Consider the following 57,671-nt stretch of genomic DNA (forward strand, 5'->3'; position numbering starts at 1 on the left):
AAGTGGATCGGGTGTAAACCAGGACGGCCACACAGACGGGATTACTGTTCCAAACGGGCAGGCTCAGGAAAACTTAATGAAGGAGGTATACAAAAAGGCAGGAATATCACCTTCAGATATAACATATATTGAAGCTCACGGCACCGGCACTCCGGTTGGAGACCCTATTGAGGCTAATGCAATAGCACGAGTGGTTTCAACAGACAGGCCAAAAGATAAAAAGTGTATTGTCGGATCTGTTAAGACAAACATTGCCCACCTTGAGGCCGCTGCAGGAGTTGCCGCACTGATAAAAGCTTCACTAATCATAAAGCATAAGCAAATACCTCCACATCTGCACTTTAAGAATCCAAACCCTAAAATTCCCTTTGACGATTTATGTATACGAATTCCTCAGACCCTGGAGCCTTTGCCGCAACCCGCATTGGTTGGCATAAATTCATTCGGTTTTGGAGGAACAAATGCCCATATCCTCTTGGAGGAAGCTACAGATCTCCAAAAAGAGGGTACTCCTGAAGTTAATGTAAATACCGGATGGCCATATATGATTCCCATATCTGCGCGCTCAGAAAAGGCGCTAAAAAACTATGCGCAAAAGTATGTTGATTTTATTAATGGAAGTGGAGAAAGTATTTCTTTATATGATATTGGAAGCATGATGAGCAAAAAGCGCACCCATCATGACTATAGACTAGCGGTTTCGGCATCTTCAAAGGAAGAACTTGCAGGAAACCTGGAAGCGTATATTAAAGGACAAGCACGCCAGGGGATGTCTGCGGGAAATGTTGAGGCAGGAAAGTACAATAAAGCTGTTTTTGTATATACAGGTATGGGGCCCATATGGTGGGCTATGGGCAGACAGCTCCTTGAAAAAGACCCTGTGTTTAGAAATATGATAGAAAAATGCGATAAACTTACACGTCAGTATGCTGGATGGTCTCTACTGGAGGAACTTCTCGCCGATGAGGAGAATTCACGTCTGGACCAGCCCCAGTTTGCTCAACCTGCCAATTTTGCTGTTCAGGTGGGTTTGACTGAAGTATGGAAATCCTTGGGTATTATACCCCATGCGGTGGTAGGACACAGTGTTGGAGAAGTGGCTTCTACATATGTTGCAGGAATTTACAGCCTTGAAGATGCCATGTTGGTAAGTATTCACAGAAGCCGTGCACAGCAAAAAGCAGTAAACAAGGGCACAATGCTGGCGGTAGGTTTACCAGAAAAAGAAGTTGTGGCCCTGCTGGATGAGAACATAAAAGGTGTTTCAATGGCAGCAATCAATAGCCCAAATTCGGTAACTTTGTCAGGTGATCCTGATGCCCTTGAGCAGATCCAAAAACAGTTGCAGGATAAGGGGGGGGTTGCGCGGCTTTTAAAGGTCAATGTAGCGTATCACAGTTACCAAATGGAACCATATGAGCAGGAGCTATTGGAGGCATTAAAAGGAATAAAGTCCCAGCCTGCCGGGATACCGATATATTCCACGGTTACAGGGAAAATGCTGACGGGTACAGAGTGTGATGGACATTACTGGTATAAAAATGTAAGAGAGCCGGTACGTTTTGAAGCAGCAATGTATGAAATGATTTCGTTGAATTATAACTTATTTATTGAGGTGGGCCCTCACCCTGTTTTAGCAGCTTCTATTTCTGATTGTCTGTCAGCTAAAAACGTTGAAGGTAAGAAGTTGTTCTCTATAAAAAGAAATGAAAACGAACAGGTTTCAATACTGGAGAACTTAGGGAATCTATATGCACTGGGATACCCTATAGATTGGAACAAGATTTACCGGTACCAAGGTGAGTTTGTAAGTCTCCCTCTTTATCCATGGCAATGGGATAAATACTGGATGGAAACGCAGGAATCAAGTGAATTTAGGCAGGGAAAAAATAAGCACAAGTTTTTAGGACGCCGTTTGAAAACTTCCAGCCCTATATGGGAGATTGAACTTAATACTACCTATATGACGTATCTTTCTGATCATAAAATACAAGGTATAGAAGTTTTCCCCGGAGCAGGGTATGTAGAGCTGGGAATGGCTTGTGCCAGAAGCTATTTTGGAGAGGGTTTTTATACAGTTGAAGATATAAAGTTTGAAAATGCTTTATTTTTAAATCAAGGAGTATCACCTGTGGTGCAGGTGGTTTTGGATCCAAAAACCGCAAAATTCGAGATTTCAAGCAGGATACCGGGACAAGATAAGACTTGGACATGCAATGCATCCGGCACAATAAGAAAACGGCAAAACATAAAGATCACTGCTAAAGATGAGTTGATTCAAATACTTGGAAATTGTACCAAAGAATACGGAAAAGAAGTATGTTATAAAACCTTCTATCAAATGGGTTTCCATTATGGTCCTTATTTCCAAGGTATAGACAAGATATGGAAAGGTGATAACGAAGCTCTTGGCAGGATCGAGATCCCTAAAATACTGGAGATTGATAGCTCTATCTACGGTCTTCACCCGGCGGTATTGGACGCCTGTTTCCAGGTTACCATTGCGGCAGTTGCACCACTTAATGAAGATGAAAATAACGAAGGCCAATCATTCCTACCTGTAGGAATAGACAGGGTGCAGCTTTATGGAAGGCCGGAGCCTGTCATGCTTTGTCATACGCAGATGGTAGATAGGAAAGATAATAATTTGAACGCCAACATCCGTCTATATAGTGAGGACGGAAATCTAATCGCCGAAATACTGGGCATAAGAACTAAGGAACTTGGAAATAGTGGAGGGTCTGATGCTGGAAGAGTTAAGGATTATCTTTATGAGATAAACTGGGAGCTTCTAAAAAGTGAAGAAGTTGATACCCGCACAGCTGCTGCTAACTCTGGAGCATGGCTTATTTTTGTGGATCATAAAGCAGCAGGAAAAGAACTGGCAAATCTCCTTGAAAAAAGGGGAGAAGAATGCTTTATGGTATATCCTGGTGAGAATTTTGGTTGGCAGTATGAAGAGCGTGAGATATATATAAACCCTCGAAGCATTGAGGATCTTAGAGCGTTGTTTGATGAATTCTCAAAAATTAAAACGAAGCTAACAGGTATTGTATATATGTGGAGCCTCAATATCCTTGAGATCCAGGAAGTTAGCAATACAGCTATAGAAAAAGCTTGTTTTGAAAACCTGTTTGTATTAAAACACCTGGTACAAGCAACCACAAATCTGGGATTAAATTTTAAGCTGTGGGTTATTACAAGAGGAGCCCAAATGATCAACAGGGCTACTCCAAATTCTGCATTCTTACAGTCGTTGGTATGGGGCCTTGGCACCGTCATAGGTTACCATGAGTTGCCTTCAAATTGGGGAGGCCTTGTAGACCTTGACATAGAGGCCAATGCGGGTGAAATGGAAATGCTGTTAAAAGAAGTCTTAGGTAATGGAGAGAACCAAATTGCTTTCCGTAATGGGAATAGACTTGCAGCAAGAATCGATAAACTGCGGATTGATATGCAGCATCAAGTACCCGTACATCTTCGCCCCGATGGAAGTTATGTTATTACAGGTGCTTTTGGTGGCATAGGTATGATTACAGCCCAGTGGATGGTTGCCAAGGGAGCAAGACATCTGGTACTGCTTGGACGCGGAGAATTTCCAAAACGTTCTGAATGGAACAATGTAGAGCCAGGCAGCAGCCTTGCAGAGAGGATTGAGTTTGTTCGTAAGCTGGAGTCCCAGGGGGCAACAGTATATATTGGATCAGTGGATGTAACTGATGAGGAAAAGCTTGCTGGATTTTTTAAAGATTTTGATAAGGAAGAAAGGCCTCCTATTCGAGGTGTTGTACATTCTGCTGGTATTACGGATGATCAATTTCTTGAGGTTAGTAAAGATGAGACTTTTTATAGGGTCCTTTCGCCTAAGGTAAATGGTGCATGGAACCTTCACCGTATGACAGAGGGACGGCCTATTGACTTCTTTATTTTATTTTCTTCAGTTGCTTCTGTATTTGGTTCACCAGGCCAGGGAGCATATGCAACTGGGAATGCCTTTTTGGACTCACTTGCACATTACCGTTTATCGAGAGGACTTCCTGCACTGAGTATCAATTGGGGACCATGGTCAGAGGTTGGAATGGCTGCAAGGTTTATGGAACGTGATCCGGAGTATTATATACAAAAATCCATAGAATCTGTAACGGTAGAAAAGGGAATTAGGGCTATGGAGCACCTTGTTGGAGAAGCTGTTGCACAGTCTGTGGTTCTACCTATACTCTCGTGGCAAACGTTTGGGGAAAAATGGTTCTCACCCATGAGTTCTCCACATGTGCTTAAAACTCTTTTGCAAGATGAGTCAGGACAACAAGAGAATATAAATAAATCAAAGGTGGATGTTGATATCCTGGAGGATATTATTTCATCTCCAATACAGAGCAGGCAGAATATCGTTGAAATGCATATTAAAACAATAGTAGCGAAGGTTTTGCGTTATAATCCTGAGGATCTAAGTACCAAACAACCACTAACTGTTTTTGGGATGGATTCATTAATGGCCACCGAAATAAAAAACAGGATGGAGGTTGCCTTTAAAACACCTGTTTCCATAGTAGAACTTCTTAAGGGTTCCAGCATATACGATCTTTCCGAGCAAATGATATCAAAGCTATACGAATCGGGAAAGATTTCAGAACAGGATTCCCTAAATATGGGTAAGGCTGAGCTTGAAAGAATACCTAAAGTTTCTGAAAAAGAGTACTATGAAACCTCATCTGCACAAAAGATGATGTATATCATTAATAATCTTGAGGGTAACAACATTGGGTATAACATACCTGTGGGAATTTTATTTGAAGGTGGGATTGAAAGGGTTGCCCTTGGGGAAGCATTAAAAACATTGATACAAAGGCATGAAGCATTTAGGACATCCTTTGAGATGATTGATGGGGAGCTTGTGCAAAGGATACAAGATGAAGTTGATTTTACTATAGAATATTTTGAGTCTGAGGAAGACGGAGTAGAGAAAATAATCGATGAATTTGTAAGACCGTTCGATTTAAGCAAAGCACCCTTAATAAGAGTAGGTCTTATAGAAATCCATGCTAGCAGGCAAATACTTTTGCTTGATGTACATCATATAGTCTCGGATGGAACTTCAATAATCAGGACTTTTGATGAAATAGTTTCTATATTAAGTGGTGAAAGCCTTCCGGCAATGGAGGTGCAATATAAGGATTTTGCCCAGTGGCAGAATGGCTTGTTTAGCACTGAGGTTTACAAAAAGCAGGAAGAATACTGGCTTAATAGGTTCAAGGGTGAAATTCCTATCCTTGATATGCCTACAGATTATCCTAGGCCTGTCCTTCAAAGCTTTGAAGGAAATAGGTTGCTATTTGATTTAGACAGTCATTTGATGGATAAATTAAATGTACTTTCCTCCCAAACAGGAGCCACCGTGTATATGATACTTCTTGCGGCATTAAATACACTAATGTATAAATACTCAGGACAGGAAGACATAATTATTGGTACTCCTATAGCGGCAAGAACTCATTTTGATACTGAAAGAATACTGGGGATGTTTATAAATACCCTGGCATTAAGGAATTTCCCAGAGGGAAATAAGGCCTTTACTGAGTTCTTGGAAGAAGTAAAAGAAAGCTCCTTAGAAGCATATGAAAATCAGGAATACAGGTTTGATCAGTTTGTGACAAAACTTAACGTAAAGAGAGATTCAAGCAGAAATCCTTTATTTACTGTTATGTTTAATATTGTTCCTTCTGATGAGCATATTATGGAACATCGTGGTGAATTAAAGTATTCCAAATATCCGGTTGAAAGTAAAACATCAAAATTTGACCTAACATTCCAGTTGATACCAGATGGTCATAATATAATATTATGGATGGAATATGCTACACGTCTGTTTAAGAAGGAGACGGTAGAAAGGCTTGTTCAGCATTACTTTAATATCCTTGAAGAGATAACCTCAAACCCTGAAAAAAAACTATCAGAAATCAATATGTTATCCCAAGAAGAAAAGGAGCGAATAATATACGGCTTTAACGATACGAAGGTTGAATTTGAACATCACCTGACGGTACACCACCTGTTTGAGCAGCAGACGAAAGTACGTCCAGACAATATAGCAGTAGCGTATGAAGGCCGTAGATTTACATATGGCCAGATCAACCAAAGGGCAAACAGGATAGCAAGGTACATGCTAAAGGCTGGCACTGGTAGAGAAGAAGCCGTAGTTGTCATGCTGGAGAGGGGACCCTTATTTGTAGAATCGGTACTTGGTATATGGAAAGCAGGGGGGGCTTACATACCTGTAAATCCAAAATACCCTACACAAAGGGTGCTTGATATATTTAAGGAATCTAAAGCTGCCTATGTGTTGACCTTATCAGATTATGTGACCCAGCAGCTTAGTGAGAACTATAAAGGCCGAATTATATACCTTGACCAGTGTGAAAAAGAGATTGAGGCTGAAAGTGGCGAAAACCTAGATCTAGATATAGACATAAATAGTTTGGCCTATGTTATATATACATCTGGTTCAACTGGTGTACCAAAGGGAGCTATGATAGAGCATCTTGGCATGATAAACCACATCCATGCGGAAATAAAGGAACTTTGTATAACTAACAACAGCATAATATCCCAGAACTCGCCTCAATACTTTGATGTATCTGTATGGCAGTTCTTTGCAGCCCTAACCATAGGAGCTCAAATTATCATCTATCCAGATGAAATAGTAAAGGATGTTGCAAGGTTTACGAATCGGATCATAGAAGATGGCATAACGGTCCTTGAGGTGGTACCTTCATACCTTGCTTTAATGCTTGAGTATGTGGAAAATACAGGGAATAAACCGGAAAAACTTCATTACTTGCTGATAACGGGAGAAACCGTAAAATCCGGCATAGTAAGGAAATGGTTTGACCTATGTCCAAATACTAAAGTAGTTAATGCCTACGGACCTGCAGAGGCAGCGGACGATATTACTCTATATACTATGGAAGCTGCTCATGAAGGAGAGAACATTCCTGTAGGCAAGCCTATACAAAATATGAATCTATATATAACAGATAAAAACATGAACCTGTGCCCTATCGGAGTAAAAGGAGAGATCTGCGTCTCTGGAACAGGTGTAGGAAGGGGTTATTTAAATGACCCTGAAAAAAACAGCCCATGTATTCCTTGAAGATCCTTTCAGAGAAGAAAAGGGGATAAGGCTGTACAAAACAGGAGACCTGGGAAGATGGCTGCCTGACGGGAATATCGAATTCCTGGGCAGAATAGACCATCAGGTTAAGATCCGCGGATACCGAATAGAGCTTGGAGAAATAGAAGCTCAGCTTCTAAAACATTCTTCAATAAAAGAAGTTGTGGCAGCAACAAGGGAAGACCCCCAAGGGAACAAGTACATCTGTGCATATATAGTTGGAGAAAGTGAATTGACAATACCGGAATTAAGGGAGTATCTCTCCAAAGATCTGCCAGACTACATGATCCCTTCATATTTTGTACAGTTGGAAAAACTGCCTTTATCAGCGAATGGCAAGGTAGATAGAAATGCCCTGCCTGCCCCTGATGGAAATATTAATACAGGGGTAGACTATGCTGCACCATTCGGTGAAATTGAGGAGAAGCTTGTACTGATATGGAGCCAAATCCTTGGAGTCCAGAAGATTGGAGTAAATGATAACTTCTTTGAATTAGGAGGAGACTCATTAAAGGCAACCAATCTTGTATCAAGGGTTCATAAAGAATTTGACATAGAATTTGCATTAAAAGAAGTGTTTATGGGTCCTACAATTTCGGCAATAGCAAAAAGTATTAAAAATAGACTTAACGATACAGTGGAAATCGAAGAAATTTTAAGCATGATTGAAAATCTATAAATAGGAATTAAAAAAGATGAAATAGAGAAGAGGGACGAAGTTATGGATAATTTGATGAAAAGAATAGAATCTCTTTCTCCAGAAAAAAGAAAGCTATTTGAGACGATGCTAAAAGAAAAAGGAAAAGATGTTTCAAAATATACGCCAAATGCCTTTTCTGGAATACCTTCTGCCAGAGAGCAGGAATTTTACCCTATGTCATCTGCCCAGAAAAGGCTGTATATACTAAACGAGCTTGAAGGAGCAGGTACTGCATATAACATGCCAGGCGTCGTACTGCTGGAAGGAAACATTGATGCAGTACGCTTCGAACAGGCATTCAAGGAGCTAGTAAAAAGACATGAGGCTCTGCGCACATCATTTCATATGGTTGAGGGTGAACCAGTACAAAAGGTTCATGATTACGTGGATTTCAGTATTACGTACCTGGAACTGGATGAAGAAAAAGCAGCAGAAATAGTCAAAGAATTCATAACGCCCTTTGATCTTAGCCAAGTTCCATTACTGAGAGTAGGACTTGTAAAAACGAACGAAGACAGGCGTGTTATGATGTTTGACATGCACCACATAGTATCAGATGGTATATCAGTCAATATACTTATGAGTGAGTTTTTGGATTTGTACCAAGGGAAGACCCTTTTGCCACTACGGATACAGTACAAGGATTTTTCTGTATGGCAGAAGGAGATGTTTGCCGGAGACTCAATAAAGAAGCAGGAAGAATACTGGCTCCAGACATTTAAGGGTGATATACAGGTACTGGATATGCCTACTGACTATCCAAGACCGGCGGTACAAAGTTTTGAAGGAGATGCTGTAAGCTTTGAAATAAACCCTGAACTTTCAGTCAAACTAAATAAGCTTGCAACAGATAATGGAGCTACCTTATACATGGTACTGATGGCTGCATATAACGTACTCCTGTCCAGATACACTGGACAGGAAGACATCATAGTTGGAAGTCCTGTAGCCGGAAGGCCCCATGCTGACCTGCAGGGTATCATTGGTATGTTTATAAATACCTTGGCCATAAGGAACTATCCTGAGGGAGAAAAGACCTTCGTCCAATTCTTGCAGGAAGTAAGGGAAAATGCGTTTTTGGCTTTTGAAAATCAGAACTACCAGTTTGAAGAACTTGTAGAAAAACTTAATCTCATGAGGGACATGAGCAGGAATCCTCTTTTTGACACTATGTTTGCACTGCGCACTTCAAACAAGACAGAATTTGCAGCATCGGGTATAAACTTCAAACAATACAACAACTGGCTGGAAGGCAGAAAGGCAAAATTTGACCTTATGCTTGAAGTGGTAGAGGGTCAAGAAGGTATAACATTTAACCTTGAATATTGTACCAGGCTGTTTAAGAAGGAGACAATAAAAAGGTTTGGAACCCATTATATAACCGTTCTTGAAGAGATAACGGCATACCCTGAAAAAAGGTTGTGGGAAATTGATGTACTGTTACAGGAAGAAAAACAGCAAATCCTATATACCTTTAACGCTACAGAGGCACAGTATCCTAAAAACAAGACTATCCATCAGCTTTTTGAAGAGCAGGCAGAGAAGAACCCTGATCATGTAGCTGTGGTATTTGAGGGTAAAAAGCTTACATATAGTGAACTCAATAAAAAATCAAATGGGTTGGCCCATGTATTAAGGGCTAAAGGAGTCAAACCGGACAGTATCGTAGGTATTCTGGCAGAACGCTCACTTGAGATGATAGTAGCAATCCTAGGGGTATTAAAAGCAGGAGGGGCATATCTTCCCATAGATCCAGATTATCCTGAGGAAAGAATAAGTCATATGCTGGAAGACAGCCGGGCAGTGATCCTGTTGACCCAATCACATTTTATAGACAAATATACATCAATAGGTACAGTAATAAATTTAGAAGATGAGCAGGAATATTCAGATGAACAATATAACTTATCGGAGGTAAATAAACCTTCCGATCTAGCTTACTTAATATATACCTCAGGCTCTACAGGTAAACCCAAAGGGGCAATGATAGAGCATAGAAACATAGTAAGGCTGTTATTTAACAGTAAAATGCAGTTTGATTTTAACGAAAATGATGTATGGACTATGTTTCATTCTATGAGTTTCGATTTTTCCGTATGGGAGATGTACGGGGCGTTGTTATATGGGGGCAGATTGGTGGTAGTTCCTAAAATGACAGCACGCAGCAATGTAGAGTATCTGAGACTTCTAAGGAATGAGAAGGTGACCGTATTAAATCAGACACCTTCAGCCTTCTATAATATAGCCAATGAAGAAGTATCATATGAAGAAAAAAAACTTAAGATAAGATATGTCATATTCGGAGGGGAAGCATTAAAGCCTGCATTGTTGAAGGAATGGAGAAAGAAGTACCCGCAGACTAGACTCATCAATATGTATGGAATAACCGAGACAACAGTGCATGTCACATATAAAGAGATAGAAGAGGAAGAAATTAGATCTAATGTGAGCAGCATAGGAAGGCCTATACCAACCCTTACAACATATGTAATGGATAAGAACATGAAAGTTGTTCCCATTGGAGTAGCCGGAGAGCTTTGTGTAGGAGGAGACGGAGTTTGCAGAGGATATCTTGGAAGACCGGAGCTTACAAAGGAAAAGTTCGTTCAAAATCCGTACAAGCCGGAAGAGAGGTTATATAGATCTGGAGACCTGGTCCGGTTATTATCTGATGGAGAAATGGAATACCTGGGTAGAATAGACCACCAGGTAAAGATAAGAGGCTTTAGGATAGAGCTTGGTGAAATAGAAGCACAACTGCTAAAGCATCCTTCAATTGAGGAATCTTTGGTGATTGCAAAGGAAGACCATCAGGGCAGTAAATACCTGTGTGCATATATAGCGGGAGAAAATGAGCTGACAATATCAGAACTAAGGGAGCATCTCTTAAAAGAACTGCCCGAATACATGGTACCATCATACTTTGTGCAGCTTGAAAAAATGCCATTGACAGCTAATGGCAAGATAGACAGGAAGGCATTGCCTGAACCCGAAGGTAATATAAATACGGGAATAGAGTATGAAGCGCCTATAGGCGAATTTGAAGAGAAGCTTGCACTGATTTGGCAAGACATCCTTGGAATTAAGAAGATAGGAAGAAATGACAACTTCTTTATGTTAGGTGGACACTCTTTAAAGGCTACAAGCCTTGTAGCGAGAATTCACAAAGAGTTCAATATAGACATGCCTCTTAAGGAAATATTTAAGGCTCCAATTATAGCGGAAATAGCAAGGTATATGAAGGAAGCAAAGGAGAGTATATATCAATCCATCCAAACTGCTAAAGAGATGGAATACTACCCTATGTCATCAGCCCAAAGAAGGCTGTATATATTAAATCAGTTTGAAGGAGCAGGGACAGCATACAATATGCCAGGCAGCTTGCTGGTTGAAGGCAGTATTGATCTGGAGCTTTTTCAGAAGACCTTCCAACAGCTTATAAATAGGCATGAGACCCTTCGAACATCTTTCCATTTCATAGAGGGTGAACCCGTCCAGAAGATCAATGATCCTGTGGGTTTTAGTGTAGTGTATCTAGAATCTGACGAAGAAAAAGTGGGGGAAATCGTAAAAGAATTTATAAAGCCGTTTGATCTTGGAATTGCTCCGCTGCTAAGAGTAGGCCTTGTGAAAACGGGAAAAGACAAGCATGTCATGATGTTTGACATGCACCATATCATATCTGACGGTACGTCCATGGATATACTGGTACATGAGTTCATGGATATGTATGGAGGAAATAACCCTTCTTCCCTCCGTATACAGTACAAGGACTATTCTGTTTGGCAGAAGGAACTATTTGCTGGGGACAAAATAAAGAAGCAGGAGGAATACTGGCTCCAGGAATTTAATGGAGAAATTCCCGTGCTGAATATGCCAGTAGATTACCAAAGGCCTGCGGTTCAAAGCTTTGACGGAGGTTTTATCCGTTTTGAAGCAGGCAGTGAGCTTACGGGAAAACTTATTAAGCTTGCAAGGGATAATGGGGCTACTCTTTACATGACATTGCTTGCTTCATACAACATACTGCTGTCTAAGTATACGGGGCAGGAAGATATTATAGTGGGAAGCCCTATAGCTGGAAGACCTCATACAGATTTACAAGACATAATAGGTATGTTTGTAAATACTTTAGCCATGAGGAACTATCCCCAGGGAGAAAAGACCTTTGCTGAGTTTCTAAAGGAAGTAAGGGAAAACTCTATAAGGGCTTATGAAAATCAGGACTACCAGTTTGAAGAACTGGTGGAAAAGCTTAATGTAAAGAGGGATATGAGCAGGAATCCTCTTTTTGATACTATGTTTGTATTGCAAAATACCGGCTCATCAGAATTGAAGATAGATAGGCTTAAGTTTATACCCTATACAAATGAATTTAGAATATCCAAATTTGACTTGACATTAAATGCTCGGGAAACCCAGGAAGGTATTGCATTTGATTTGGAATATGCCACAAGGCTGTTCAAGAAAGAGACTGTAGAAAGGTTTGCAGCCCATTACCTTAATGTTCTGGAAGAGATAACGGTTTATCCTGGAAAAAGGTTGTCAGAAATTGATATGCTTTCACAGGAAGAAAAGCAGAAAATACTATATGACTTTAACGATACAAAGGTCCGGTATCCTAAGGATAAGACTATACATCAACTGTTTGAAGAGCAGGTAGAAAAGACACCCAATAATATTGCTGTAGTGTTTGAAGATAAACAGCTGACTTATAAGGAAGTAAACGAAAAGGCAAACCAACTGGCCAGAAAATTAAGAGAAAAGGGAATAAAACCTGATAGTGTAGTGGGAATTATGGTAGAACGTTCCCCGGAAATGATCATAGGGATCATGGCTGTCCTAAAAGCTGGGGGGGCTTATTTACCCATAGCTCCTGAATACCCTGAAGACAGGATCCAGTTTATGCTTGATGACAGTGGCAGCCAAATTATTCTGATACAGGATAAATTTATAAATGCTAAAGGTAGTTACAGAAATGCTGAATTTATTAGCATAGAAAATCAGGAACTATTTACTGGGGATGTATCAAATCCAAAGTTAATTAGTAAACCTGAAAACTTGGCTTATGTAATATATACATCCGGTTCTACCGGCAAACCCAAAGGGGTAATGATAGAGAACTACTCCGTAATCAACCGGATCAACTGGATGCAGAAGCAATACCCGATAGCTGAAGGTGATGTGATCCTGCAGAAAACTCCCTATACCTTTGACGTATCGGTATGGGAATTATTGTGGTGGAGCTTTACTGGGGCCAAAGTCTGCCTGCTGATACCGGGAGGAGAAAAAAATCCGGAAGAAATCGTGAAGGCAATCGAAAAAAATAAAGTTACCACAATGCACTTTGTACCATCCATGTTGAGTGTATTTTTAGAGTATGTAGAGGAAAAGGGGATAATAGAGGAAATAGCAAGCTTAAAGCAGGTATTTGCCAGTGGAGAAGCACTGAACCTGAAGCAAGTAGAAAAGTTCAACAAGCTGCTGTACAAAGAAAAAGGAACAAGCCTGCATAACCTGTACGGACCAACAGAAGCAACAGTAGATGTATCCTACTTTGGCTGCTCCACGGAAGAAGAATTGGAGCTTGTACCTATAGGAAAGCCCATAGATAACATTAAGTTGTATGTTGTCAGTAAGGAAAAGGGCCTGCAGCCGATAGGAGTAGCGGGAGAACTATGCATAGCAGGGGATGGACTGGCAAGAGGGTACTTGAACAGACCGGAACTTACAGAAGAAAAATTCGCAGCAAACCCATTCGCACCGGGTGAAAGGATGTACAGGACAGGTGACCTGGCAAGGTGGCTGCCTGACGGCAACCTAGAATATCTGGGCAGGATCGACCATCAGGTAAAGATAAGAGGCTACAGGATAGAACTGGGTGAAATAGAGAACCGGTTATTAAAGCATGAAGCAATAAAAGAAGCGGTGGTATTGGACAAAGAAGGAGCTGACGGAAATAAGTATCTTTGTGGATACGTCGTACCGGATCAAGAAATAACCGTACAGGGGATGAGGGAACACTTGTCAAAAGAGCTCCCGGACTACATGATCCCTTCCTACTTTGTGCGGATGGAAAAGCTGCCATTGACCCCTAATGGAAAAATAGACAGGAAAGCATTGCCTGTGCTCGATAGCAATGTTAATACCGGCGTAGAATACGTAGTACCTTCGGGAGAAATAGAGGAGAAACTTGCGCTGTTGTGGCGGGATATCCTTGGAATAGAGAAGGTAGGAAGAAATGATAACTTTTTTATGCTTGGGGGACACTCGTTAAAGGCAACAAGCCTTGTAGCAAGAATTCACAAAGAGTTCAATATAGACATACCTCTTAAGGAAATATTCAAGACACCAACCATCTTAGAAATTGCCAGATATATTAAAGACTCAAAGGAAAGCCTATATCAGTCAATCCAACCGGCAGGAGAAATGGAATACTACCCTATGTCATCTGCACAAAGAAGGCTGTATATACTAAACCAGCTTGAAGGGGCAGGGACAGCATACAACATGCCTGGTATTATGCTGCTGGAAGGAAGCATTGATACAGCGCGTTTCCAGGAAGTCTTCAGGCAGTTGGTAAAAAGGCATGAGACTCTTAGAACATCGTTCCACATGATCGATGGTAACCCGGTCCAGAAGGTTCATGACCATGTGGAATTCAGCGTGATGTACTTTGAAACTAACGAAGAAAAAGCCGCAGAGTATGCTGGGGAATTTGCCAGACCTTTTGATCTTGGCAAGGCTCCTCTGCTAAGGGTAGAGCTTGTAAAAACGGGAGAAGACAGGCATCTTATGATGTTTGATATGCATCACATTATATCCGATGGTGTCTCCATGGACATACTGATTCGTGAGTTTATGGATCTTTATGAAGGAAACAACCCTCCAGCACTTCGGATACAGTACAAGGACTACGCTGTATGGCAGAATAAACTGTTTGATGAGGGCGGAATTAGCAGCCAGGAGGAATACTGGCTCCAAGCATTCCAGGGAGAAATACCTGTACTGAATATGCCGCTAGACTATCCAAGGCCTGTAATACAAAGCTTTGAAGGGGATTTTTTTAGCTTTGAAGCAGGCAGTGAGCTTACGAATAAATTAAACAAGCTTGCAAGGGATAATGGGGCTACGCTTTACATGACACTGCTCGCGGCATACAACATATTGCTGTCTAAGCACACCGGACAGGAAGACATAATCGTTGGAAGCCCTATAGCCGGAAGGCCACATTCAGACCTGCAGGATATCCTTGGTATGTTTGTAAATACCTTGGCTATGAGAAATTACCCCAAGGGAGATAGTACCTTTGTAGAATTCTTGAATGAAGTAAGAGAAAACGCTCTAAGGGCTTATGACAATCAGGATTACCAATTTGAAGAACTGGTTGAGAAGCTTAACTTGAAGAGGGACATGAGCAGAAACCCACTGTTTGATACTATGTTTACCATGCAAAATGCCTCTAAGGTAGAATTTGCAGTACCTGGTATAAGCTTCAGACCTTTTAATAACGGGTTAGAGTATAGAATATCAAAATTTGACCTATCCATTGATGCAATAGAGCGTGAAGATGGTATGGCTTTTAGCTTTGAATATTGTACTCGCCTTTTCAAAAAAGAGACTATAAAAAGGTTGGCGGCTCATTACCTTAACGTGTTGGAAGAGATAACCGCAAATCCGTTTAAAAGGTTGTCGGAAATAAATATGTTGTCCCAGGAGGAAAAACAGCAAATAATCTATGGCTTCAATGATACAAAAGTAGAATATCCTAAGGATAAGACCATACAAGAGCTATTTGAAGAACAAGTGGAAAAGACGCCTGATAACATAGCAGTAGTATTTGAAGATAAATACTTGACTTACGGAGAACTTAATGAAAAGGCCAATCAACTGGCTTGGATCTTAAGGGACAAGGGATTAAAACCTGACAGTGTAGTAGCTATAATGGTAGACCGGTCCATAGAAATGATAATAGGTGTAATTGCTGTATTTAAAGCAGGAGGCGCGTATTTACCCATAGACACCGAATATCCTGAAGAACGAATCAGATATATGATCGATGACAGCTTGGCTGGAATTATTCTTACGCAAGAACATCATAAAGAAAAAATTAAATTTGATCTTGATATTATAAGCTTTGATGACTGTGTGAATTACAACGGGAGAACAGAAAATCTTCCTGTCATTAATAAATCTTGTAATTTAGCATATGTCATTTATACATCAGGAACCACAGGAAAGCCAAAGGGGATCATGATAGAGCATAGAAGTCTTGTCAACATATCTTACGCATGGAAAAAGGAATATAGGCTTGCGGATATGGATGTAAAGCTGTTGCAAATCGCAAGTTTTTCTTTTGATGTATTTGTGGGAGATGTTTCGAGAACGCTGCTCAACGGAGGCCAAATGGTTATTTGTTCATCCGAGGAGAGATACGATCCTGCACGATTATATTCACTTATTAAAACCCATAAAATAACCATCTTTGAATCCACACCGGCACTGATTATTCCTCTTATGGATTATATCCATGATAATGCTTTGATTATTGATAGCCTCAAGTTGCTTATACTTGGATCAGATACTCTCTCTGTGGAAGATTATGAAAGATTACAATCCTGGTATGGAGAGAAACTGCGGGTTGTTAATAGCTATGGGGTTACTGAGTCCACCATAGATTCCAGTTATTACGAAAAGAGACTGGGAAGCTATTTGGAATCCGGGAGTGTACCTATCGGAAAGCCAATGCAAAATATAAAATACTACGTTGTTGACAAACACTTGAGACCTCAGCCTACAGGGGTTTTGGGTGAGTTGTGCATAGGGGGAGAAGGGCTTGCAAGGGGATATCTAAACCGGCCCGAACTGACAGCTGAAAAATTTGTACCTAACCCGTTTATACTAGGGGAAAGGATGTATCGTACAGGGGATCTGGCCAGATGGCTGTCTGATGGGAATATGGAATTTTTAGGAAGAGTAGATCATCAGGTAAAGATAAGGGGATTTAGAATAGAGCTGGGGGAAATAGAAGCACAACTGCTAAAGCACGTTTCAATAAAGGAAGCAGTGGTTATTGCAAGGGAAGATCAGAAGGGAAACAAGTATCTGTGTGCCTATGTGGCAGGGGAAAATGAATTAACAATAGCAGAACTAAGGGGACATCTCTTAAAGGACCTTCCAGACTATATGATACCATCCTATTTTATGCAGTTAAAAAAGCTGCCGCTGACTCCCAATGGCAAAATAGATAGGAAGGCATTGCCCGAACCTGACGGCAATATCGATGCTGGAATAGAGTATGTCGCACCCTTGGGTGAAGTGGAGGAGAAACTTGCGGGGTTGTGGCAGGATATCCTTAGTATAGAGAAAGTGGGAAGAAACGACAATTTCTTTGAGCTGGGGGGACATTCCTTAAGGGCAGCAAATCTTATTGCCAGGATTCACAAAGAGTTCAATGTAAACATACCGCTTAAAGAAATATTTAAGAGCCCAAATATGTCTGAAGTTGCCGAGTGCATCAAGATTGCAAGGGAGAGTGTATTTCATTCTATTGGGCCGGCTGGGGAGATGGAGTACTATCCAATTTCATCCGCCCAGAAAAGGCTGTATATTCTAAACCAGCTTGACGCAGTTGGGATGGCATACAACATGCCTGGTATTATGCTAATTGAAGGCAAACTCGATAAACTGCGCTTTGAACAGGCTTTTAGGGAGCTTGTTGACAGACATGAGTCTTTCCGTACCTCATTCCATATGATAGATGGTAAACCGGTACAAAAGGTCCATAGCAATGTGGATTTTAGTGTTATGTATATGGAAACCGATGAGGAAAGAGTTGCGAAAATAGCCAGTGAATTTATTAGGACCTTTGACCTTGATGAGGCTCCTTTACTTAGGGTTGGGCTTATAAAAGTTGGAGAAGACAGATATATTATGATGTTTGATAAGCACCATATTATATCTGACGGGGTGTCTGACGACATACTGGTAAGAGAATTTATGAGCCTGTATGAAGGTAAGGAACTTCCGGAACTTAAGATTCAGTACAAGGATTTTTCCGTATGGCAGAACAGGCTGTTTGCTGATGGGACAATTAGTAAGCAGGAAGAATACTGGCTCCAAGTATTCAAAGGAGAAATTCCTTTGCTTAATATGCCGCTAGACTACCCTAGGCCAGCTATACAGAGTTTTGAGGGAGATGTGATCAGTTTCAAAGCAGGCAAGGAGCTTGCTGTTAAACTGAACAAACTTGCAGTGAATAATGGTGCCACGCTCTACATGGTACTTTTAGCTTCATACAATGTCCTTTTATCCAAGTACACCGGACAGGAAGATATTATAGTTGGAAGTCCCGTTGCAGGAAGGCCGCATACTGATCTTCAGGACGTTATTGGTATGTTTGTAAACACGCTAGCCATGAGGAATCACCCTCAAGGTGGAAAGACTTTTGTGGACTTCCTTAATGAAGTAAGAGAAAACTCCTTAAGGGCTTACGAAAACCAAGATTACCAATTTGAAGAACTGGTAGATAAGCTTAACCTGGAAAGGGATCTGGGCAGAAATCCACTTTTCGATACTATGTTTGTACTGCAAAATATCGAGGCATCAGAAGTGAAGATGGATGGGCTAAGGTTTATGCCCTATGACAGTGAAGTAAGAATATCCAAGTTTGACTTGACTTTAAACGCTGAGGAAACAGAGGACGGTATTGCATTTGAATTGGAGTATGCTACCAGGTTGTTTAAGAAAGAGTCAGTTATAAGGCTTATTGCCCATTACCTTAATGTATTGGAAGAGGCAGCAGCCTTTCCTGAAAAAAGGCTATTAGAAATTGATATGCTGTCACAAGACGAAAAACATCAAATATTATATGAATTTAATAATACAAAAGCAGGATACCCTCGGGAAAAGACCATCCATCAGATTTTTGAGGAACAGGTGGAACGGACACCCAATAATATTGCTGTAGTGTTTGAAGATAAACAGCTGACTTATAGGGAGCTAAACGAAAAGGCAAACCAACTGGCCAGAAAATTAAGAGAAAAGGGAATAAAACCTGATAGTGTAGTGGGAATTATGGTAGAACGTTCCCCGGAAATGATCATAGGGATCATGGCTGTCCTAAAAGCTGGGGGGGCTTATTTACCCATAGCTCCTGAATACCCTGAAGACAGGATCCAGTTTATGCTTGATGACAGTGGCAGCCAAATTATTCTGATACAGGATAAATTTATAAATGCTAAAGGTAGTTACAGAAATGCTGAATTTATTAGCATAGAAAATCAGGAACTATTTACTGGGGATGTATCAAATCCAAAGTTAATTAGTAAACCTGAAAACTTGGCTTATGTAATATATACATCCGGTTCTACCGGCAAACCCAAAGGGGTAATGATAGAGAACTACTCCGTAATCAACCGGATCAACTGGATGCAGAAGCAATACCCGATAGCTGAAGGTGATGTGATCCTGCAGAAAACTCCCTATACCTTTGACGTATCGGTATGGGAATTATTGTGGTGGAGCTTTACTGGGGCCAAAGTCTGCCTGCTGATACCGGGAGGAGAAAAAAATCCGGAAGAAATCGTGAAGGCAATCGAAAAAAATAAAGTTACCACAATGCACTTTGTACCATCCATGTTGAGTGTATTTTTAGAGTATGTAGAGGAAAAGGGGATAATAGAGGAAATAGCAAGCTTAAAGCAGGTATTTGCCAGTGGAGAAGCACTGAACCTGAAGCAAGTAGAAAAGTTCAACAAGCTGCTGTACAAAGAAAAAGGAACAAGCCTGCATAACCTGTACGGACCAACAGAAGCAACAGTAGATGTATCCTACTTTGGCTGCTCCACGGAAGAAGAATTGGAGCTTGTACCAATAGGAAAGCCCATAGATAACATTAAGTTATATGTTGTGAGTAAGGAAAAGGGCCTGCAGCCGATAGGAGTAGCGGGAGAACTATGTATAGCAGGGGATGGACTGGCAAGAGGGTACTTGAACAGACCGGAACTTACAGAAGAAAAATTCGCAGCAAACCCATTCGCACCGGGTGAAAGGATGTACAGGACAGGTGACCTGGCAAGGTGGCTGCCTGACGGCAACCTAGAATATCTGGGCAGGATCGACCATCAGGTAAAGATAAGAGGCTACAGGATAGAACTGGGTGAAATAGAGAACCGGTTATTAAAGCATGAAACAATAAAAGAAGCAGTGGTATTGGACAAAGAAGGAGCTGACGGAAATAAGTATCTTTGTGCGTACGTCGTACCGGATCAAGAAATAACCGTACAGGGGATGAGGGAACACTTGTCAAAAGAGCTCCCGGACTACATGATCCCTTCTTACTTTATGCAGATGGAAAAGCTGCCATTGACCCCTAATGGAAAAATAGACAGGAAAGCATTGCCCGAGCCTGACGGAAGTATGAGTACGGGAACAGAATATGTAGCGCCGCGGAATGAAGTGGAAGAGAAACTGGTTGAAATATGGCAGGAAGTGCTTGGAGCAAAACAGGTAGGAATAAGGGACAACTTCTTTAAAATAGGCGGAGATTCTATACGTGCAATATCATTAGTCAGCACAATATGCAAAAAGTTGGATATAAACATCCAAATCAGGGATATATACATGAATCCTGATATTGAGAGATTGTCTGCATTCTTAAAAGTAAAAGATACGGAAGCTTTTAACAGTAAGATGGGTAAAGCAAGGGAAGAACTGGAGTTATTTAAACAGCGAATATTGATGAATGAAACTCTCTCAGAAAAGTTACCTTCGGACATGGAAGATATATATCCGATGAGTCACATAGAGCTGGGTATGATTTATCATTCCAAAAAAGACTATGAAAATGCAGTTTATCATGACCAATTTGCATTTCATCTGAATGACAAAGACTTTGATTTCCCAGCATTTAAAGAAGCGATGCTTCTAATGACGTCAAAACATGATATTTTAAGGACGGTTTTTAATTTAGAGGATTTTGAAACTCCTGTGCAAATTGTTTACAAGGGCAGTAGTCTTGATATTGAGCAGATAGATATCATGAATTTTAGCAGGACAGGGCAGGTTGAGTATATAAACAAATATTTGGAAAATGACAGAGCGAATCCGTTTGATATATCAAAGCCCCTTTGGAGGATAAGAATATTCAAACTTGACGCAAACCATATTTGTCTGGTTCTGATATTCCACCATGCTATCCTGGATGGCTGGAGTGTTGCTTCATTGATTACGGAAGTTTCAAACCTATACTCTAAGCTTAAGCAAGAAAAAGATTATATACCAACACGGCTTAAATGCAGCTATAAAGATTATATAGCAGACCAAATGACAATTAAGGACAACCAGGAAGTAATTAATTATTGGAGAGAGGAATTAAGTGAATATAAAAGGTTGAATATGCCTGCAAATATTCATGGAAAAACAAAAAAATCTTATAAAGTAGACCATGTAACACGCCATTTAAGTCAGGAATTTTTAGGTGATTTAAGAAGTACTACCAGAAGATATGATGTAAGCTTAAAGACACTTTGCTTTGCTGCATACACTTATATGCTCAATATGCTTTCATACGAGGATGACTTTGTCGTAGGTTTGGTAGAAAATAACAGACCTGTATGCGAAGATGGAGATAAGATGCTGGGGTGCTTCTTAAATACGGTTCCCGTCAAAATGTGTTTTGATAAAATCGATATATGGGAGGAATTGATAAAAGTTGCAGAAAAGAAATTAATAAACTTAAAGCTTTATGGAAGACTGCCTTTATTTGAGATCATAAATATCCTGGGCGGAAAAGAAAACAAAGAGGAAAATCCTTTATTTGATACCATATTCAATTATGTGGATTTTCATATATATAACGAGATAATAAACAAAGAAATCGGTGATGTTAAAGATAGAATTTCAGTTGATGAATATGAAGCAACCAATACAAGTCTTGACTTTACAGTAAGTAATACATTCGATGATCTTAATATAAGCTTGATCTACTCGGACAAAGTATTGGAAAGAAAACAGGCAGAAGAGTGTATAGACTATTTTATTAATATTTTAAATATGTTTATCCATAACCCCAAAGGGTCAGTTGACAAGCTTATTATATTAAGTCATGAAGAAAGAAAGCAGTTGCTGATAGACTTTAATGATACTAAGAAAGACTATCCGCAGGACAAAACCATACATGAGCTGTTTGCTGAGCAGGTGGAAAGGACACCTGACAACATAGCTGTGGTATATGAAGACAAGCACTTGACTTACAGGGAATTGAACGGAAAGGCAAATCATTTGGCCAGAGTATTGAGGAACAAAGGGGTAAAGCCTGACCGTATTGTAGGAATTATGGCCGAACGTTCATTTGAGATGATTGTGGGGATATTTGCCATATTGAAAGCTGGAGGGGCGTATCTGCCGATAGATCCTAATTATCCTGATACAAGGATAAAGTATTTGTTGGACGATAGTGGTTCCCAGATCCTTTTGACCTCCAGGACCTTTATGGAAAATAAGCAGATTGATGCGGATATTATATATCTGGAGGAAGAATATTTAAATGAAGAGAACTCAAAGCTTGAAAATGTAAACAAACCCTCGGACCTTGCGTACGTCATTTATACATCAGGTTCGACAGGGAAGCCCAAAGGTGGAATGATTGAGCATACTAGCGTTGTAAACATAATTACAGCCCTCCAGGCCATGTATCCGCTTAAAGCGGAAGACGCTTTTCTATTTAAAACAACTTATACCTTTGACGTATCCGTAGCTGAGATATTTGGCTGGTTCCTCAACGGAGGAAAGCTTGTAATATCACGCCAAGGTGTGGAAAAGGAAGCTATGGAGTTAGTAGAGGTAATAAACAAGCATAAGATAACCCATGTAAACTTTGTACCATCAATGCTGAATATAATGGTACATACTTTAAAAGATAATGGTATAAAACTGCCATCAACTCTCAGGTATATTTTTGCTGCTGGAGAAGCGCTGCCCAAAAAGCTTGTCCATGAGCTTTTCGATGTCTCAGAGAACACATCTCTGGAAAATATCTATGGGCCTACAGAGTCCACGATATATGCAGCGGGTTACAGTATAACAAAGAAAATAGCAGAAGAACTTATAACAGTACCTATAGGGAAAGCTTTACAGAATGTATACCTTTATATACTGGACAAGCACAACCAATTAACTCCTGTAGGAGTGGCCGGTGAACTTGTGATAGGTGGAAGCGGTCTTGCAAGGGGCTATTTGAATAGACCTGAACTGACAGCAGAAAAATTTGTACCTAACCCGTTTATTCCCGGCGAAAAAGTGTACCGCACAGGGGACTTAGTAAGGCGGCTTCCTGATGGGAACATCGAATTCATGGGCAGGATCGACCACCAGGTAAAGATAAGAGGCTTTAGAATAGAGCTTGGAGAAATTGAAGCACATCTGGTGAAGCACACTGCTATTAAGGAAGCAGTGGTTATTGCAAAGGAAGAGCAGCAAGGGAAGAAGTACCTGTGTGCATATATTGTAGGGGAAAATGAATTGACCATTTCCGAGCTAAGGGAGCATCTCTTAAACGAACTACCTGACTACATGGTACCAGCATATTTCATGAAGCTGGAACATCTGCCATTTAATGCCAACGGTAAAATTGATCGGAAAGCATTGCCTGAACCACAGGGGAATATTAATACCGGAGTAGAGCATGTAGTTCCTAGAAACGAAAGAGAAGAAATACTGGCCAAAGTATGGGAAGACGTACTAAAAACTGAAAACATCGGGGTAAAAGATAATTTCTTCAGCCTTGGAGGAGACTCAATAAAAGCCATACAGGTAATGTCGCGTCTTAACGTCCATGGGCTAAAGCTTGAAATGCGGGACTTATTCAAACATCCTGTAATTGAGGAACTCGTCGAATATATACAATCTACAAGCCGAAGAATTCATCAAGGCCCGGTAGAAGGCATAGTACCGATAACACCTATACAAAGATGGTTGTATAAACAAGACAGCAAGGATATCCATCATTTTAATCAGGAAATAATGATATATGGGCGTAACGGATTTGAAGAAGCTATTATTCGAAAAGTATTGTCAAAGCTTGTAGAGCACCACGATATTTTTAGAACAGTGGTAAAAATAGAGGATCAAAATATACTCCAATACAACAAAAACCTTGAAGGTGAACATTTTTCATTGGAAATTGTAGACCTTAGGGACAGCTATAATTACCGGGAAAAAATAGAGCTGGAAGCGTCGAGGATTCAGAGGAGCATGGACTTGTATAACGGTCCTTTAGTTAAGGTTGGTCTGTTTAAGACTAAAGAAGGGGACCACCTGCTAATAGCTATTCACCACCTTGTAGTTGATGGGGTATCGTGGAGAATCATACTGGAAGATTTGGACATAGGATACAGACAGGCGCTAAACAATGATGAAATAAAATTCAGTAACAAGACCGACTCTTTCAAAGATTGGGCACAGAGGCTTGATGAGTATGCCAATAGCCCTGAACTATTAAAAGAAATAAATTACTGGACCAATTTGGAAAAAACTGAAACAATACCGCTTCCAAAAGACCGAGAGATTGAAGAAAGAAGGTATATGAATAACAATAGCGTCAAGATCGAGCTGAGTATTGAAGAGACTGAGAAGATGCTAAAGCGGGTAAACCATGCTTATAACACAGAAGTAAACGACATATTGCTTACCGCCTTGGGATTAGCAGTGAGGGAATGGACCGGAAATGATAAGGTTCTGATCAGTCTGGAGGGGCACGGCAGGGAGGAAATCATTAAAGACATTGACATAAGCAGGACCGTGGGATGGTTCACCACCCAGTATCCCGTGGTGTTAGATGTCAGCGGACAACTCGATATTTCCCGCATGATCAAATCGGTAAAAGAAAACATCAGGCAGATACCTAACAAAGGGATAGGTTACGGCATACTAAAATATCTTACCTTGCCGGAAAACAAAGCCGATTTAAACTTTAATCTAAACCCTGAAATAAGCTTCAATTACCTCGGTCAATTCAACCAGGATAATGTAGACAATTTATTTGGAGTGTCTGATATTCCTGCCGGAGAGTCTACAGGACCAAACTATAAAAGTGAGTATTGTATTGATATTAACGGCGGAACTGTAGAAGGCGGGAAGCTGGAATTAAACTTTAGCTACAACCAGGGCGAGTATGAGAAGAGTACTATTGAAGGGGTAGCGGTGAGTTTTAAAAAGCATTTAGTAAACATAATAACCCATTGTGCAGAAATGGACTATTCAGAAGCTACACTCAGTGATTTTACAGTAGACGATCTGAATATGGATGAGTTTGAAGACGTATTGAATAACTTCGAATAAAAAGAGTTTGTATTTAAGGAGGAGTACTTATGAGTGATTTGAAGAAACAAAACATAAAAGATATGTACCGGCTCACTCCTATGCAGCAAGGGATATTGTACCACTATATGATGGATAAAAATTCAGACGCCTACTTTGAGCAGATATCACTTTCTATAAAAGGCATCCTGGACATTGATTGTGTTGAAAAGAGCGTTAATATCATTATTGAAAAGTATGACGCTTTGAGAACAATTTTTTTGTATGAAAATGTAGCCAAGCCCTTACAAGTAGTCATGAAGGAAAGAAAGCTGTCTGTCAGCTATGAGGATATTACCTCCCTTGCCGAAGAACTAAGGGATAGGTATATAGAAGAATACAGGGTTAAAGACAGAAAAAAGGGCTTTGACTTATCAAGGGATATTTTAACAAGATTAAGTGTAATTAAAACAGGCTACCAATCTTATAACATGGTATGGAGCTTTCATCACATCATTATTGATGGGTGGAGTCTCGCAAATATATTTAGAGAATTTATGGAAAACTATGAAGCCCTGATGAATATCTGGGATCGGGAGTCAGGAAAGGTATATCCTTACAGCCACTATATCAAATGGTTGGAAGGCAGAAATCAGAACGAGGCCGCAGATTACTGGGAAACCTATCTTAAAGGTTACGAGCATCAGACAGTCCTTCCCCAAAACGGCAGGTCTGCAAGTGATGATTTCAGGATTGAAGAAACGGAGTTTAAAATATCTGAACAAATAACTAGCGATCTTGAGAAGTTTGCAGCCAAAAACAATACAACCATGAGTACCATTATAAAGACCATATGGGGGATATTATTACAGCGGTATAACAATACCGATGATGTGGTGTTTGGTGAGGTGGTATCGGGAAGGCCTCATGAAATACAGGGAATTGAGAGCATGGTGGGTTTATTTATAAATACCGTTGCAGTAAGGGTGAGTTGTGATGAGGATAAAACTTTTACCGAACTGATCAAAGAGATGCAGCAATCGGTGCTTGAATCTGACCGGTACAGTTTCTATCCTCTGGCGGATGTGCAGTCAAAAACATGCTTGAAAGATGCCTTGATACATCATGTCATGGCTTTTGAAAATTACCCTATGGATGAAGCGGTTAATGCTTCATCCAGTAATGGCATTTTAAATGTAGTTGGAATGGAAATATTCGAGCAGACGAATTATGATTTTGGGATACTCGTTGATGGCGGTAAGGAATTATCTATTAAATTCAGTTACAACTCACTGGTATATGATGGTAATTTCATAGAAAAAATCAAGGGACATTTTCAGTCGGTAATAGAAATTGTAACCGATAATCCCGATATGCATATTAGGAATATTGATATACTCACCGAAGTGGAAAAGAAAGAAATAGTACACTGCTTCAATAATACAACGGAGGAATACCACAGGGAAAAGACCATTCACCAACTATTTGAGGAACAAGCGGTGAAGACACCTGACAATGCGGCAGTGGTGTTTGAGGGTAAGCAGCTAACCTATAGGGAACTCAATGAGAAGTCAAATCAGCTTGCAAGAGTGTTGAGGGATAAGGGAGTTAAACCAGACAGCATAGTGGGTATTATGGTAGAACGCTCACTGGAGATGGTCATAGGTATATTTGGCATACTTAAAGCCGGAGGGGCATATATGCCTATAGATCCTGACTACCCTAAGGCAAGAATCGAATATTTACTCGAGGACAGCGAGATAGGGGTGCTGATTTCCCAAAAGCAATTCCTGGAGAAAGTGGAGTTTTACGGGAAGTATATAGACATAGAAGATGAAAGCCTTTATGCCGGAAACCCTATGAACCTGGAAGTGGTATGTTCACCGCAAAATTTGGCATATATCATTTATACATCTGGGTCTACAGGAAAACCTAAAGGGGTTATGGTAGAACATAAAGGGGTAGCAAATCTGGAGGCGTTTTTCAAGACCCGCTTAAATGTAAGTGAAAGCGATAGGATTATTCAATTTGCATCAATTTCATTCGACGCTGCAGTTTGGGAAATATTTATGGGACTATTGGCAGGAGCAACACTATATATATCTTCAGGCGATATTATCAATGACTATCGAAGATTTGAAGAATACCTAAATGAAAATGAGATAACTATTGCTACTTTACCACCTCCGTATCTGGCAAATATGGACCCGGAAAAAGTAACTTCCTTAAAGAAGGTAATTGCAGCAGGTTCGGCTTCCACTCCCGAACTTTTAAAGAAATGGAGCAACAGGATTTCATATATAAATGCTTATGGACCTACTGAGACAACCGTATGTGCAACGGTATGGAAAGCAGATGATTGTGAGACGGCCGATAAGTCGGTACCTATTGGTAAACCTATTACCAATACCCGGGTGTTTATAGTTGATGAAAACAATAATCTTAAGCCCATAGGTGTTGAGGGTGAACTCTGTGTTTCCGGGGCAGGATTGGCGAGAGGATACTTGAAAAAACCGGAACTTACCAGGGAAAAGTTTGTACCGAACCCATTTATGCCTGGAGAACTGATGTATAAAACAGGAGATCTTGCAAAGTGGCTTCCTGACGGGAATATTGCATTTGCCGGCAGAAAAGACCACCAGGTTAAAATAAGAGGGTATAGAATCGAGCTTGAGGAAATAGAAGCAGCCCTTTTGAAGCATGCTGATATAAATGAGGCGGTGGTCATTGACCGGGAGGATTCAAGTGTAGGCAGGTATCTTTGCGCTTATATAGTGTCTGACCGAGAAGTGACAGTGACCGAAATAAGGGAGCTTATATCTAAAGAGCTGCCCGATTATATGATTCCATCCTATTTTATGAGGATAGCAAAAGTACCGTTAACCATAAATGGAAAATTGGACAGAAAGGCGCTGCCGCTGCCTGATGGAAGAATAAATACAGGAACAGAGTATGCAGCGCCTTCAGGTGAAGTGGAGGAAAGGCTTGCGCTGCTGTGGCAGGACATCCTTGGAATAGAGAAGGTAGGAAGAAATGATAACTTCTTTATGCTCGGAGGACACTCGTTAAAGGCAACAAGCCTTGTAGCAAGAATTCACAAAGAGTTCAATGTAGACATACCTCTTAAGGAAATATTCAAGACACCAACCATCTTAGAAATTGCCAGCTACATTGAAGACTCAAAGGAGAGCCTATATCAGTCCATTCAACGTGCTGGGGATATGGAATATTATCCCATGTCATCCGCCCAGAAAAGACTATATATATTAAACCAGCTTGAAGGAGCTGGAATCGCCTACAATATACCTGGCATAATATTGCTGGAAGGTACTGTTGATAAAGCACGTTTTGAGCAGGCTTTTCATAGTCTGATAGAAAGGCATGAGAGCTTTCGAACCTCCTTCCATATGATCGAGGAAGAGCTGTCTCAGAAAGTCCATGACAAGGCGGACCTAAGTATCATGTACCTGGAAACCAGTGAAGAGAAGGTTCCCGAAATAGTGGAGAAATTCATAAGGCCCTTTGACCTTGGAAAGGCTCCACTATTAAGAGTTGGACTTGTAAAGATTGGAGAAGCCAGACATATTATGGTGTTTGACATGCATCATATCATATCGGATGGAGTGTCCAACGACATACTGGTAAGAGAGTTTATAAGCTTATATGAAGGGAAAATACTTCCTCCACTGCGTATACAGTACAAGGACTACTCAGTTTGGCAGAGGGAATTGTTTGCAGGAGCTGCCATAAGTAAGCAGGAGGAATTCTGGCTCCAGACCTTTCAGGGAGAGATCCCTGTGCTGGATTTATCCACCGACTACCCAAGACCCGCAGTACAAAGCTTTGAAGGAGACTACATCAGCTTTGAAGCTGATAGCGAGCTTGCGGTTAGACTTAACAAGCTTGGATCAGACAATGGAGCTACATTATATATGACGCTTCTTGCTGCATACAATGTGCTGTTATCTAGATACACTGGACAGGAAGATATTATTGTGGGAAGTCCTATAGCTGGAAGGCCTCATGCTGACCTTCAAGACATCATAGGTATGTTTGTAAACACTCTGGCCATGAGAAACCACCCGCAAGGAGAAAAGACTTTTATTGAATTCTTGAAAGAAGTTAAAGAAAATGCTTTGAAAGCATACGACAATCAGGACTATCAGTTTGAAGAATTAGTGGATAAGCTGGACATAAGGAGGGATATGAGCAGGAATCCCCTCTTTGATACCATGTTTGCCATATACAATGTTGGAAAAGCAGAGCTCATAACGTCTGATCTAAGCTTCAAGCCGTACAACAAAGGGATAGAAGGCAGAATATCAAAATTTGACATCACCTTAAATGCATTTGAGACTGAGGATGGTATAGCCTTTGAACTCGAATACTGTACAAGACTGTTTAAGAAAGAAACAGTTGAAAGACTTGGGGCTCATTACATCAATTTGCTGGAAGAAATTGCAGCATACCCCGAAAAAAGGCTTTATGAAATCGAAATGTTATCACAGGAAGAAAAACAGCAAGTATTATACAGCTTTAACGATACTGCTCTCGAATATCCCCTGGATAAAACCATACACCAAATGTTTGAGGAGCAAGTGAAAAAGACTCCTGATCATATTGCAGTGGTTTTTGAAGGTAAACAATTAACCTACCGAGAACTGAATCAAAAGGCAAACCAATTGGCCAGGGCATTAAGAGAAAAGGGAGTAAAGCCTGATGATATTGTAGGCATAATGGTGGACCGCTCGCCTGAAATGGTTATAGGTATAATGTCAGTAATCAAGGCTGGGGGGCGTACCTTCCTGTAGATCCTAATTATCCATTGGAAAGAAAAAGGTATATGATGGAGGACAGCAAGGCCAAAATTTTACTCACCCAAAATCATCTTATGGATCGTGATGATTTCGATGGTGAGATTATTGATTTATCTGATTATGATTATAATTTTATAAACGATGTGAATATAAAATGTATAAATAAGCCTGGTGATACAGCGTACATCATCTATACCTCTGGCTCAACGGGAAACCCTAAAGGTGTTTGCATTGATAATAAGAGTGTATTAAACCTGGTAGAGGGTTTGTTCCAGAGAATATATAGCAAATATGAATCACCGTTGAATGTTTGCCTCATTGCCCCTTATGTTTTTGATGCTTCGGTGCAGCAGATTTTCGCAGCACTGCTAATGGGGCATGCATTGTACATTGTACCGGAGGAAGCAAGGAAAGACGGTAAAAAGCTGCTGGACTTCTATAGTGAAAATAGGATTGATATTTCGGATGGAACGCCCATACACGTAAATATGATGTTAAATTCTCCTCCTATAGATAATAACCTAAAAGTGAGACATTTTATTATAGGCGGAGATGTTCTTCCATTTGATGCAGTAAAAGACTTCCTAAGCAGATTTGAGGATGTGCAACCTTGCATCACAAATGTTTATGGTCCTACCGAATGCTGTGTGGATTCTACGGAATATTTGATTACTGCGGCGGGGCTTAGTAGATTGGATAATATCCCCATAGGCCGTCCTTTGCCAAACACCAGAGCATATATACTTGGTAAGAAATTAGAAGTAAATCCTATAGGTATCGCTGGGGAATTATATATATCTGGGGATGGTCTTGCCAAAGGCTATTTAAACAAGACGGGGCTTACTGCAGAAAGATTTGTATCTAACCCGTTTATAAAGGGAGAAAGAATGTATCGTACTGGGGACTTGGCAAGATGGCTGCCTGACGGGAATATAGAATTTTTAGGCAGGATGGACCACCAGGTAAAGATAAGGGGATTTAGAATAGAACTTGGAGAAATAGAGGCTCAGCTATTAAGACATGCTTCAATAAAAGAAGCTGTGGTTATTGTAAAGGAAGACCAACAGAAGAACAAGGATCTGTGTGCATATTTCGTTGGGGAAAATGAACTGACAATAACTGAACTAAGGGAATGCCTTTCAAAAGAATTGCCCGAGTATATGATCCCGGCATACTTCATGCAGCTGGATGAAATGCCTTTGACAGCCAATGGTAAGATAGACCGGAAGAACTTGCCCCACCCTGCTGCTCATTTAAATACTGGAGTAGAGTATGAAGCACCTTCAGGTGAAGTGGAAGAGAAGCTTGTACAATTGTGGCAGGATATCCTGGGGGTTGAGAAAATAGGGAGAAATGATAATTTCTTTGTGCTTGGGGGGCACTCATTAAAAGCAATAAACTTTGCAGTCAAAATTCACAAAGAGTTCAATGTAAATATATCTCTTAAGGAGATATTCAAGCTGCCGACAATTGCAGAAATTGCCAAGTACATCCAGGAAGCCCAAGAGAGTATTTATCAATCTATCCAGCCCACTGGAGAAATGGAATACTATCCTATGTCGTCTTCCCAAAGAAGGCTGTATATATTAAATCAGCTTGAAGGAGCAAGGGTGGCATACAATATGCCAGAGTTTATGTTGTTAGAAGGCAGTATTGATATAGAACGTTTTGAGAAAGCCTTAGATCAGCTGGTAAAAAGGCATGAGGCTTTCCGGACCTCCTTCCATATGGTAGATGGTGAACCGGTGCAGAAGGTCCATGATGAGGTGGAATTTAGTATCATGTACATGGAAACCGGCGAAGAAAAAGCCTCAGAAGCAGCAAATGAATTCATAAGGCCATTTGACCTTGGCAAGGCTCCTTTACTAAGAGCAGGGCTCGTAAAAATTAGAGAAGACAGGCATGTCATGATGCTTGATAAACACCATATCATATCTGACGGGGTGTCGGATGAAATACTGGTAAGAGAATTCATAAGTTTGTATGAAGGAATGAATCTTCCAGCACTTCAGATTCAGTACAAGGACTATTCCGTATGGCAGAATAAATTGTTTGCTGACGGCACAATCAGTAAACAAGAAGAATACTGGCTCCAGGCATTTAGGGGAGAAATACCAGTACTTGATATGCCGGTAGACTACCCAAGGCCGGCTATACAGAGTTTTGAAGGCGATATGGTCAGTTTTGAAACAGGCCGGGAACTTGCACATAAACTGAACAAGCTTGCCGTGGATCATGGAGCAACACTGTATATGGTGCTTCTAGCTTCATACAATGTGCTTCTTTTCAAATACACCGGACAGGAAGATGTCGTAATTGGAAGCCCTATAGCAGGAAGGCCACATACAGATTTGCAGGACATCATAGGCATGTTTGTCAATACCCTAGCTATGAGGAATTACCCTCAAGGTAAAAAGAATTTCAGCGAGTTTTTGATGGTAGTAAAAGAAAATGCTCTAAGGGCTTATGAAAACCAGGATTACCCATTTGAGGAACTTGTGGAGAAGCTTAGCATTAAGCGGGATTTGAGCAGAAATCCGCTGTTTGATACTATGTTTGTCTTGCAAAATAAAGAGGCATCAGAATTTAAGATGAATGGGCTAAGGTTCATGCCCTATGATAATGAGTTCAGGGCGTCCAAATTTGATTTGACCCTAAACGCCCAAGAGACCCAGAATAATATTGTATTTGGGTTAAAGTATGCTACTCGTCTGTTTAAGAAAGAGACAATAGAAAAACTTGGGGTCCATTTCATCAATGTACTGGAAGAGATCACAGCTTACCCCGAAAAGATGCTGTCCGAAATAAATATACTATCTCAGGATGAAAAACAGCAAATACTAAATAGTTTTAATGATACAAAGGCAGAATACCCTAGGGATAAGACTCTACATGAGCTGTTCCAAGACCAAGTGGAAAGGACACCTGATAATGTAGCTGTAGTGTTTGAGGACAAGCAATTAACCTACAGGCAGCTCAATGAAAAGGCAAATCAGCTTGCCAGAGCACTTAGAAGTAATGGTGTAAAGCAAAACAGCATAGTTGGAATAATGGTAGAAAGATCCGTAGATATGCAGGTTGGAATACTGGGAATTTTAAAAGCAGGAGGTGTCTATTTACCAATTTCAACCAAACTTCCTGAACTAAGAATAAAAAAATTACTGGAAGATAGTAATGCAACTATGCTGTTGACGCAATCACATTTAGCGGATAAAGCAGAGTTTTACGGTAATATATTACTGCTTGATTCCCCTGAAATATACATTGGAAGTGCTGAAAACCTTGATAAAATAAATAAACCAGAGGACTTAGCTTATATCATTTATACATCGGGATCTACTGGAGTTCCGAAGGGTTCAATGATAGAGCATCGAAGTGTAGTTAACTTGGTTTATGGACTAAGAAAGCTTGTCTATGAAAATTATGATAATTATTTAAATGTTGCCCTTGTGTCCCCTTACTTTTTTGACGCATCTGTAAAACAAATATTTGCGGCTTCTCTCCTTGGCCATACGCTGTTTATAGTTCCTGAGGATACAAGGCTAGATGGTGAGGGCCTTCTAAAGTACTATAACAGGAATTCAATTGCTGTTTCAGACGGAACACCAGCACATATAAAGCTTTTAACAGATACTGCCAGGCCTGGCGAAAGTCTTTCAGTTATGCAGTTTATTATCGGAGGGGAAGAACTTTCATGTAAAGGTATACAAGGTTTCTATGATCGGTTTAAAGATAATAACCCTACTATAACAAACGTTTATGGTCCAACAGAATGCTGCGTAGATTCAACTTATTACCATTTAAGCCGTGAGAAGGTGAGAAATCTAACAAGTATACCTATAGGTATGCCATTGCAGAATTATAAGATATATATACTTAATGAAGACATGAATATCTTACCGGTTAATACAACTGGTGAAATATATATATCTGGAGATGGGCTGGCAAAAGGCTATTTGAACAAACTTGAATTGACTACGGAAAAATTTGTAGCTAATCCTTTCAGCTCTGGAGAAAGAATGTATCGTACCGGTGATCTTGGAAGGTGGCTTCCTGACGGAAACATCGAATTTATAGGCAGAGTAGACCATCAGGTAAAGATTAGGGGCTTTAGGATAGAGCTTGGGGAAATAGAAGTGCAGCTATTAAAGCATCCTTCAATAAAAGAAGCTGCGGTAATTGCAAAGACAGACCAGGAGGGCAACAAGTATTTGTGTGCTTATATAGCAGGGGAAAGTGAATTTACAATATCAGATTTAAGGGCGCTTCTCTTAAAAGAACTTCCCGATTACATGATACCACAATACTTTGTTCAGCTGGAAAAGCTGCCTTTGACAGCCAATGGCAAAATAGATCGGAATAATTTACCCCAAAATGACGGTACTTTAGCTACATCAGTAGAGTATGTAGAGCCTTGCGGTGAAGTTGAGGAGAAGCTTGCACTGCTGTGGCATGATGCCCTTGGAGTACAAAAAATTGGTGTGAATGATAACTTCTTTGAACTGGGAGGATACTCACTGAAGGCAATATCCCTTATAAGCAGAATTTATGAACAGTTAAATGTTGAGGTACCACTAAAAGACTTTTATATGGCCCCAACCATAAAGGAAATTGCCCGTTTTATACACAATACGTACGCCAATGATTATATTACACCAAGTCCGGCAATTCATTTTAATTCAGCAATGGAGAGTCTTATGTTTGCATTCCCTCCAGGAGGAGGAAATGGAATAGCTTATGGTAGTTTATCAAAACAAATGAATGCTTATTCCATATATTCCTTTGACTTTATAGAAAATGAGAGCAGGATGGAGGAGTATGTGAAGGCAATTACTTCTGTCAAACCCGAGGGCCCATATATTCTATTTGGTTACTCGGCAGGAGGTAATCTGGCATTTGAAGTTGCTAAAGTATTAATTGAAACTGGACATCATGTATCCGATATAATCTTTCTGGATTCGGCTAAATCATTTGTCCTTATTGAGGAAGAAAGCGAAGATGCTAAGAAACTTGCTGAGCAACAGGATAAAGAATTTATAGAAGAAAATGAGAAACTTATAAAAGGCATGTTTGGAGATAACCAGGCAGTTATTGAAAAGGCCATTGAAAGAATGAGAAATTATCATAAATACACTAGAAGTGTTATAAACTCGGGACAGATAAACTCCAATATCCATCTTATTATATCACAGCAGCAAGACAATGAAGGTGAAGCTGATTTATGTGAAGGATGGAGAGAGGCAACAACGGGAGAGTTCAAAGTATATAACGGATTTGGCAGTCATTTTGATATGTTAAGTACAGGATATATAGATAAAAATGCGGCTATTATTAAAGAAATATTGGAAGAGATCAACCAATAGTTCAGATATAAGGGGTAGATATAATGGATAAGATTAAATTGTTTTGTCTGCCGTATGCAGGAGGTTCTGCAGCAGTATATAAATATTGGGAACAATACTTGCATGATAGGATTGAGCTTTTCCCGATTGAGCTTGCGGGAAGAGGCAGCAGGATTGGTGAACCGTTTTACGGAAGTGTTGAGGAAGCGCTTGAAGATATACACCGTATTATCATAAGCAACCTTGAAGAACAACCTTATGCGTTGTTTGGCCACAGTATGGGCAGTGTACTTGTATATGAACTTGCCTATAGAATAAAGGAGCTCGGACATCCATATCCTGTCCATATGTTTATTTCCGGCAGATATCCTCCGGGTTTTGTAAGTAAGAAGAAGGTACTCTATGATTTGCCGGATAAGGAGTTTGTGGATGAGGTATTTAAGCTGGGAGGCACGCCCAAAGAGGTTCTGAAAAGCAATGAATTAATGGAGTTGTTTTTACCGATACTCAGAGCGGATTTTAGAATTACTGACACATACAGGCACATTGAAAAAAACGCTAAGCTTGACTGCGATATAAGTGTATTGTGGGGAAAAAGAGAAAAGGGAGCCACTATTTTTGACGTTGCAAAATGGCATGATTATACGTCCAAAAGTTGTAAAATTCATATGTTTGACGGGGATCATTTTTTTATACACGATTACAAAAAGGATGTAGCAGCAATAATAAATAGTAGTCTCATCGACTTTGCAGACAATGGTATGTGAAGACTAAAGTTTATTTAAAATTTAATATGAAATCAAGAGGCTAAGTTTTTAGGTTGACTTTAATGACCTGTAGACTTAGCCTCTTTCCAGTCTAATCAAAAATTTCAAGAAAGTAGAACCTACGTCCTATTGGAATTATTTTCATGTTTCTGTATTATCAGAATTGTAATCATTTGTTTAAGCGCTTTAATTATGGAATGAACTTGAAGTATTTGTGAAAACAAAGGGGGGAAATAGTGCTGATAAATGTTGAAAATGAGCAACACAGGAAAATATCAGAAGAAAAATACAAGGAGGTTTGAAAATGACTAGCAAAAAGTTTTCTTTTAAAGCCACATCACTTTTGGTAGTTTTAGCAGTATTCTTATCCACCTTTTGCGCAGTCTTGCCGGTGAGCGCAGCCGCTAGGGGAGCATGGGCACCAAATACTGCCTATGCAGTAAATGATACAGTAACATATAGTGGAAGTACTTATACCTGTCGTCAGGCACATACTTCCCTCGTAGGTTGGGAACCACCTATTGTTCCTGCTTTATGGGAGAAAGGCGGCAGCGGAACTACGCCACCTACAACACCGCCAACAACGCCACCAACAGGTCCTTCAGTAACAAAGCCTTCCGAAGTTCCAAGCCACATATGGACATACACAATGAATGCGGGCGATAAATTCGGTAAAGGCGGAGATTTTGCTTTATTGCTGAGTGCTGTGATCAAAAAGGAAAGCAGCTTTGGAGCAGGCTTACCAGGCAGTCCATCAGCCGGCGACGGATTGATGCAGGTAGAACCAAACACACGTAATGCTTATTTATCTCAATTCAGCTCAAAATTTGGCCGTGCTTATAATCACGGCAGTGAACAAGATCAGGTATGCTTGGGCGGACTGATTTTAAATGAAAAGATTACTAGATTCGGCAACATATATAATGGCTTATTACACTATAACGGAGGAGATAACTGGTATCCGGGAGCTACAGACTCTTATGGCCGTCCTATTCTGGCCAATCAATATGCAGATGCAGTTTACGCTACTTATAAGGGCTATGGCGGTAAGAACTAAGGTGGATTTTAAAAAAAGATAAGCAAAATCGGGCTGAAAAATGCGTTTTTTCAGCCCGATTTTTTTAGGGCCTGTACGCAAACTGTACAACTCGTAGAAATCTAGTAAAATAAGGCACATGAGACGAAGATAATGAGTTAACGGATGAAGAATGGAATATAGTTGACCCCCTGTTGCCCCCAGCCCGAAAAAAACAGGGAGGACGTCCGCCCAAGGATCGGCGCCAGATGCTCAATGCCGTGCTTTGGGTTGCTCGAACGGGCGCGCCATGGCGGGATTTACCGAGTTACTATGGCCCTTGGTCTTCAGCCTACAGCTTTTTCTGGCGGCTACAAAAAGCGAATATTTGGGGTGAAATACTGAAGCATTTCGCCATCGAGCCGGATTGGGAGCAGGTCATGGTCGATGCCACCATCGTCCGCGCCCATCAACATGGAGCGGGCGCAAAAGGGGGCAGGACCGGCAAGCAATCGGACGTTCGCGCGGAGGATTAACTACCAAAATTCATGCGATGGTGGATGCGCTCGGCTATCCGCTGCGTTTCGAATTGACGCCAGGACAAGACCACGATTCTGTCACCGGCTATCGCCTTCTTCATGAACTGGACTTCTGCCCGGGCGAAGTGTTGGCTGATCGCGCCTACGATACCAATGCCATTCTGGAGCTTTTGCAAAGCCGAGCGATCACTCCGGTTATCCCAAGCAAACGCAATCGGCGGGTAAAGCGCCCGTTAGATTCTGAAACGTATAAAGAGCGACACTTAATTGAATGCTTTTTTCAACAAAGTAAAAAACTATCGACGCTTGGCCACTCGCTATGAAAAAACAGCGAACATGTTCATGGCTTTTTTGACGCTGCTTTCAATTCGTTTATGGCTCAAATAGGTTTGCGTACAGGCCCTAGAGAATTGTACAATTAAATTTTTGAATAAGAACAAAGAGAAGGTTCTAAAACAGGCATTCTCTCTAAAAAATATGTACAATATACTATTTGTGAAAAGTTATGTAGATACTCGAGCATTTGAAGTCCAAAGAAGAAGCGGTTATTATCAACACGACTTCGTCACTTGGATTCGTGCCACTGGCGGGTGCTGCTGTTTATAGTGCGACGAAAGCAGCGCTCCATTCCTATACGCTATCCCAACGGTACATGCTTAAAGACACATCGGTGAAAATCCTGGAAATTGCGCCGCCAGGGGTTCAAACGTATTTCAATAACGATCCGAGCTCTATGCTACTAGCATCATTCATTGATGAAACGATGAAGGTACTTGGTACGGATGCGGACGAGGTTCTAGTGGAAGAAGCGAAAGTATTTCGAAACAACCCGGGCCCGAACGAAGGTATTTTTGTGAACCAGTTAAACAATATGATGTTTGAGCCGCCAAAGGGTCATTAATCCGTTTAATACTTAGCGTATATTTTCGTTAATTATCTCAACTCGCTTTTAGAAAATCCTTGATTATCAAGGGCGTGTACATCGAAGACATGTAAACAACGTATTCGCCTTGACAATGAGCCTCGCGGCATCGGAGTCTAAACACGTGCGCCGATGCCCATAGGACACGGTTTACCTAGGGCTTGCTGAACGAATCAAAACTCCAACAGGCACAAGGGTTTAGGGCCTCTTATGTCGAAGGAAAACGGGGCAGCCCCGTGAAAAACCGTGCACTTGGAGGCGTCAGGATTGTATCAGCGAACCGAGAACCAGATGAACCTGCCCGTCGACTTTTTTCTGCCGTTCGGCGGAAAGCTCGCAGAAGATAACCGCTGGGTGCTGCTGGCCCAGATGATTCCGTGGTGGATGCTCGAAGAGAAGTATGCGAAAAACTTCAAGAAAAGCCTCAAGGGCCAAAAAGCCGTTTCGATCCGTATCGCGCTCGGCGCACTCATCATCCAGGAGCGGCTTGGCACCGATGATCGGGAGACACTTCGTCAGATTCTGGAGAACCCGTATCTGCAGTACTTCCTCGGTCTGCCGGAATATCGGTACCGCCGTCCGTTTCATCATTCTCTCATGACGCATTTCCGCAAGCGATTGGGTGGCGAAATTCTGGAGGAAGTGAATGAATGGATCGCTCTGGAAGAAGCGCGCAAGTGTCGGATGATTCATCGGACGACGATGAACCTGGCAGCGGAACTGACGCAGCGTCCGGTAAGCCTTCAGAAACGCAGCCACAGCAGATGGAACTGACGAACGAGGGCGAACTGCTGCTGGACGCTACCTGCGCGCCGGCGGATATCGCCTACCCGACGGATTTGTCGTTACTGAATCAGGCCAGAGAAAAGCTGGAGAAGATCATCGACATCCTGCACGAACCGGAACGTGGAAAGACCCGCAAGCCCAGAACATACCGAGAGCGTGCCCGCAAAGCCTATCTGGCGGTTGCCAAGCAGCGGCGCGTGAAGCCGCGCGCGATGCGAAAAGCGATCGGCAAGCAGCTCAGGTTCGTTTCCCGTGATCTGCGCATGATCGCCGAACTCGCCGATATGACGAGCGGCCTGCCGCGGCGTTTGTACAAGGAACTGCTGGTCATTCAAGAGCTTTATCGTCAGCAGCAAACGATGTATGACAAGCGGACACACAGCATATCGGATCGGATTGTCAGTATCGCACAGCCACATGTCAGACCGATCGTGCGCGGCAAAGCCAGGGCAAACGTCGAGTTCGGAGAGAAGCTGGCGATTAGCGTGGTGAACGGCTACGCTTTCCGCGAGCATCTGTCGTGGGATAGCTACAACGAAGGGCAGACATTGCAGGACGCCGTAGAGCGTTACCGCGCCAGATTTGGTTATTATCCCAAAGCGGTGCTGGCCGACCAGATCTATCGAACCCGCGACAACTTGCGCTTCTGCAAAGAGGGAATTCGCTTAAGCGGACCGCAGTTGGGTCGTCCGTCAGCCGATCAGCAGGAGAAAAAGAAAATCGCCAAGACGGATGCAGCCGCACGCAATGCGGTGGAAGGCAAGTTCGGCGAAGGCAAGCGCAGTTATGGGTTTGGCCGTATTCGAGCACACCTTCAGACGACGAGCGAGACCGTGATCGGGCTGCAACTGCTGGTGATGAACCTTGAAAAGAGACTTCGGGTTCTCTTTTTGTCTATTTTGCAATGGCTGTGGTTGAGACTCGCGGTCCGCTTGCTCGTTCCACTGTAAAATGTGACCCGTTCAGCAAGCCCTACCTAGCAAGGTTATCCGATGCCTCTCATTGTAAAGGCACCACTACGCTGAATACGTTGTTTACAGAGTTAAGATATCCCGTAAACAAAGTAACATTATCGGTGAAATTCGTTACTTTGTTTACTATTAATAGCATGGTTTAAGCTAGTCAAGATAAAGTTAAAATGTTGGCGGATCGCCAATAGGACTAATGACAAATTGAAGGTGAAATTGCATATCGACAGCGGACACGATGCCGGGGCGATGTGGTTTGCGTACTCGACCGTCTATTCTTCACCGGACGGAAGCGGCTGGTATTCGCTCGTTATCATTGAAAAAAATGGTTTTTTTCTAATGCGCCACACGGAGCAAAAGCCAGTGCAACGATCTACAGTGTCATTGAAACAGCGAAGAAAAACGGGCTAAATCCTTTCAAGTATTTGACGGACCTGCTCGAACAGCTTCCGCAGCTTGCGAATCCGAAAGATCCGGTTGAGCTAGACGAATTGTTGCCATGGTCGCCTTCGCTCCCACTGACGTGCCGCCTATTTCAATCAAACTAAGACTAACAGGCCCTCATCTTGGGAACAAGGTGGGGGCTATTTTGCGCTTACACAACTGCTGGTGATGAACCTGAAAAGAGACTTCGGGGTCTCTTTTTGCCTCTTTTGCAATGGTTTTTGTCAAGGCTCGCCGTTCATTTGCTCGTAACATCGTAAAACATGATCCGCTAAGAAAGCCCTAATTATCAAGATTCAATGTGATGTCTGAAAAGAAAATTGAATTTACCTAAGAATGGATATAAAAAAAGAGGGAGTGAAGCCCAGCAACTATTTCATACCACTTATTATCATTTTGCTGTATATAATTCTAAGTCATGAAATTGAACCGATTTGCTGATATAATCAATTTATAGTTCTCTCAGAAAGGTCCGTGACATATTGAAACTTATTATTGCGGAAAAACCGGATCAAGGGGCGAAGTTGGCTTCACCTTTTAAACATAAAAAACAACAAGGGTATATTGAAATCTCACCGAACGATACATTTCCAAAAGGAGCCCTAGTGACTTGGGCTGTTGGTCATGTTTGCGAATTGGTGCCTCCAGAGGAATACGATCCTAGTCTTAAGAAGTGGAGTCTAGACACTTTGCCGATATTACCCGAAAAATTTAGACATCGCGTTTCTCCTTCTAAAGCCAAGCAATTTCAAGTGATTAAATCCCTTTTAATGCGTCCAGATATCAAAGAAATCGTCCATGCCGGGGATGCCGGGAGGGAAGGAGAGTACATAGTCCGCATAGCGGTTCAGCTTGTTGGAGTGAACAAACCTATGAAACGGCTATGGATATCATCGTTAACACCCAAAGCCGTCGAACAAGGTTTTATGAATTTGAAAGGTGAAGAGGATACCCGGTCCTTATATTATGAAGCCGTTAGCCGTTCTTGCGCTGATTGGCTCGTAGGAATGAATGGTTCACGGGTATATTCACTTCTGTTCCAGCGTAGAGGAATTAGAGAAGTATTCTCAACTGGGCGTGTACAAAGTCCGACATTGGCGCTAATCGTAGCACGCGAGAAAGAAATTCAGAATTTCAAACCGGAACCGTTCTGGGAATTAAAAGCCAAATTCCTAATAAATGATACTGTCTATGAAGGCACATGGTTTCGGGAGAAGCAAACACGGTTTGCAAGTCGGGATGAAGCGGAGTCCGTCAAAAGAAACTGTGAAAATAAGCTGGCATCAGTCAATGAAATTGAGAGAGAGCGAAAAGAATTTCAACCGCCACAGCTCTTTAACTTATCTTCATTGCAAGCAGTTGCCAATCAAATTTATAAATATTCGCCTCAAAATTGTTTAAATGCGCTGCAGCAGCTTTATCTGGAAGGATACATTTCCTATCCGAGATCGGATTCGGCTTATGTAACACCTGAAGAAGCCAGGCAATTTCCTGAGATTCTTTCAAAGTTAAGTCGTCAAGAATCATTCAAGGATTTCTTTCCTTTGCCCATACAGTCTATTGCCAATAATAAGAGATTTGTCAATGCGGCAAAAGTAAGTGATCACTATGCGATCATTCCAACAGAAGTGATCCCCCAAATCGGACGATTGAAACCAGAAGAGCGTAATTTATACGAGCTGATTGTCAAGAGGCTGATAGCTGCGCATTATGATAAGGCTATTATTGATTATTCGCGCTTAATTACAGTCGTAGGTGATCAAGAAACATTTCTCACCAAAGGAAGACTTATTGTGCAGGAAGGTTGGCGAAAAGTTCTGTATGATTCTGATTCTCAGGAAGAATCCGAACCAGATGTATTACCTCCATTGGAGCAAGGCGACTCAGGAACAGTTGAAGAATTACTTGTAAAAGAAGGAAAAACTCAGGCTCCAAAGCGATACACCGAAGGGCAATTGATTACTTTAATGAAGACGGCTGGAAAGCATCTTGAAGACGCAGAGTTAGAGAAAATTCTTGAAAAAACAGAAGGATTGGGCACGGAGGCCACGCGTGCCGGTATCATCTCAGTTCTTAAAGACCGCAAGTATATTGAGGTAAAGAAAAACATGGTTTATGCTACAAGCAAGGGGATTATATTGATCGATGCTTTAGGCGACAGCATATTAGCATCCGCAGAAATGACAGCCAAGTGGGAACAACGACTTCATGATGTCGGGCAAGGCAATGCGTCCCCGCAATCGTTTATGGAGCAGGCTAAAAGATTGTCGCAAAAAATTGTCGATGATGCAATTCGAAACTCGATGACTTGGACTTTTACAGCAAAAAGTATGGAGAGTAAAGAGCAGACTGAAAAAGCGGATAAGGTTTCTGGAGGTTTAGGTCTTGGTCCGTGTCCGAAATGCAAAGAGGATGTTATAGATAAAGGGGCGGCTTATAGTTGCTCGGCAAGGCCGCGATGCGATTTTTCATTTTCTAAAAAAGTATTGGGTAAAACCATAACAGAAACGCAGATCAAGAGGTTTTTGGGGAAAGGGAGGACAAACCTTATTAAGGGATTCAAAAAAGGTGACAAAACTTTCGAGGCCGCACTTGTCTGGAAAAAGGAAGAAGGTAGGGTCGGTTTTGAATTTAAACCGAAGTAAGGATATTATCTTGACAAGACTAGGTAAAATAATTAAATTAAACGTATGACTATGAATCATTATGCGAGATGTGACAAGAGTTGCATCGAGCTCTAGCCAGGCGGCAAAAGAGCACTTGTAAGATTTCATTACAGGATTCAATCGAGTCCCGTATGATTTCTTTTAAGTTGCTCTTTTTTTATTGAAAAGCGTGCGTCATTATGACTCAAGTACTACAACTCAAAATGTATAAATATGCATTTGATTCTATGTATCCTTTAACTGGTTTAATCCAGCTCTCTAAAAGACGAAAAAATCCCTATGCGAGGAGTGAAGTTATGAAATTATTAGATGTCGTTGGATTAAACGGAGTAGGACATATAAAAGGTTTTTTCACAACATGCATATGCGAACTTTCCATTAGTGAACATATTTTTGCGTTAATTCAGCAACAGCTAAAGCTACGACAGCCGGTTAAGCGATTGTGGATCTCGGACTTGACAGCAGAGAGTATTGCGACAGGCTTTGAACGATTGCGAGATGCCTCGGAGTTTGAATTCCTGACTCAAGCTGCGCGGGCACGAAGTGAAGCGGACTGGCTGATTGGCATGAACACTTCCAGAGCGTTCACAACACGTCATAACACCCTGCTGTCGGTAGGACGGGTACAGACTCCCGTGCTGGCACTAATTCATGATAGAGAAAAGGAAATTGAAGCATTTCAGTCTCAAACCTTCTATGACGTGTGGGCTGAGTTTAAGCAAGATCAGATTAAGTACAAAGGGGCATGGCAGGGAGATCGGCTGACGAAACCGGAAGAAGCTGAGGGGATCGCTGCGGCGGTACGCGGGAAAGAGGGGAAGATTACCAAGTATGATACGAAGCAGACAAAGGAGTATCCTTTTAAATTGTACGATTTGACGCTGCTTCAACGCGAGGCGAATGCCAAGTACGGTTATTCGGCCAAAAAAACGCTGGATGTGGCACAAGCGCTTTATGAGCGTCACAAGGTCATTTCCTATCCGCGTACCAACTCTAACTATGTGACAGAGCAGAATATAGACGGCATGCATAAGGCATTACGGATGCTCGGGACAGGCTCTTATGCTGATCTGGTTCAACAAGCAAACCCTAATTTGGTCCATAAACAGAATAAATCGGTCTGCAATCCGTCTCGTGTTGAGGATCACCATGCTATCTTGCCGACGTTAAAAAGACCGGGGACGCTAAGCAAGGAGGAACAAAATGTATACGACCTGGTTATTCGTAGGTTTCTGTCGCATTTTTTCCCGCCGGCTGAATATAAAATGCATACCGTAATGACGCAGGTGGACAAGCATTTGTTTAAAACCAATATTAAGGAGCTTCTGTCCTTGGGATGGAAAGTGGTTTTGAGCAAGGCTGACCAGGATAAAGGTAAAAAGAGCAAAACATCCAAAAAGGAAGATGAAGAGGAAACGGACGAGTGGACAGACAAGAAGTTTGAAATTGATGCAGGTCGTCCGGTGGATTGTGTTCGCGCCGAGATGAAAGAAAAGGCGACTCAGCCCCCTAAAAGCTACACGGAGGGCACATTGCTTAAAGCGATGGAAAGCGCCGGCAAGCAGATGGAGAATGAGGAATTACGCGAGGTTATGAAGGACGCTGGCTTAGGTACGCCTGCGACACGAGCTGCCACAATTGAACGATTGAAGAAGGGTCGGCTACATTGAAATGAAGGGCAAAAAGATTCTTATTACAGATAAGGGAAAGATGGCTATTGACCTGATCCGTCATGCCGGGGTAGATCTATTAGCCTCACCGGAAATGACAGGTCAATGGGAACGCCGTCTTCATCAAATTTCCAAGGGTGAGGCAGCTCAGGAGAAGTTTATGGATAACGTTAAAAGATTCACGTTGTCCATCATTGATAAGGTAAGGCAGCAGCCACCTGCTCCCGCAAATGCCTTTGGCGAGGAGGCAAGGAGTAATCGCTCGGGAGGCAAGGGGAACGCCCGCAGTGTAGGCGCGAGTGGACGTGCCACCGCCAAAGGAATGGACCGCACACCATCAGGAGGCGGTAGTAGTGCAGGAAGTGCTGCGCTAAAGCAAGCAGCACCACCAACAAGACGCAGTTCAGCTACAAAAGCAGTGCGGAGCTCATCTGATGGACAGTAAGATGCTTCAGTGAGCCAAAGGCAGGCGTTAGGCAGCTGCCCGTGCTCCAATTGCGGTGGAAGCATTATAGAAGGTCGTAAAGGGTATGGATGTAGCCATTTTAAGCAAGGCTGTGGCTTTGTCATTTGGAAGGAATATGCTGGCAAGCAGATTACCGAAACGATGCTCAAGTCCCTGCTCGCGAAGGGGCAGACGCAATTGTTGTCTTTTAAACGTAAAGATGGATCGACCGTCAAAGCGCGGATTGTTCTGGATGTACCAGGAACAGGACAACTTAGCGTTCGTGAGGAATCCTGAAATAGGGTCGTCTATCATAGTAGAATGTGAAGGTTGAATGACTTTTTAAACACGAAAAAAGGACCCTATCCGAGGGTCCTTTTTTGTTGATGTAATTGTATGCTTTCGTGGATCACCCGTGGTACTTCTGTTAGCTTCTGTATTGTATACATTACAGAGTTCACGTTTTTTTGTAATTCAACCATATTGTAAATCCATTCTTTAGGCTGCTTAAGATACACAGCGTGAATACCTGCCGCAAGGGCTGGAGATACGTCGGTGCGTAAAGAATTCCCAATCATCCAGGTGATGCCTCGGTCCAGCCGATTTATTTGGATGATTTCTTCCAGTGCTTCGACATTTTTATGCTGGCGAATATAGATACGGTCATCAAAGTAAGTAGCCAGCTTCATTTGCTCAATCTTTCTTTCTTGAATGACCTGCTCACCGCCCGTATAAAGGTGAAGGGAATGCCCTGCTTTTTGAAGTGAATTTAATGTTTCGGCCATACCTGGATACGGTTCAATTTCCTGCTCGTACACACTTCGGCCAAGCGAGCGAAGCTCCTGCTCTTCCCGAGAATCCGTACGGCGTCCGAATTGTTCAGAGAAAAACTGGTACGTATCTATTAGGGATTGTGGAAAATGCTCGCTGGCAAAACCCACCTGATGAACCCCAGCCACATCAATTTCAATTTGTTTTTCACGGATTGTATTTCTCGTTAGGTTATGAGCTGCAAACCATTCCTGAAGCAAATCGAAAAAGTGGTTGAGAATAAGGTCGAAATACTTGTTGCAGTGGACCAAAGTGTCATCAAGATCAAATAAAATGTGCTGTTTCGGATACGACATGATGCATACTCCTTCCAAGCCAAAGCTTTAACGGTGTTCAGTTTATAACTAAAGTTGCGATTCAAATTACAATCCAATATAGGATTCCAAAAATACCTGCAAATCAGCCGCACCGTCGGGACGGATGCTGAATTTTTCCTTGTGATAGCGTCCAATGTGTATGCGGAGCAAACCAGCCACACGCAAAATCATCATATCAGACATTAGTGTATCTTCCAATCGGCTCAAATCATGACGCATGTCTTCAAGAGACTTAGGACCTTGAGCTACATAACGCAAAATGCGCAGCCGTTGTGGATCATTGACTGCACGAGTGAGTCGTAGTAGAAGCGTGGGCGGTTCTTCCTCACTCTCTTCGGGAATATCTACCGGATACTGGATTAGCAGTGTACGGGTGTAAAAGCAGTATGAATTAATTGGGCGATTATGAACGACCGGAAACAGCACTACTGTATCGAGGTCTTCCATATGTGGCACGACTAGTCCAGCTGTCGCATATTCAACAAGTGCTTCCGGTTCCATTTTACTTAACAACATGCGCTTTTCCGCAGCATCTTCTTCTGCCAATACACGCAGTTCGCCTTCCAAGGCCCGAAAATAATCACGATCCCACAATCTGAGGAGCGGTGCATATACCTTACGAATGCGTAAAGATTCTTCAAAGGTTAAAAAAGGAATATGCGGAACAAGCAGCTCAAACATATCCTTATCCGGTCCGTGATCCAAGTAAGAAATATAGTCGGATATTTCATCTGTTTCTGGTCGAAGCAACGCCCAGGCATAGAGTGCGTCATAATCGCTAAAAGGGCAATCCTGAGCTGTAGCTAGCTCAGTACGAACTTCCTGTTGTAATCGTGCATCCACCTTGTCGATCCATTCATGGCCCAAGTCCATATCATGGACCCACTTTTTAGTTACATAGGCCATAAAGCTGCCGAGCAATTCATAAATTGGGGAAGTGTCTATTTTAATTTGATAACTCATGGAATCAAATGCCTCCTATTCTGTCTTCTAGCCCAGAGCGGTGAACGTAAATAAAGCCCGTCCATAAGCAAAACATGAGCATTTTGAAATTGCCCACTCATTTATTATGGCTTGTTCTGCCAGGCATTGTCCACTATAATATGAAATAGTGCGTTGTGACGTGAACTTGGTCGGATTGAACATACGAGGCTCTTAACCGAGGAGTCGGATACATACCAGACTAGCTCTATCCGTAAAATCGTCATCTCAGATGGCGATTTTTTTATTTCTCTCTTTAATACACTAAAATTAACATGCTAAAAACACCTTAATATGTAATATATCGATTTTTAGAAAGTCATGGTACACATCGTGATAAGATTTATTATTGATTATGGTATCAAATGCAAATCATTTCTAAACATTCATTTTATGATGTTAATAATTTATTTGTTCGAGCAGGAGGAGCTGGGATGTCGTCGTCGTTACGTGTTCATTATTTTATCTTAATTGCAGTTATTATTGTTGCTGGATTATGTCAGGGTTTACTATTGCCCATTCTGTCGATCTCTTTGGAACAAATGGGGGTTTCGTCTTCGCTAAACGGAATGAACGCGGCTGCACTGTATATTGGTTCATTCGCAATGACACTGGTGGCTGAACGGACTTTGGGGTGGCTGGGATTTAAAAAGCTGATGGCTGGTGGTCTTGTGCTTGTGCTGATCATGCTGCTGCTGTTCCCGCTAATCCCTGATATTCGGGTTTGGTTCGTACTGCGCCTGCTAGTAGGTATTGGTGACAGTGCGTTGCATTATTCTGCGCAGTTGTGGATATTGCTGGTAACTCCAGCAGAGAATCGAGGCCGCAACATTTCCTTTTATGGTATGTCTTATGGTCTGGGTTTTGCATTAGGCCCATTGGGATTGTGGCTACTTGATTATGGAATGCTGGTTCCATTTGCTGCGTTGGCTTTGTTGTGCTTGCTTGTGTTGCTGTTAGTGTTAATCAAGCTGCCTGACTCAAGACCCGAGAAGCAGGAGACTGAGGCGCGTCCCGCACAAAGATTCCGGCGCAGCTATAGCTGGGCATGGTACGCTCTGTTGCCTGCATTTCTATACGGTTATATGGAAGCGAGCCTGAACAGTAATTTTCCAGTCTATGGCCTGCGTATTGGCTTCCATACCGATGAAATTGCTGCCTTGCTGCCTTTCGTCAGTTTGGGAGGCTTAGTGCTGCAACTGCCTTTAGGTATATTAAGTGACCGTTGGGGACGTAAAAAGGTGCTAATGAGCGTAGGTATAGCAGGAGGGTTGACCTTTATGTTACTACCATGGAGTGGCAATCATTTTATGTTCACATTGGTATTGCTGACCATCGCAGGTGGATTGGTAGGCTCCTTTTTCTCACTTGGTTTGGCCTATGCAGCTGACCTGTTGCCCAAATCATTTTTGGCGGCTGCAAATGTGCTGGCATCCTTTCATTTTAATCTGGGAAGTGTGATCGGACCTAATATTAGCGGAGGGTTGCTGGACATTGGAACTCAAGGCAGTATGTTTCTAGTCCTTGGAGGTAGTTATATTGTTTTCGGATTGTTAGGTCTGTTTTCCCGAAAAAGAGCACCAGCGGTATAAAACTGCGGTTTGCATGGTATTTGTTTCACAATTACTATAAAATATAAACATGTATTGATAGCGGACAAAGGGGAATCATAGATGATTAAAATTCGGAAGCTGACCAAGCAAGTGGGGCCTGAACGTACCCCGTTGCTTCGAGGGATTGATGCTGAAATTCATCAGGGTGAATTCATTGCTATAGTGGGGCCAAGCGGAAGCGGTAAAACGACACTTCTTCGCTGTCTTGCTTTACAAGAGCCTTGGGAAGAAGGCAGTTTGATTGTTGGTGGCAATGATGTACTGAGATCCGGGTGGACGGGCAAGATGAAAATAAAGCGAGAGTGGGCATACCTGGAGCAAAATCCGCATCTTAATATGAATCGGACCGCTCTTAAAAATGTGCTCATTGGCAGATCGGGTCAAACACCCTGGTGGAGAATGATGACTGGCATGGTGCGTTCCGACGATTATATGGGAGCAATGGACGTTCTGGAGGATCTGGGTCTGCTGGATAAGGCGCATGATAAATGCGACAAGCTCAGCGGCGGCGAACGGCAGCGGGTAGCCACAGCGCGTGCTCTCGTTCACGGAGCTAAGGTTATTTTAGCTGATGAGCCTGTAAATGGACTTGATCCTGCCTCAGCAGCGCATGTACTGGAAACCTTTCGCAAGCTGTGCTCTGACGAGCGAGTAACAATCATTACTGTACTGCCGCTGGAAATGGCTGAACGTTTTGCTTCCCGAATCTGGGGTCTGAATGAGGGTAAACTGGTGTTTGATATCCAGGGAAGACGATTGACACAGGCAGAAAAGAACAAATTGTGAAGGGGACGGCAAGAGAAGTGAAAAAAATGCTGTTGAAAATGGTGGCTTGCTGCTGTTCCTTGCTGCTTCTTGCTGGATTTTTAAGCGGCTGTAATGTGATTAGCGATCCAATTTCGCTGATGCAGACACCAACGATGTCTGACGAGAAACAACAGCTGAATGGAGCAGTGAATACGCAATTAGGGGCGGTACAGCCTTTAAGGCCGAATGATCCGGATGATCCTACGCCAATTCGGACGGGAGATTTGAATAATGATGGTATAGACGAAGCAGTGCTCTTTTATGAAACACCAGATGAGAGCGTAAAGATACATGGTGCCTTGTTTGAAGATCAGGGCGGGACGTGGGTAAAGAAGCTTACATTTGATGGGGAAGGCACAGTGTTGGAATCATTTAAACTAGTGGATCTAACAAATGACGGTACGCTTGATATTGTAGCAGGCTTTTCGAGCGGAGACAGTGGCGAGAACGGGGAGCAGAAGGGTCTTATCGTTTACTCTTATACTGGAGGAACGTTAGAAAAAATATATGCAACGGGCTATACGGACTTCGTTGTAGACGATTTTAACCATAAGAAGATGGATTTGAACGGGGACAATCTGAATGACTTGACGATTATCTTGCTCCGTCGCAATGAATTTTTTACTGTAAAAACGTTCCAGTTCAGCGGAGGAACCTTTAAGGAGATCGGATCGTTGGATTTGGACAGTCAGGCTTTAGGTGTCTATAATGTGGTCGCTGGTAAGGTAGCCCAGGGTAGGCAGGGAATCATTATAGATACAAAGATTGCTCAGACGACTACGGTATCCAATGTTATCGTGATGGATCACGGCAAACTTAGAAAGCTCAATCTTATGGATGTTACCTTCAAGGATGCTACCATCGCCAGTGGTGATGTGGACGGTGACGGTGTTCTCGAATTTGGAAATTTGGAGAAGCCTAAAGGCTGGAGCAACAGGCCGCTCGATGAAGTTCCTTATTTTGTATCGTTCTATCAGTGGGATGGGGCCAAAGGGACGATTTTCAAGCAGCAACAGTATCGTGATTCTAATGAACAGGTCTACTTCAGGCTGCCAAAAGAGCTGCATGGCAAGGTGACTATTGATCCGAAGGTTTCAAGGAAGGACAGCTATTTGCGGTTTATTTTGGATGATACAGACAAAACGATAGCGGAAATTAAATTTTTCTCGTTATCACAATGGGAGCGAAATAACGAAGGCTATAGCCAACTGTGGCGAACGAATGCACAGGTAGTTGGTATAAAACGATCCAGCGAGCTGGAGCCACGTAAAGCCATTAAAAACAAGCTGGGGGAAAGGCAGGTAGAGTAGAGTGAGTAAAGTTTTAATCATGGAAGACGAGGAATCTATCCGTAGCTTTATCGTCATTAACTTGAAACGTAACGGCTTTGAGGTGTTGGAGGCGTCAGAAGGACACGAGGCTTTGAATATTTTGAATACGGTGCGGGATATCGATATTGCGTTACTTGACGTGATGGTGCCGGGCATGGATGGTTTTGAGGTTTGTCGGAGAATTCGGGAAACGAATGAGCGTATTGGCATTATCTTTCTGACAGCCAAGGTACAGGAACAGGATAAGGTGTATGCCTTGTCTGTAGGGGCTGATGACCATGTGAGCAAGCCTTTCAGCCCGACAGAGCTGATTGCACGTATTCAATCGTTATTGCGTCGGGTGAATGTACATCGTGAAACAGCAGCCAAGGTGTCCTTCCAGTCCGGTCCGTTCACGCTGGATTTGATAGCTAAGCAATTTAAGAAAAACGGGCAGCTGATCGAGCTGACACCGACAGAGTTTTCCCTGATTCAGTTTTTTCTCGAAAAGGAAAATACGCCGCTCAGCCGGGATGTTCTGCTTGACCACGTATGGGGCAAGGAATATATGGGCGATCCGAAAATTGTAGATGTGAACATCCGACGTCTGCGGCAGAAAATTGAAAACAATCCATCCGAGCCGGCTTTCTTACAAACCGTATGGGGACATGGATACAAATGGAAAGGTCAGTCTCAATGATCAAAAAGGGGATTCGCCGACAGATTGTGCTTCACTATTTTTTCGTAGTGTTTTTGGCGCTTCTGTTAGTAGAAGTCATTTTTATGTTTGCACTCCGGTCATATTATTATGACACTATTTATAAAAAGATCGAGAACCGTATCCAATCGGTAAGTGAATTTGCATCCAAATTCAAGGAGCCGGAACAATCATTACAATCGTATTTGTTGGATACATTTTCACTGCCCAACACTGAATTGCAATTGCTAGATGAACAGGGAAATGTAATTGATAACTCGACAAATTTTGCTGCGGATCTAAGTGTGCAAACCAGTGATGTGACACAAGCTTTAGCTGGAGATACAGGCAAATGGATCGGTAAACAACCGAGTACGGGGCAACAGGTAATGGCGGTATCTCAAAAACTGGACAATATTGTCGGGGATCAGGTGTATATAATCCGGTATACGACTTCGTTGGAATTAGTAAATGACAAGTTATTCATCATTACATTATTTTCGGTGGGAATCATGGCAGCTGTATTGATTATTGTATTTGTAGTGAGTACAGGGCTTGCCAATTCCATTGTGAGACCGATTAACAATATTCGCGATGTATCTGCTCAGATGGCGCAGGGTCGATTTGATGCACGTATCAAAGGCGATTATCGCTATGAACTGGGTGAACTGGCATCGACGTTGAACTACATGGCACAGGAAATTGTCAGAACCAATCAAATCAAGGATGATTTTATTTCTTCCATTTCTCATGAGCTGCGTACTCCGCTTACTTCCATTAAGGGCTGGAGTGAAACGTTAAATTCTGGCGGATATGACCCGGAAGAGACCAAGATCGGAATGCAGATTATTTCTAAGGAAACGGACCGGCTGATTGGCTTGGTGGAGGAAATTCTCGATTTTTCCAAACTAGAACAAAATGCCATGAAGCTTGTGATGGGAACAGTTGATCTTCGAGAGCTTTTGCAGGAAATTATGCTGAATGTATGGGCCAAGGCAGAAATGAAGCAGATTAAGCTACAACTGGATTCCGAGGAAACGGCATATCTTGTTCATGGAGACGGTAACCGTCTGAAACAGGTGTTTTTGAACATTGTAGATAATGCCATCAAATTTTCGCACGAGAGCTCGATTATTTATCTGTCTCTTCAACGTGTTAAGGGTAATATCGAGATATCGGTACAGGATACAGGAATTGGGATTAGTGAAGAAAATCTTGCCAGAGTAAGAGATCGCTTTTTCCAGGTAGACCACCAAAATGGGGGGACTGGACTGGGATTGGCAATCTCGCAACAGTTTGTTGAGCGTCATCACGGGCAGATGCTCATTAGAAGTGAATTGGGAGCTGGAACCACCATTACGGTTTCATTGCCTGCTCTGCAAGCAGAGCCATCGGTGGAACCACCACAACTCTCGGAAGGGCAGATTTAAAGTTAAATGTAAGATGTAACCATAAAAACAGCCAGTCCTCACCATAATGGAGGGCTGGCTGTTTGAAATTTAGGGGAGAGTTATGAAGTAAAGCCTTCTGCACGCAAGCGTGTGTTACGCTCATAGGCTTCTTTTAGCATACGTGTAGTTTGTGGCCGTACTGCCATTTTGCCAAATACTGTTTCATTGGGTCCGATAACCACAATTTCGCTCGGATTACCTTTAATAACAGCACCGTCACGAATCACAGCACCTTCACCGATAATTGCGTGCTCAATATGCACGTTGCGCCCAATACGTGTGTCAGGCATAACGATACTTTCCTTGATGGAAGAGCCTTTTCCCACCTCGACGCCGCTAAACACTACGGAGCGCTCAATTTGGCCTTCGACTTGGCAGGAATCATGCAGGAGGCTGTCCAATGACTGCATTTTACGACCAGGCACCTTTTGCGCGCTCAGCCTTGTGCGGCGTTCACGTGTATACATTGGCCAGTCTTGACGCTGAAGGTCAATCGCGCAATTTTCTTGCAGCAAGTCCATGTGGGAGTCCCATAGGCTTTTAACTGTACCTACGTCTTTCCAATAGCCCTGGAATTCATAAACGTATAGTGATTCTTGGTCTGCCAGCATTTTAGGTATGATATCTTTGCCAAAATCATGACTGGATTGAGGATCCTGTGCGTCTTCCAGTAGATAATTTCTTAAGTAATCCCATTTGAAAAGGTAAATCCCCATAGAGGCTAAATTACTTTCCGGTTTCTCCGGCTTCTCTGCAAATTCAGTGACGCGCAGATCTTCATCGGCGCTCATAACACCAAAACGGTGTGCTTCATCCCAAGGAACCTCCATGACAGAAATGGTTGCCGCAGCTCCTTTTTCCTTATGGTAGTTCAGCATCTCGCCATAATTCATATAGTAAATATGGTCACCGGATAAAATAAGCACATGTTCTGGATTTTGGCTGTCAATATATTCGATATTCTTATGAATAGCATCTGCCGTTCCTAAGTATTCAGCGTTACCTGTATTATAAGATGGAAGCAGGGTAATTCCTTTGTCATCCGTTTTTGTAAGGCCCCATGGAGTTCCATCCCCAATATGTTCGTGCAAGGATTCTGCCTCATATTGCGTCAGTACACCTACAGTATCAATGTTTGAATTTACGCAATTACTGAGAGGAAAATCGATGATCCGGTAATGACCGCCAAAAGGTACGGCGGGTTTTGCAATCGTTGAAGTAAGGGGAGCAAGACGGCGTCCCTCTCCGCCTGCCAGCAGCATGGCAATGCATTCTTTATTAAACATTTCGTTTCCCTCCCGGTTTAGTTGTCTGTTGTAGTACATACATAAACGGTATGGGGTACTCTTGAAACCATCAGGTATATAAGATTCCCCAAAAACTAAGGTTTATTTTTTTCCTAGTCATTTTTCTGTTCATTGTGGCTAGAATGGGGTAATAACTCAGGTCAGCTTTGACCCAAAAGCGAATGCATTACCGATTCATACATTTTTACTTACAAACATAAAAGGGTGGTGACGTGATGACAGACCAAACTCTTCCGCAACAGACTATCTCATCGGAAGATATTTATTTGTTTCATGAAGGAACGCTTTATCACAGCTACCGATCTTTGGGTTCCCACCTTACTGTGGAGAACGGAGAACAGGGCGTTCGTTTTACGGTCTGGGCTCCTCATGCTCTCCATGTCGGGCTTGCTACAGATCGCAACAACTGGAATGGGGAACAGGATTCCTTATATAGGGTTCCCAAATCCGGTTTTTGGAGTCGTTTTTTTCCGAGGATATCCCAAGGAACATTTTACAAATACGACATTACAGGTCCAAATGGTGAACGATTTCTGAAAGCAGATCCTTACGCCGTACGTGCTGAAGTGAGACCGGCTACGGCTTCAGTGGTATCTTCATTGGATGGTTATGTTTGGAACGATGCAGCTTGGCGCCGTAAACGTAGAGCACCTTATGGTAAACCTCTACATATATACGAGCTTCATCTAGGCACTTGGAAGCAAAAAGCAGATGGTACGTTTTATACATACAGGGAAATGGCTGAGCTTCTTGTGCCTTATGTAACTGATATGGGGTATACACATATTGAGCTGATGCCGCTGAGTGAGCATCCGTATGATCTTTCCTGGGGCTACCAATTAACAGGATATTTTGCACTCACAAGCCGTTATGGTGAACCACATGATTTTATGTATTTAGTGGATCGTTGCCATCAGGCGGGAATTGGAGTGATTATGGATTGGGTTCCGGCTCATTTTGCCAAGGATGCTCATGGATTGAGACAGTTTGACGGATCGCCACTGTTCGAATACGCGGACCCGCTAATTGCTGAAAAGCCCGGCTGGGGAACCCTAACGTTCGATTATAGCAAGCCAGAAGTACGTTCTTTTCTGATTTCCAACGCATTGTTCTGGATGGATGTGTACCATATTGATGGTCTGCGTGTGGATGCGGTGACGAGCATGTTACGGCTGGATTTTGAAAAGCAGGAAGGACAATATTGTCTCAATTCCAAGGGAGGGATTGAAAATGAGGAGGCTATCGCCTTCCTTCAACAGCTGAATGAGACGGTATTCCGCTATTATCCATATGCACTCATGATGGCAGAGGAGTCCAGCGCTTGGCCGATGGTGACCTCCCCAGTAAGCGATGGAGGGCTCGGTTTTAATTACAAATGGAATATGGGTTGGATGAACGATACACTTGATTATATGGAATCGGAGTTTGATCAACGACCCGAACGCCATAATTTGCTGACATTTCCCATAGCCTATGCATACAGCGAAAATTTTACACTGCCATTGTCGCATGATGAGGTTGTTCATGGTAAGAAGTCGCTGCTTGATAAAATGCCGGGCACCTATGAACAAAAATTTGCCGGACTACGGGCACTCCTTGGCTACCAAATGACCTCACCAGGTAAAAAGCTCTTATTCATGGGAGGGGAATTTGGCCAGTTTATTGAATGGAAGGATGAGGATCAGCTTGACTGGTTTTTGCTGGACTATGACAGTCATCGGTCTTTGCACACATATTCGAAAGCACTGAATCATTTATATCTTCAGGAGAAAGCATTATGGGAATTGGACCATTCGTGGGACGGCTATCAATGGATTGAAGCTGAAGACCGAGGGCAGAGTGTAATTACGTATTTACGTAAAGGCAAAAAAACGGGGGATACACTGGTTGTCCTTATTAATTTTCAGCCTGTGCAAAGAGAAAATTATCGAATAGGGTTGCAAAAGGCAGGAAGCTATATGGAATTGCTGAACAGCGATCATAAGGACTTTGGGGGAAGTGGTCAGGTAAACTCCGGAGCGATACGTACTTCCAAAATCCCTTACCACGGACAGCTTCACAGCTTGGAGGTGACTATTCCACCCCTAAGCATCGTTATACTCAAGAAGACACCACCACGTAGGTCTAAAAAAGCAGATTGACCACATAAGGAGGAAGCACATATGAACATTTTGTTTGCGGCAGCAGAAGCACATCCATTTATTAAAACAGGCGGGTTGGCTGATGTTATTGGCGCACTGCCAAAGGCACTTCATCAGGCAGGGTGTGACGTCCGAATCATCTTACCTAAATATGCGGGTATTCCCGATACCTATAAGAAGTCTCTGCGTCCGGTAACGGTCAAGCATGTAGCTGTAGGCTGGCGTGATCAATATTGTGGAGTAGAGGAGCTGACGTTGGACGGGATCAGGATTTATTTTATAGATAATGAATATTACTTCGGTCGTGACGGTATTTACGGTTATATGGATGATGGCGAACGCTTCTCCTTCTTCAACCGGGCGATTTTGGAAGTGCTGCCTGAACTGAATTTTCGGCCAGATATTGTGCATTGTCATGACTGGCATACGGCGATGGTTCCGCTACTTCTGAATGCCGATTATCGACATTTGCCCTTTTACAACGATATTCGCACGGTGTTTACGATACATAATCTGTTGTATCAGGGTGATTTTCCATATGAGGTCTTAACGGAGCTGCTTAACTTGGATGGAAGCTATTTTACCCCCGAGGGTGTGGAGTATTATGGCAGACTGAACTTTATGAAAGGTGGGCTTACTTACTCGGATCATGTCACGACCGTGAGT

The 57,671-nt window shown here is 42.1% G+C and carries 18 protein-coding genes and 6 pseudogenes (2 of these 24 running past the window's edge); 21 read left to right on the plus strand and 3 right to left on the minus strand.

Translation table 11 applies throughout. From position 1 onward, the window contains the following. The 14 genes and pseudogenes from BN1546_RS23650 to BN1546_RS23710 all read left to right on the plus strand — a co-directional run. Positions 1-7,150, plus strand: partial view of a type I polyketide synthase gene (locus BN1546_RS23650; RefSeq protein WP_090738949.1) — the 3' portion only. Its footprint begins 791 nt before the window's first position; the window shows 7,150 of its 7,941 coding nt (coding positions 792-7,941); its start codon lies beyond the left edge, outside the window; it ends in the stop codon at positions 7,148-7,150. Continuing rightward, positions 7,116-7,850 carry a non-ribosomal peptide synthetase gene (locus BN1546_RS23655; protein WP_090738950.1) on the plus strand — a complete coding sequence of 245 codons (735 nt, stop codon included), beginning with the start codon at positions 7,116-7,118 and terminating at the stop codon, positions 7,848-7,850. The genes BN1546_RS23650 and BN1546_RS23655 overlap by 35 nt, the downstream gene beginning before the upstream one ends. Before the next feature lie 42 nt (positions 7,851-7,892). Next, positions 7,893-25,211: a non-ribosomal peptide synthetase gene (locus BN1546_RS23660; protein ID WP_090738951.1), complete on the plus strand. Its 17,319-nt coding sequence runs from the start codon at positions 7,893-7,895 to the stop codon at positions 25,209-25,211. A 62-nt stretch (positions 25,212-25,273) separates the two neighbouring features. Then, positions 25,274-28,054, plus strand: a pseudogene (locus tag BN1546_RS28555) (amino acid adenylation domain-containing protein); the annotation flags it as partial. A gap of 108 nt (positions 28,055-28,162) precedes the next feature. Next, a pseudogene (locus BN1546_RS28560) lies at positions 28,163-35,346 on the plus strand (condensation domain-containing protein); the annotation flags it as partial. Between the two features lie 26 nt (positions 35,347-35,372). After that, complete coding sequence (locus tag BN1546_RS23670) at positions 35,373-36,095, plus strand: thioesterase II family protein (protein ID WP_025721395.1); 723 nt, start codon at positions 35,373-35,375, stop codon at positions 36,093-36,095. A gap of 304 nt (positions 36,096-36,399) precedes the next feature. Further along, on the plus strand, positions 36,400-37,152 hold the full coding sequence (locus BN1546_RS23675; RefSeq protein ID WP_090738952.1) for a carbohydrate-binding protein: 753 nt from the start codon (positions 36,400-36,402) through the stop codon (positions 37,150-37,152). Between the two features lie 149 nt (positions 37,153-37,301). After that, positions 37,302-37,969, plus strand: a pseudogene (locus BN1546_RS23680) (IS5 family transposase); the annotation flags it as partial. A gap of 194 nt (positions 37,970-38,163) precedes the next feature. After that, positions 38,164-38,550: pseudogene (locus BN1546_RS23685) on the plus strand (SDR family NAD(P)-dependent oxidoreductase); the annotation flags it as partial. 288 nt (positions 38,551-38,838) lie between these two features. Continuing rightward, a pseudogene (locus BN1546_RS23690) lies at positions 38,839-40,307 on the plus strand (IS5 family transposase). Between the two features lie 222 nt (positions 40,308-40,529). Further along, a complete protein-coding gene (locus BN1546_RS23695; protein ID WP_090738953.1) occupies positions 40,530-40,736 on the plus strand; it encodes a hypothetical protein in 207 nt (68 codons plus the stop codon). A gap of 14 nt (positions 40,737-40,750) precedes the next feature. Next, positions 40,751-40,873, plus strand: coding sequence for a hypothetical protein (locus BN1546_RS28410; RefSeq protein ID WP_301336225.1), 123 nt, complete (start codon positions 40,751-40,753; stop codon positions 40,871-40,873). Positions 40,874-41,251: 378 nt separating this feature from the next. Further along, a complete protein-coding gene (locus tag BN1546_RS23705; protein WP_058830885.1) occupies positions 41,252-43,414 on the plus strand; it encodes a DNA topoisomerase III in 2,163 nt (720 codons plus the stop codon). Positions 43,415-43,818: 404 nt separating this feature from the next. Further along, positions 43,819-45,847, plus strand: a pseudogene (locus tag BN1546_RS23710) (DNA topoisomerase); the annotation flags it as partial. Between the two features lie 65 nt (positions 45,848-45,912). Here the strand turns inward: BN1546_RS23710 and BN1546_RS23715 are convergent. Together BN1546_RS23715 and BN1546_RS23720 are read right to left on the minus strand one after the other, a co-directional pair. Next, positions 45,913-46,677 (minus strand): HAD family hydrolase, encoded by a 765-nt coding sequence (locus BN1546_RS23715; protein WP_013371449.1) that lies wholly within the window; start codon positions 46,675-46,677, stop codon positions 45,913-45,915. 66 nt (positions 46,678-46,743) lie between these two features. Then, positions 46,744-47,661 (minus strand): hypothetical protein, encoded by a 918-nt coding sequence (locus BN1546_RS23720; RefSeq protein WP_040103606.1) that lies wholly within the window; start codon positions 47,659-47,661, stop codon positions 46,744-46,746. Between the two features lie 452 nt (positions 47,662-48,113). Here BN1546_RS23720 and BN1546_RS23725 point away from each other — a divergent pair, with 452 nt between their 5' ends. From BN1546_RS23725 to BN1546_RS23745, 5 genes are all read left to right on the plus strand, one after another. Continuing rightward, entirely contained in the window at positions 48,114-49,271 is a 1,158-nt protein-coding gene (locus BN1546_RS23725) for an MFS transporter (protein WP_090738954.1), read from the plus strand. Positions 49,272-49,352: 81 nt separating this feature from the next. After that, positions 49,353-50,078 carry a phosphonate ABC transporter ATP-binding protein gene (locus tag BN1546_RS23730; protein WP_090738955.1) on the plus strand — a complete coding sequence of 242 codons (726 nt, stop codon included), beginning with the start codon at positions 49,353-49,355 and terminating at the stop codon, positions 50,076-50,078. Beyond that, the gene (locus BN1546_RS23735) at positions 50,075-51,409 is read left to right on the plus strand and encodes a hypothetical protein (RefSeq protein WP_090738956.1); all 1,335 of its coding nucleotides are present in this window, start codon (positions 50,075-50,077) and stop codon (positions 51,407-51,409) included. Before BN1546_RS23730 ends, BN1546_RS23735 begins: the two co-directional genes overlap by 4 nt. Position 51,410: 1 nt before the next feature. After that, positions 51,411-52,109: a response regulator transcription factor gene (locus BN1546_RS23740; protein ID WP_007432526.1), complete on the plus strand. Its 699-nt coding sequence runs from the start codon at positions 51,411-51,413 to the stop codon at positions 52,107-52,109. Then, complete coding sequence (locus tag BN1546_RS23745; protein WP_013371442.1) at positions 52,106-53,536, plus strand: sensor histidine kinase; 1,431 nt, start codon at positions 52,106-52,108, stop codon at positions 53,534-53,536. The genes BN1546_RS23740 and BN1546_RS23745 overlap by 4 nt, the downstream gene beginning before the upstream one ends. 80 nt (positions 53,537-53,616) lie before the next feature. On the opposite strand, the gene BN1546_RS23750 is transcribed toward BN1546_RS23745, so the two are convergent. Then, complete coding sequence (locus tag BN1546_RS23750) at positions 53,617-54,843, minus strand: glucose-1-phosphate adenylyltransferase (protein ID WP_040103610.1); 1,227 nt, start codon at positions 54,841-54,843, stop codon at positions 53,617-53,619. Between the two features lie 236 nt (positions 54,844-55,079). Here BN1546_RS23750 and glgB point away from each other — a divergent pair, with 236 nt between their 5' ends. Continuing rightward, positions 55,080-57,005, plus strand: a complete 1,926-nt coding sequence (gene glgB / locus BN1546_RS23755) for a 1,4-alpha-glucan branching protein GlgB (protein ID WP_090738957.1) — start codon at positions 55,080-55,082, stop codon at positions 57,003-57,005. Between the two features lie 21 nt (positions 57,006-57,026). Next, positions 57,027-57,671 carry the beginning of a glycogen synthase GlgA gene (glgA, locus tag BN1546_RS23760; protein WP_090738958.1) on the plus strand. It continues 798 nt past the right edge of the window, so the window shows 645 of its 1,443 coding nt (coding positions 1-645); the start codon lies at positions 57,027-57,029; its stop codon lies off the right edge, out of view.

Origin of the sequence: Paenibacillus sp. Mc5Re-14 (assembly GCF_001049835.1) — a bacterium.
Classification (GTDB): domain Bacteria; phylum Bacillota; class Bacilli; order Paenibacillales; family Paenibacillaceae; genus Paenibacillus; species Paenibacillus polymyxa_C.

Bases quoted from the DNA above. Each gene is read 5' to 3' on its own strand.
- BN1546_RS23715 (WP_013371449.1), bottom strand. From the start codon at position 46,677: ATGTCGTATCCGAAACAGCACATTTTATTTGATCTTGATGACACTTTG.
- BN1546_RS23730 (WP_090738955.1), top strand. From the start codon at position 49,353: ATGATTAAAATTCGGAAGCTGACCAAGCAAGTGGGGCCTGAACGTACC.
- BN1546_RS23745 (WP_013371442.1), top strand. From the start codon at position 52,106: ATGATCAAAAAGGGGATTCGCCGACAGATTGTGCTTCACTATTTTTTC.
- BN1546_RS23675 (WP_090738952.1), top strand. From the start codon at position 36,400: ATGACTAGCAAAAAGTTTTCTTTTAAAGCCACATCACTTTTGGTAGTT.
- glgB (WP_090738957.1), top strand. From the start codon at position 55,080: ATGACAGACCAAACTCTTCCGCAACAGACTATCTCATCGGAAGATATT.
- BN1546_RS23725 (WP_090738954.1), top strand. From the start codon at position 48,114: ATGTCGTCGTCGTTACGTGTTCATTATTTTATCTTAATTGCAGTTATT.
- BN1546_RS23670 (WP_025721395.1), top strand. From the start codon at position 35,373: ATGGATAAGATTAAATTGTTTTGTCTGCCGTATGCAGGAGGTTCTGCA.
- BN1546_RS23655 (WP_090738950.1), top strand. From the start codon at position 7,116: ATGACCCTGAAAAAAACAGCCCATGTATTCCTTGAAGATCCTTTCAGA.
- BN1546_RS23660 (WP_090738951.1), top strand. From the start codon at position 7,893: ATGGATAATTTGATGAAAAGAATAGAATCTCTTTCTCCAGAAAAAAGA.
- BN1546_RS23750 (WP_040103610.1), bottom strand. From the start codon at position 54,843: ATGTTTAATAAAGAATGCATTGCCATGCTGCTGGCAGGCGGAGAGGGA.
- BN1546_RS23720 (WP_040103606.1), bottom strand. From the start codon at position 47,661: ATGAGTTATCAAATTAAAATAGACACTTCCCCAATTTATGAATTGCTC.